This is a genomic window from Aeromonas sp. S19(2024) (assembly GCF_041402625.1).
Taxonomy (GTDB): Bacteria; Pseudomonadota; Gammaproteobacteria; order Enterobacterales; family Aeromonadaceae; genus Aeromonas; species Aeromonas caviae.
Window position 1 is genome coordinate 1 of the sequence record NZ_JBGLQU010000015.1, and the last position, 55,717, is coordinate 55,717.

53 protein-coding genes and 1 pseudogene (1 of these 54 cut by a window edge) are annotated in these 55,717 nt (G+C 62.0%); 29 read left to right on the top strand and 25 right to left on the bottom strand.

Annotation, left to right across the window (positions count from 1 at the left end):
* A partial coding sequence (locus ACB037_RS19465; protein ID WP_371175784.1) for a hypothetical protein occupies nt 1-205 on the top strand: 205 nt, incomplete at its 5' end.
* Between the two features lie 188 nt (nt 206-393).
* Here the strand turns inward: ACB037_RS19465 and hemG are convergent.
* The 4 genes from hemG to pepQ are packed head-to-tail and all read right to left on the bottom strand — an operon-like array spanning nt 394 to nt 4,359.
* Entirely contained in the window at nt 394-918 is a 525-nt protein-coding gene (gene hemG, locus ACB037_RS19470) for a menaquinone-dependent protoporphyrinogen IX dehydrogenase (RefSeq protein WP_029313439.1), read from the bottom strand.
* 7 nt (nt 919-925) lie between these two features.
* Complete coding sequence (locus tag ACB037_RS19475; RefSeq protein WP_048209300.1) at nt 926-2,383, bottom strand: TrkH family potassium uptake protein; 1,458 nt, start codon at nt 2,381-2,383, stop codon at nt 926-928.
* Nucleotides 2,384-2,419: 36 nt separating this feature from the next.
* On the bottom strand, nt 2,420-3,037 hold the full coding sequence (locus ACB037_RS19480) for a YigZ family protein (protein ID WP_239052737.1): 618 nt from the start codon (nt 3,035-3,037) through the stop codon (nt 2,420-2,422).
* Nucleotides 3,037-4,359, bottom strand: a complete 1,323-nt coding sequence (pepQ, locus tag ACB037_RS19485) for a Xaa-Pro dipeptidase (RefSeq protein ID WP_371175785.1) — start codon at nt 4,357-4,359, stop codon at nt 3,037-3,039. Before pepQ ends, ACB037_RS19480 begins: the two co-directional genes overlap by 1 nt.
* Before the next feature lie 196 nt (nt 4,360-4,555).
* On the opposite strand from pepQ, the gene ACB037_RS19490 reads away from it, so the two are divergent.
* The 6 genes from ACB037_RS19490 to ACB037_RS19515 all read left to right on the top strand — a co-directional run bounded on the left by ACB037_RS19490 (nt 4,556) and on the right by ACB037_RS19515 (nt 13,919).
* A complete protein-coding gene (locus ACB037_RS19490) occupies nt 4,556-6,493 on the top strand; it encodes an acetoacetate--CoA ligase (RefSeq protein WP_371175786.1) in 1,938 nt (645 codons plus the stop codon).
* A 204-nt stretch (nt 6,494-6,697) separates the two neighbouring features.
* Complete coding sequence (fadB, locus tag ACB037_RS19495) at nt 6,698-8,845, top strand: fatty acid oxidation complex subunit alpha FadB (protein WP_371175787.1); 2,148 nt, start codon at nt 6,698-6,700, stop codon at nt 8,843-8,845.
* A 21-nt stretch (nt 8,846-8,866) separates the two neighbouring features.
* Nucleotides 8,867-10,030 (top strand): acetyl-CoA C-acyltransferase FadA, encoded by a 1,164-nt coding sequence (fadA, locus tag ACB037_RS19500; RefSeq protein ID WP_010672414.1) that lies wholly within the window; start codon nt 8,867-8,869, stop codon nt 10,028-10,030.
* A 347-nt stretch (nt 10,031-10,377) separates the two neighbouring features.
* Entirely contained in the window at nt 10,378-11,100 is a 723-nt protein-coding gene (locus tag ACB037_RS19505; RefSeq protein ID WP_010672413.1) for a response regulator, read from the top strand.
* Nucleotides 11,101-11,213: 113 nt separating this feature from the next.
* Nucleotides 11,214-12,659, top strand: coding sequence for an ATP-binding protein (locus ACB037_RS19510; protein ID WP_010672412.1), 1,446 nt, complete (start codon nt 11,214-11,216; stop codon nt 12,657-12,659).
* A 3-nt stretch (nt 12,660-12,662) separates the two neighbouring features.
* Nucleotides 12,663-13,919: an ABC transporter substrate-binding protein gene (locus ACB037_RS19515; protein WP_202043461.1), complete on the top strand. Its 1,257-nt coding sequence runs from the start codon at nt 12,663-12,665 to the stop codon at nt 13,917-13,919.
* 44 nt (nt 13,920-13,963) lie between these two features.
* Here the strand turns inward: ACB037_RS19515 and ACB037_RS19520 are convergent, their stop codons facing one another.
* Entirely contained in the window at nt 13,964-14,155 is a 192-nt protein-coding gene (locus tag ACB037_RS19520) for a hypothetical protein (protein ID WP_010672410.1), read from the bottom strand.
* Nucleotides 14,156-14,546: 391 nt separating this feature from the next.
* Here ACB037_RS19520 and tusA point away from each other — a divergent pair, with 391 nt between their 5' ends.
* From tusA to ACB037_RS19540, 4 genes and pseudogenes are all read left to right on the top strand, one after another.
* A complete protein-coding gene (tusA, locus tag ACB037_RS19525) occupies nt 14,547-14,792 on the top strand; it encodes a sulfurtransferase TusA (RefSeq protein WP_041214136.1) in 246 nt (81 codons plus the stop codon).
* A gap of 18 nt (nt 14,793-14,810) precedes the next feature.
* Entirely contained in the window at nt 14,811-15,158 is a 348-nt protein-coding gene (locus tag ACB037_RS19530) for a RidA family protein (protein ID WP_128297086.1), read from the top strand.
* Between the two features lie 10 nt (nt 15,159-15,168).
* Nucleotides 15,169-15,276, top strand: coding sequence for an endoribonuclease L-PSP (locus tag ACB037_RS19535; protein WP_167826490.1), 108 nt, complete (start codon nt 15,169-15,171; stop codon nt 15,274-15,276).
* A gap of 146 nt (nt 15,277-15,422) precedes the next feature.
* Nucleotides 15,423-15,512 (top strand): annotated as a pseudogene (locus ACB037_RS19540) (RidA family protein); the annotation flags it as partial.
* 138 nt (nt 15,513-15,650) lie between these two features.
* Here the strand turns inward: ACB037_RS19540 and ACB037_RS19545 are convergent.
* Both ACB037_RS19545 and ACB037_RS19550 read right to left on the bottom strand, forming a co-directional pair.
* On the bottom strand, nt 15,651-16,307 hold the full coding sequence (locus tag ACB037_RS19545) for an OmpA family lipoprotein (RefSeq protein WP_371175788.1): 657 nt from the start codon (nt 16,305-16,307) through the stop codon (nt 15,651-15,653).
* Nucleotides 16,308-16,468: 161 nt separating this feature from the next.
* On the bottom strand, nt 16,469-16,711 hold the full coding sequence (locus tag ACB037_RS19550) for a hypothetical protein (RefSeq protein ID WP_323934908.1): 243 nt from the start codon (nt 16,709-16,711) through the stop codon (nt 16,469-16,471).
* A gap of 423 nt (nt 16,712-17,134) precedes the next feature.
* Between ACB037_RS19550 and ACB037_RS19555 the strand changes: the two genes are divergently transcribed.
* Nucleotides 17,135-17,695 carry a cysteine hydrolase family protein gene (locus tag ACB037_RS19555; RefSeq protein ID WP_080944135.1) on the top strand — a complete coding sequence of 187 codons (561 nt, stop codon included), beginning with the start codon at nt 17,135-17,137 and terminating at the stop codon, nt 17,693-17,695.
* A 54-nt stretch (nt 17,696-17,749) separates the two neighbouring features.
* Here the strand turns inward: ACB037_RS19555 and ACB037_RS19560 are convergent, their stop codons facing one another.
* Entirely contained in the window at nt 17,750-18,328 is a 579-nt protein-coding gene (locus ACB037_RS19560; protein WP_210557419.1) for a DNA-3-methyladenine glycosylase I, read from the bottom strand.
* A 187-nt stretch (nt 18,329-18,515) separates the two neighbouring features.
* On the opposite strand from ACB037_RS19560, the gene glyQ reads away from it, so the two are divergent.
* Both glyQ and glyS read left to right on the top strand, forming a co-directional pair.
* A complete protein-coding gene (gene glyQ / locus ACB037_RS19565) occupies nt 18,516-19,439 on the top strand; it encodes a glycine--tRNA ligase subunit alpha (RefSeq protein ID WP_041212022.1) in 924 nt (307 codons plus the stop codon).
* A gap of 9 nt (nt 19,440-19,448) precedes the next feature.
* The gene (gene glyS / locus ACB037_RS19570; RefSeq protein ID WP_371175789.1) at nt 19,449-21,530 is read left to right on the top strand and encodes a glycine--tRNA ligase subunit beta; all 2,082 of its coding nucleotides are present in this window, start codon (nt 19,449-19,451) and stop codon (nt 21,528-21,530) included.
* A gap of 67 nt (nt 21,531-21,597) precedes the next feature.
* Here glyS and ACB037_RS19575 read toward each other — a convergent pair whose 3' ends face one another.
* Nucleotides 21,598-22,350, bottom strand: coding sequence for a hypothetical protein (locus ACB037_RS19575; RefSeq protein ID WP_371175790.1), 753 nt, complete (start codon nt 22,348-22,350; stop codon nt 21,598-21,600).
* A 619-nt stretch (nt 22,351-22,969) separates the two neighbouring features.
* Between ACB037_RS19575 and ACB037_RS19580 the strand changes: the two genes are divergently transcribed.
* The 3 genes from ACB037_RS19580 (at nt 22,970) to ACB037_RS19590 (ending at nt 25,416) form a co-directional block, all read left to right on the top strand.
* Nucleotides 22,970-23,734, top strand: coding sequence for an EAL domain-containing protein (locus ACB037_RS19580; RefSeq protein ID WP_223916024.1), 765 nt, complete (start codon nt 22,970-22,972; stop codon nt 23,732-23,734).
* Nucleotides 23,735-23,899: 165 nt separating this feature from the next.
* The gene (locus ACB037_RS19585; protein WP_202016988.1) at nt 23,900-24,673 is read left to right on the top strand and encodes a hypothetical protein; all 774 of its coding nucleotides are present in this window, start codon (nt 23,900-23,902) and stop codon (nt 24,671-24,673) included.
* Between the two features lie 338 nt (nt 24,674-25,011).
* Nucleotides 25,012-25,416, top strand: coding sequence for a hypothetical protein (locus ACB037_RS19590; protein ID WP_010672394.1), 405 nt, complete (start codon nt 25,012-25,014; stop codon nt 25,414-25,416).
* Nucleotides 25,417-25,509: 93 nt separating this feature from the next.
* Here the strand turns inward: ACB037_RS19590 and ACB037_RS19595 are convergent, their stop codons facing one another.
* The 8 genes from ACB037_RS19595 to norV all read right to left on the bottom strand — a co-directional run bounded on the left by ACB037_RS19595 (nt 25,510) and on the right by norV (nt 34,520).
* A complete protein-coding gene (locus ACB037_RS19595) occupies nt 25,510-26,730 on the bottom strand; it encodes an aromatic amino acid transporter (RefSeq protein ID WP_045522578.1) in 1,221 nt (406 codons plus the stop codon).
* Between the two features lie 198 nt (nt 26,731-26,928).
* Nucleotides 26,929-28,143: an aromatic amino acid transporter gene (locus tag ACB037_RS19600; protein WP_043155441.1), complete on the bottom strand. Its 1,215-nt coding sequence runs from the start codon at nt 28,141-28,143 to the stop codon at nt 26,929-26,931.
* A gap of 69 nt (nt 28,144-28,212) precedes the next feature.
* Nucleotides 28,213-29,679: a tryptophanase gene (tnaA, locus tag ACB037_RS19605; RefSeq protein ID WP_010672391.1), complete on the bottom strand. Its 1,467-nt coding sequence runs from the start codon at nt 29,677-29,679 to the stop codon at nt 28,213-28,215.
* A gap of 203 nt (nt 29,680-29,882) precedes the next feature.
* Nucleotides 29,883-29,966, bottom strand: coding sequence for a tryptophanase leader peptide (gene tnaC, locus ACB037_RS19610; protein WP_069652909.1), 84 nt, complete (start codon nt 29,964-29,966; stop codon nt 29,883-29,885).
* 177 nt (nt 29,967-30,143) lie between these two features.
* Entirely contained in the window at nt 30,144-31,361 is a 1,218-nt protein-coding gene (locus ACB037_RS19615; protein ID WP_342040057.1) for a 4Fe-4S binding protein, read from the bottom strand.
* A 121-nt stretch (nt 31,362-31,482) separates the two neighbouring features.
* Nucleotides 31,483-31,821 carry a DUF1971 domain-containing protein gene (locus ACB037_RS19620; protein ID WP_371175791.1) on the bottom strand — a complete coding sequence of 113 codons (339 nt, stop codon included), beginning with the start codon at nt 31,819-31,821 and terminating at the stop codon, nt 31,483-31,485.
* A 51-nt stretch (nt 31,822-31,872) separates the two neighbouring features.
* The gene (norW, locus tag ACB037_RS19625; protein WP_371175792.1) at nt 31,873-33,039 is read right to left on the bottom strand and encodes an NADH:flavorubredoxin reductase NorW; all 1,167 of its coding nucleotides are present in this window, start codon (nt 33,037-33,039) and stop codon (nt 31,873-31,875) included.
* Nucleotides 33,036-34,520 carry an anaerobic nitric oxide reductase flavorubredoxin gene (gene norV, locus ACB037_RS19630; RefSeq protein WP_201891151.1) on the bottom strand — a complete coding sequence of 495 codons (1,485 nt, stop codon included), beginning with the start codon at nt 34,518-34,520 and terminating at the stop codon, nt 33,036-33,038. The genes norW and norV overlap by 4 nt, the downstream gene beginning before the upstream one ends.
* Before the next feature lie 170 nt (nt 34,521-34,690).
* On the opposite strand from norV, the gene norR reads away from it, so the two are divergent.
* Entirely contained in the window at nt 34,691-36,217 is a 1,527-nt protein-coding gene (gene norR, locus ACB037_RS19635) for a nitric oxide reductase transcriptional regulator NorR (protein ID WP_371175793.1), read from the top strand.
* A gap of 82 nt (nt 36,218-36,299) precedes the next feature.
* Here norR and ACB037_RS19640 read toward each other — a convergent pair whose 3' ends face one another.
* On the bottom strand, nt 36,300-37,304 hold the full coding sequence (locus ACB037_RS19640) for a substrate-binding domain-containing protein (protein WP_010672385.1): 1,005 nt from the start codon (nt 37,302-37,304) through the stop codon (nt 36,300-36,302).
* A gap of 435 nt (nt 37,305-37,739) precedes the next feature.
* Between ACB037_RS19640 and ACB037_RS19645 the strand changes: the two genes are divergently transcribed.
* From ACB037_RS19645 to ACB037_RS19670, 6 genes are all read left to right on the top strand, one after another.
* Nucleotides 37,740-38,861: a branched-chain amino acid ABC transporter substrate-binding protein gene (locus ACB037_RS19645; RefSeq protein ID WP_039041003.1), complete on the top strand. Its 1,122-nt coding sequence runs from the start codon at nt 37,740-37,742 to the stop codon at nt 38,859-38,861.
* A 66-nt stretch (nt 38,862-38,927) separates the two neighbouring features.
* Nucleotides 38,928-39,854: a high-affinity branched-chain amino acid ABC transporter permease LivH gene (gene livH, locus ACB037_RS19650; protein WP_010672383.1), complete on the top strand. Its 927-nt coding sequence runs from the start codon at nt 38,928-38,930 to the stop codon at nt 39,852-39,854.
* 82 nt (nt 39,855-39,936) lie between these two features.
* Nucleotides 39,937-41,205, top strand: a complete 1,269-nt coding sequence (locus ACB037_RS19655; protein ID WP_039041002.1) for a high-affinity branched-chain amino acid ABC transporter permease LivM — start codon at nt 39,937-39,939, stop codon at nt 41,203-41,205.
* Nucleotides 41,202-41,975 (top strand): high-affinity branched-chain amino acid ABC transporter ATP-binding protein LivG, encoded by a 774-nt coding sequence (gene livG / locus ACB037_RS19660; RefSeq protein ID WP_010672381.1) that lies wholly within the window; start codon nt 41,202-41,204, stop codon nt 41,973-41,975. Before ACB037_RS19655 ends, livG begins: the two co-directional genes overlap by 4 nt.
* A gap of 10 nt (nt 41,976-41,985) precedes the next feature.
* Complete coding sequence (locus ACB037_RS19665; protein WP_010672380.1) at nt 41,986-42,687, top strand: ABC transporter ATP-binding protein; 702 nt, start codon at nt 41,986-41,988, stop codon at nt 42,685-42,687.
* A gap of 82 nt (nt 42,688-42,769) precedes the next feature.
* Nucleotides 42,770-43,615, top strand: a complete 846-nt coding sequence (locus ACB037_RS19670) for an AraC family transcriptional regulator (RefSeq protein ID WP_371175794.1) — start codon at nt 42,770-42,772, stop codon at nt 43,613-43,615.
* On the opposite strand, the gene ACB037_RS19675 is transcribed toward ACB037_RS19670, so the two are convergent.
* Nucleotides 43,594-44,187: a LysE family translocator gene (locus ACB037_RS19675; protein ID WP_010672378.1), complete on the bottom strand. Its 594-nt coding sequence runs from the start codon at nt 44,185-44,187 to the stop codon at nt 43,594-43,596. The genes ACB037_RS19670 and ACB037_RS19675 overlap by 22 nt on opposite strands.
* Nucleotides 44,188-44,350: 163 nt before the next feature.
* On the opposite strand from ACB037_RS19675, the gene glpE reads away from it, so the two are divergent.
* Together glpE and glpG are read left to right on the top strand one after the other, a co-directional pair.
* Nucleotides 44,351-44,674 carry a thiosulfate sulfurtransferase GlpE gene (glpE, locus tag ACB037_RS19680; protein ID WP_371175795.1) on the top strand — a complete coding sequence of 108 codons (324 nt, stop codon included), beginning with the start codon at nt 44,351-44,353 and terminating at the stop codon, nt 44,672-44,674.
* 29 nt (nt 44,675-44,703) lie between these two features.
* On the top strand, nt 44,704-45,537 hold the full coding sequence (gene glpG / locus ACB037_RS19685) for a rhomboid family intramembrane serine protease GlpG (RefSeq protein ID WP_049636383.1): 834 nt from the start codon (nt 44,704-44,706) through the stop codon (nt 45,535-45,537).
* Nucleotides 45,538-45,830: 293 nt separating this feature from the next.
* On the opposite strand, the gene ACB037_RS19690 is transcribed toward glpG, so the two are convergent.
* Nucleotides 45,831-48,248 (bottom strand): VolA/Pla-1 family phospholipase, encoded by a 2,418-nt coding sequence (locus tag ACB037_RS19690; protein ID WP_045522594.1) that lies wholly within the window; start codon nt 48,246-48,248, stop codon nt 45,831-45,833.
* Between the two features lie 301 nt (nt 48,249-48,549).
* Between ACB037_RS19690 and ACB037_RS19695 the strand changes: the two genes are divergently transcribed.
* Nucleotides 48,550-48,807, top strand: a complete 258-nt coding sequence (locus ACB037_RS19695; protein WP_010672374.1) for an accessory factor UbiK family protein — start codon at nt 48,550-48,552, stop codon at nt 48,805-48,807.
* Between the two features lie 139 nt (nt 48,808-48,946).
* Here the strand turns inward: ACB037_RS19695 and fre are convergent, their stop codons facing one another.
* The 5 genes from fre to trxA all read right to left on the bottom strand — a co-directional run bounded on the left by fre (nt 48,947) and on the right by trxA (nt 54,217).
* A complete protein-coding gene (gene fre, locus ACB037_RS19700; protein ID WP_010672373.1) occupies nt 48,947-49,645 on the bottom strand; it encodes an NAD(P)H-flavin reductase in 699 nt (232 codons plus the stop codon).
* 155 nt (nt 49,646-49,800) lie between these two features.
* Nucleotides 49,801-51,270 carry a 4-hydroxy-3-polyprenylbenzoate decarboxylase gene (ubiD, locus tag ACB037_RS19705; RefSeq protein WP_371175796.1) on the bottom strand — a complete coding sequence of 490 codons (1,470 nt, stop codon included), beginning with the start codon at nt 51,268-51,270 and terminating at the stop codon, nt 49,801-49,803.
* A 33-nt stretch (nt 51,271-51,303) separates the two neighbouring features.
* Nucleotides 51,304-52,311: a hypothetical protein gene (locus ACB037_RS19710; RefSeq protein WP_128343240.1), complete on the bottom strand. Its 1,008-nt coding sequence runs from the start codon at nt 52,309-52,311 to the stop codon at nt 51,304-51,306.
* A gap of 106 nt (nt 52,312-52,417) precedes the next feature.
* A complete protein-coding gene (rho, locus tag ACB037_RS19715) occupies nt 52,418-53,683 on the bottom strand; it encodes a transcription termination factor Rho (RefSeq protein ID WP_010672370.1) in 1,266 nt (421 codons plus the stop codon).
* Between the two features lie 207 nt (nt 53,684-53,890).
* Nucleotides 53,891-54,217 (bottom strand): thioredoxin TrxA, encoded by a 327-nt coding sequence (trxA, locus tag ACB037_RS19720; protein WP_010672369.1) that lies wholly within the window; start codon nt 54,215-54,217, stop codon nt 53,891-53,893.
* Nucleotides 54,218-54,330: 113 nt separating this feature from the next.
* Between trxA and rhlB the strand changes: the two genes are divergently transcribed.
* Nucleotides 54,331-55,620 (top strand): ATP-dependent RNA helicase RhlB, encoded by a 1,290-nt coding sequence (gene rhlB / locus ACB037_RS19725; protein WP_042879063.1) that lies wholly within the window; start codon nt 54,331-54,333, stop codon nt 55,618-55,620.
* A gap of 13 nt (nt 55,621-55,633) precedes the next feature.
* On the top strand, nt 55,634-55,717 hold the beginning of the coding sequence (gppA, locus tag ACB037_RS19730) for a guanosine-5'-triphosphate,3'-diphosphate diphosphatase (RefSeq protein WP_049636360.1). 1,407 nt of this gene lie beyond the right edge of the window; the window shows 84 of its 1,491 coding nt (coding positions 1-84); the start codon lies at nt 55,634-55,636; its stop codon lies beyond the right edge, outside the window.

A 55,717-nucleotide genomic window follows, 5' to 3' on the forward strand; every position in this document is an offset into this window, starting at 1 on the left:
AACTTTCGTTGCTTTGGTCACTTCATCAGACATTGAAAATCAAAAATTGTTTTTGATGCTCGATGCTGTGAGTGCCCACACAGATTGCTTGATTCAAATTGTTAAAGAGCGTCACGCTTATCGCGTTGAGGAGGCGCATCTTACACTCCTCACTTCGAAAGTCAAGCGGTTGTTTTCGCTTTTCTTTCGGCGCCTACTTCGCTAGGAAGCTGGCTCATCAGTTCGGCGTGTTCCGCCGTGCTGGTAGGGGCGCATTATAGGGAGCAGCGCCGGGATGACAAGGGCTATTTTGCGAAAAATAGTCCTTTTTACCGTTTTGCGGCTCGAACGCCTACTTATCAAACAAAAAGCCCTGCTTACGCAGGGCTCTGGCCGCTTTGAATGACGTCACTGTTACTTTTTTGACCAAAACTCACGGGCAAAGCCGCGCACCTTGTCCCAGTCGGTGAATTCCAGATCCTTGCTGGTATCCGTGCTGCCCCCGGTAATCTTCATGATCAACTGAATGATACGGGTCTGCCACCAGTTGTAACGGGAGTACTGCAATGCCCCGGCAAACACCCCCAGAGTTTTAGGCTTCCAGGGAGAGAGGCGCAGAAACTTCTTCATGTAGGCGTTGGTCTGCGGCGTCTGCTTCTCGGGCTTGCGTGCCGTCAGGTTCACGCAGAAGAACGCCGCATTGGCTACTTCCAGCTGTTCATGATGTGCGTGTATGAAGCTGAGCAGGCTGGGGTGGAAGTTACCGTAGCGAATGGAAGCGCCAATCAACACCTTGGCATACTTGCTGAGGTTGCACATGGGCAGGGTGTGCAGGTCGTGCATCACCACTTCGCATCCTGATATTTCCTCCAGCATGACATCCACGATTTTCCGCGTTTGCCCGTCCCGGGAAGAATAAAGCACCAAAATCTTGTCCATACCAACCTCAACTACGCCAGAATGCAGGAGTAAACAGTACCAGAAGTGTGAAGATTTCCAATCGACCAAACAACATGGCCACGATTAATATCCACTGTGCAGTGGCCGAGATATTGCCGAAGTTGGCCGACACCTCCCCCAGACCCGGCCCCACGTTGGTGAATGCCGCAGCCACGGCGGAGAAGGCCGTCACTTCGTTCAGCCCCGTCATCAGCAGCAACAGCATGAAGATGAAGAACAGGATGATGTAGGTGGCAAAGTAGCCCCAGACCGCTTCCACGATCCGCTCCGGTACGGCGCGGCGTCCCAGCTTCAAGGTGTAGATGGCCCGCGGATGCACCAGCCGTTTGAGTTCACGCATCCCCTGCAGGAACAAGATCATGAAACGCATCACCTTGATGCCCCCCCCGGTACTGCCGGCGCAGCAGCCGATGAAGGCGGAGAACATCAACAGCATGGGCAGAAAGGAGGGCCACTCCGCATAGCTGGTCGTGCTGTAGCCGGTGGTCGTGCCCAGCGACACCGCCTGGAACAGACCGTGGTTGAGCGCCTCCTGCCAGGTGGCGTAATGACCGTGGAACAGCAGAGAGACGAAACAGATCAACACCAGCACGCACTGGATGCTCAGAAACACTTTGAGCTCCGAGTCCCGCAGATAGCTGCTCACGCGCACCGGCTTGTGGGCAAATACCATGAAGTGAAGCGCGAAGTTGACGCTCGCCAGCAACAGGAACACCACTGTGATCAGGTTGATGGCCGGGCTGTCGAAGAATCCGATGCTGGCGTCGTGGGTCGAGAACCCCCCAACCGACAAGGTGGAGAAGGAGTGGCAGATGGCATCGAACAACGTCATTCCCGCCATCCAGTACGCGAGAGCGCAGAGGGAGGTCAGCAACAGATAGATGAACCAGAGCGCCTTGGCCGTCTCGGCGATGCGCGGGGTCACCTTGTTGTCCTTGACGGGCCCCGGGATCTCGGCGCGATAGAGCTGCATACCCCCGATACCCAGCAGTGGCAGCACGGCCACCGCCAGCACGATGATCCCCATGCCACCGAGCCATTGCAGCAGCTGGCGGTAGAAGAGGAACGCCTTGGGCAGATTGTCCAGCCCGGTCAGCACCGTTGCACCCGTGGTAGTCAGGCCGGAAAACGACTCGAAAAATGCCTCCGAGACCGACATGTTCGGCACGTCGCTGATGATGAAGGGGACGGCACCCACGCTCCCCAGCACCACCCAGAACAGCACCACGATGAGGAAGCCTTCCTTGGACCTGAGTTCCTTTTTCTGGTGGCGGTTGGGGAACCAGAGCAGCAGGCCGAGCAGGAGGGCTATGACGAAGGAGTTGACGAACTCGGTACCACCGCCATCACGATACCCAAAAGCGACCATCGCGGGCAGCAGCATGGTCGAACTGAACAGGGCAACCAGCAGACCGACGATACGAATGATGCTCAGAATCTGCATTCCGGCTCCCTCTTCAGACTAAAAGAGCGATGGATTCTAGCCATCTAAGGGACGAAGGGATACCCGACCCTGGGTCCGGTCGGTCAATTCCTGTGCGATACGGGCCCAGATCGCAGACTCCCACGCTACCTGAAGGGTGACGCTGGCACCATAATCGGCCACCAGCAACTGCCCTTGATGGGCAGAGATGAGGGACTCCACTGCCCCCATGTCGGTGTAGTCACACTGGATCACGGAAGAGGTCAGCTGACGCTTGATACAGGTTTCAAGTTGCTTGAGTGCTGCCCCCACACCACCGCCATAGGCCTTAACCAGGCCACCGGTCCCCAGCAGCACTCCACCGTAATAGCGCACCACCACGGCGGCGACTTCACCCAGACCGGCCCCCATCAACTGGGCCAGCATGGGTTTTCCCGCTGTGCCCGAGGGTTCGCCATCATCACTGAAACCATAAACCTGGCTGTCTTGCGGGGCGCCGGCGACAAAAGCCCAGCAGTGATGCCGGGCTCCCGGGTGTTGCTGTTTGATCTCGTCTATCCAGGCCTTGGCGGCCTCGACGGTCGGAGTGTGGGCGATGTAGGTAATGAAGCGGCTCTTCTTGATCTCTTCGCTCACCTCCAGTGGGGCTGCCGGTATGGGGTAATCCGTCGCCATCAGAGCCCTGCTTGTCTGGTCAGGTTCTCCACCCCGTTGGCATGCAGCACCACGTTGTCCTCGATGCGAATGCCACCATAGGGACGCAGCGCCTCCACCTTGTTCCAGTTGACCCGCTTGCCCTGCTCACCCTGGCGCAGCGGCTCCAGCAGGCTGTCGATGAAGTAGAGACCCGGCTCGATGGTGAACACCTGGCCCACTTCCATCACCCGAGTGCAGCGCAGATAAGGGAACTGCTCGGGGGCCGCCAGGTGGGTGCCGCGCTCATCCTGCATGAAGCCGCCGACATCGTGTACCTGCAGGCCGAGGAAGTGGCCGAGACCGTGGGGGAAGAAGACATTGGTCACCCCGGTGTGGATCATCTCGTCCACCGACATGTCTACCAGTTCGGTGGCTTGCAGCAGGCGCGCCAGCCTGTGGTGCATCTGCAGGTGCAGCTCACTGTAGCGGCGGCCCGGCTTGATCTCGTCGACGATCTCCTGTTGCTGTGCATCCAGCGCTGCGATCAGATCGGCGAACTCACCGCGGCGCCAGGCCCAGGTCCGGGTAATGTCGGAGGCATAACCGTGCACGTCCACACCGGCATCGATGAGGAAGGAGTAACGCTCCGCATCCGGCACCCGCTGGGTGGAGAGATGGGTGTAGTGCAGGATGGCCGCATTGCGGTTGATGGCAACAATGTTGCCGTAGGGCGCCTCATTGGCCCCCTGTCCGACCGCCTTCATGTAGGCTAGGTTGATCTCGAACTCGCTCGCCCCCGCCATGAAGGAGTCCTTGGCCGCGATGTGGCCGCGCACGCCGATGCGGTTGGCATCGCGAAGACATTCCAGCTCATAGGGCGTCTTGTAGGCACGGTGGTAGTGCAGGTAGTTGAGGACCGCCTCCGGATTGGGCTGGCCCAGTCCCAGCAGCTCGGCCACTTCCAGATGGCCGCCCAGATAGGCCCACTCCTGCTTGTTGGCCGGCAGGTGATCGGCAACCTGCTCCGGGCGAGTCAGGAAGCGAATGTCGAAGAAGTCGACCCAGAAGGCGTTGGGCAATTCCGCCACCTTGTGCCAGAAGTCCACCGGCCGGTAGAACAGCAGCACCGGCTTGCTCACGCCATCCACCAGCAACCAGCAGTGAGGGTTGTCCAGCACCGGCAGCCAGGCCTTGAACTGGGGATTCACCTTGAAGGGATAATCCTGGTCATCGAGGAAGATACGATGAGTCTGGCCGGAGTGGATAGCGAGACCGCCAAGACCCTGTTGTTGCAGGATGTCGCGGGTACGCTGCTGAAGGCTGTCGAGATGCTGGGCAAAAAGTTGGCTGTAACTGCTCATGGCGTCCTGCTCCGGGCGAATGTGACTTCAGCATAACATCAAGCGAATCAAGGCTCGAGCCACCCGGCTTTCGCTTCGTGAGGTAACGCATAGGTTACAGGCTTTTTGTTATGAAGATAAAACAGACAATTAACAAACAAAGAACAATTCAATACACTGCCCACAGACAGTAGATATCAGCCGTCAGGAACGACTCATGCAAACCCTTTGTCTGTGGACACCGGATCAGGACAGGATGCAGCACTCCAACCTCCACCAGTTCATGGCCGAGGTCAATCACTTCCATGGTCTGCAACTGCGCAGCTATGCCGACCTGTATCAATGGTCGGTGGAGAAGACCACCCGCTTCTGGCCCCTAGTGTGGCAGCACTGCGGCGTCAAGGGCGAGCTTGGCAACATTGTGGCGGAGAACCGCCAGGATATGCAGCGCGCCCGCTGGTTCCCCGACAGCCAGCTCAACTTCGCCGAGAACCTGCTGCGCCGTCAGGATGAGAGCCCGGCCATCATCTCCCGCATCGAAGGGGGTCCAAGCCGGACCCTGAGCTGGCATGAGCTGGCAGATCAGGTCGCCCGCCTGGCCCAGTGGCTGCGTGGCCAGGGAATCGGCCGGGGTGATGTGGTCGCAGCCTACCTGCCCAATATCCCGGAAACCGTGGTAGCCATGCTGGCAACCACCAGCCTCGGCGCGATCTGGACCTCCACCAGTCCCGATTTTGGCGAGGCCAGCGTGGTGGAGCGCTTCGGCCAGACCCGTCCCAGGGTGCTGTTCGCGGTGGATGGCTACCGCTACGGCGGCAAGGCTATCGACATTCAGGACAAAGTGGCGGGGGTCGTCAGCCAGATCGACAGCATTGAGCAGACGGTCATGATCCCCTTGCTGGGCCACCCCCTGCAGCTTGGCCACGACTGGCGCCAGATCCTGGCCGGTCAGCCGGATGCCAGCCTGCAGTTCGAGCCCATGGCTTTCAATGACCCGCTCTATATCCTCTACTCCTCCGGCACCACCGGCAAACCCAAGTGCATCGTGCACGGCATTGGCGGCACCCTGCTGCAACACCTGAAAGAGCACCAGCTGCACTGCGACATCAAGCCGGGGGAGCGCATCTTCTACTTCACCACCTGTGGCTGGATGATGTGGAACTGGCTGGTGAGCGCCCTCGCCTCCGGCGCCACCCTGGTGCTCTACGATGGTTCCCCCTTCTACCCGGATGGCAACGTGCTGTGGGATCTGGCACGGGACGAAGAGGTCGCCCTGTTCGGCACCTCGGCCAAGTATCTCGATGCGCTGCACAAGCAGGGTTATGCCCCCATCAAGACCCACGACTTGCCGCACTTGCGGCTGATCTGCAGCACCGGATCCGTGCTGTCGCCGGAGGGGTTTGACTACGTTTACCAGCAGATAAAGCAGGATGTGCAGCTCAGCTCCATCTCTGGCGGCACCGACATCTGCTCCTGCTTCGTCATCGGCAACCCCTTGAGCCCCGTCTATCGCGGCGAGAGCCAGGGGCGCGGCCTTGGTCTCGCGGTGCAGGTATTCAACGAGGCGGGCCAGCCGGTGCTGGGGGAAAAGGGCGAGTTGGTCTGCACCAAGCCTTTCCCGGCACAGCCCATCTACTTCTGGGGTGACGAGAACGGCGACAAATACCACGCCGCCTACTTCGAGCGGTTCGACAACATCTGGTGCCACGGGGACTGGATCGAGCTGACCCCGACCGGCGGCATTCTGTTCTACGGCCGCTCCGACGCGACCCTCAACCCGGGCGGCGTGCGCATCGGCACCAGCGAGATCTACCGCTATGTGGAACAACTCGATGAGGTGGAAGAGAGCATCGTCATCGGCCAGCAATGGAAACAGGACGAGCGGGTGGTGCTGTTCGTCAAGCTCAAGGCGGGTTGCAAGCTGGACGACGGGCTGCGTGAGCGGATTTGCCAGCAGATCAAGCGACACTGCACCGCCCGTCATGTTCCTGCCCGCATCCTGCAGGTGGATGCCATCCCCCGCACCAAGTCCGGCAAGATAGTGGAGCTGGCGGTGCGGGAAGTGGTACACAACCGCCCCGTCAACAACACCCACGCCCTCGCCGATCCCGAGGTCTTGAACCAGTATCGCAACCGGCCGGAACTGGCTAGCTGATACCACGCTCATCTCCATCGGAGGCGCCGCAAGGCGCCTCTTTTTTACCCGTTTTGTGATGAAGAGCTTTTACTCGATAACTGTTAAACAAATGTTTTAAATAGGTGTTGAAAATGTCTCCTTTTGGATCAATAGTGAGCCTCGCCCCCTGCTGGGGATAAAGGAGCACCATTCCCCACAGAGTGGGAACAAGGAGACACTCTCATGATCTACCAAGGCGAAACCCTGACGGTCAGCTACCTCGAAGACGGCATTGCCGAGCTGAGGTTCGATGCCCCGGGTTCAGTCAACAAGCTGGATCGCGCTACCCTGCTCTCCCTGAGCGAAGCGATCGCCGCATTACAGCAACAAGCCGATTTGAAGGGTCTGATCCTCACCTCCGGCAAAGACGCTTTCATCGTCGGCGCCGACATCACCGAATTCCTGGAACTGTTCGATCTGCCGCAAGAAGACCTGCTCGGCTGGCTGAAAAAGGCCAACGACATCTTCAACGCCATCGAAGATCTGCCCGTGCCAACCCTCTCTGCCATCAAGGGTCACGCCCTGGGTGGCGGCTGCGAGACTATTCTCTCCACCGATTTCCGCCTGGCTGATACCAGCGCCAAAATCGGCCTGCCCGAGACCAAGCTCGGCATCATGCCGGGCTTTGGCGGCACTGTCCGTCTGCCGCGGGTGATCGGTGCCGACAACGCGCTGGAGTGGATCACCACCGGCAAGGATTACCGTGCCGATGACGCCCTCAAGGTGGGCGCCATCGACGCCGTGGTCGCCCCGGACGCGCTGCACAGCGCCGCCGTGCAGATGATCAAGGACGCGGTCAAGGGCAAGCTGGACTGGCAGGGCCGCCGTGCCGCCAAGAAAGCCCCGCTGCGCCTCTCCAAACTGGAAGCCATGATGAGCTTCACCACCGCCGCCGGCATGGTTGCCGCCGTGGCGGGCAAACACTATCCGGCCCCCATGGCCGCCGTGAAGACGGTGGAAGCCGCCGCCGGCATGGGCCGTGATGAAGCGCTGGCCGCCGAGGCCGCCACCTTCATCAAGCTGGCGAAAACCGACGTGGCCAAGGCGCTGGTCGGTATCTTCTTGAACGATCAACACATCAAGGCGCTGGCCAAGAAGGCCGCCAAGCAGGCGAGCAAGGCCACCGGCCATGCCGCCGTGCTGGGTGCCGGCATCATGGGGGGCGGCATCGCCTACCAGTCTGCCAGCAAAGGCATCCCGGCGGTGATGAAGGACATCAACGAGAAGGCGCTGGCACTTGGCATGAATGAGGCCACCAAGCTGCTCAACGGCCAGCTCGAGCGCGGTCGCATCGACGGCATCAAGATGGGCCAGGTGCTCTCCGCCATCACGCCGACCCTCAGCTATGACAACGTCAAGCATGTGGACGTGGTGGTCGAAGCCGTGGTCGAGAACCCGAAAGTGAAGGCGGCCGTGCTGAGTGAAGTGGAAGGGATCATCGGCGAAGACGCCGTGCTCGCCAGCAACACCTCCACCATCCCCATCTCCCTGCTGGCCAAGGGACTGAAGCGCCCCGAGAATTTCTGCGGCATGCACTTCTTCAACCCGGTGCACCGCATGCCACTGGTGGAGATCATCCGCGGCGAGCAAACCTCCGATGAAACCATCAACCGCGTGGTGGCCTACGCCGCCGCCATGGGCAAGTCCCCGGTCGTGGTCAACGACTGCCCCGGCTTCTTCGTGAACCGCGTGCTGTTCCCCTACTTCTTCGGCTTCAACAAGCTGGTCGCCGATGGCGCCGACTTCGCCGCCGTCGACAAGGTGATGGAGAAGGAGTTTGGCTGGCCCATGGGCCCCGCCTACCTGCTGGACGTGGTCGGCATCGACACCGGCCACCACGCCGGTGACGTGATGGCGCAGGGCTTCCCGGCACGCATGAGCAAAGAAGGCCGCACCGCCATCGACGTAATGTATGACGCCAGCCGCTTCGGCCAGAAGAACGGCAAGGGTTTCTACGCCTACGAGCAGGACAAGAAGGGCAAGCCGAAGAAGGTGGCCGACGCCGCCAGCTACGAGCTGCTGGCCCCCATCGCCAAGCCGAAGCAGGACTTTGACAAGGAAGCCATCATCGCCCGCATGATGATCCCGATGATCAACGAGGTGGTGCTCTGCCTGGAAGAGGGCATTGTCGCCACACCAGCCGAAGCCGACATCGCGCTGGTCTACGGTCTGGGCTTCCCTCCCTTCCGCGGCGGCGTGTTCCGCTATCTGGACACTATCGGCCTGGATCGCTACGTGGCCATGGCCGACCAGTATGCCGATTTGGGCCCGCTCTACCGCGTCAGCGACAAGCTGCGCGAGATGGCTGCCCAGGGCAAAACCTTCTACTGATTGCGGAAAGGAGATCCATTCATGAAAGACGTAGTCATTGTCGACTGTATCCGGACCCCCATGGGCCGGTCCAAGGGCGGCGCCTTCCGCAACGTGCGTGCAGAAGACTTGTCCGCGCACCTGATGAAATCCATCCTGCTGCGCAACCCCAACCTCGACCCGAACGAGATCGAGGATATCTACTGGGGCTGCGTGCAGCAGACCCTGGAGCAGGGCTTCAACATCGCCCGTAACGCCGCCCTGCTGGCCGGCATTCCGAAACAGGTTGGGGCGGTCACCGTCAACCGCCTGTGCGGATCCTCCATGCAGGCGCTGCACGACGCCTCCCGCGCCATTCAGGTGGGTGACGGCGATATCTTCATCATCGGTGGCGTCGAGCACATGGGCCACGTGCCCATGAGCCACGGGGTGGACTTCCACCCCGGCATGGCCAAGTCGGTGGCAAAAGCCTCCGGCATGATGGGGCTGACCGCCGAGATGCTCGGCAAGCTGCACGGCATCAGCCGTCAACAGCAGGACGAGTTTGCGGCCCGCTCCCACCGCCGTGCCCACGCCGCCACCGTGGAAGGGCGTTTTGCCAAGGAGATCGTCGGGCTGGAAGGGCACGACGCCAGCGGCGCCCGCTTCTTCTACGACTATGACGAGGTGATCCGCCCCGAGACCACGGTCGAGACGCTGAGCCAGCTGCGCCCGGTGTTCGACCCGGTCAACGGTACCGTCACCGCCGGCACCTCCTCGGCCCTGTCCGATGGCGCCGCCGCCATGCTGGTGATGAGTGCGGACCGTGCAAAGGCCCTCGGCCTCACGCCCCGCGCCAGGGTGCGCGCCATGGCCATCGCCGGCTGTGACGCCGCCATCATGGGTTACGGCCCGGTGCCGGCCACCCAGAAAGCGCTCAAGCGAGCCGGGCTGACCGTCGGCGACATCGACCTCTTCGAGCTGAACGAGGCGTTTGCCGCCCAGTCCCTCCCCTGCGTGAAGGATCTGGGTCTGCAAGACCTGGTGGATGAGAAGGTGAACCTCAACGGTGGCGCCATCGCCCTGGGTCACCCGCTCGGCTGCTCCGGTGCCCGCATCTCCACCACCCTGATCAACCTGATGGAAGAGAAGGACGCCACCCTGGGAGTCGCCACCATGTGCATCGGCCTGGGTCAGGGCATCGCCACCGTGTTCGAACGGGTGTAAGTGAATCGCCCCTGACTGCTCACCGGTCAGGGACGCCGCCTCGGGGCGGCAACAACAGACAGAAGGCGGCCCTGCTTCCCGGCACAGCGGCCCCATCACGAATACCGGGTCGGCCTGCCGACCCTGCTGTCGAGTCTGTGGAACGCGCCACACGGGGTGCGCTCCTGCCGTCGGAATCTGCGTGTTGGCCGGCCCGTTTGGGTCGGCCTTTTTTATTCTTTTCCCGCGATCGGGGCCAATCCTGAGGCTATATTGCCCATAACTTCACATTAGAGGGGGGGCTTGCTTGCTTTTTGCTCCCCCGACAGGTTCAATCTGCACAAAAAAATGGGTGGATGCACATACATATGTCAACGAGCAAACAACTGCTTATCGTCGACGACGATCGGGAGATCCGCGAGCTGCTCAACGAGTACCTGACCCGGGCTGGTTTCGAGGTACTGACCGCGGCCGAAGGGAACGAGATGCGCCAACAACTGGCCCAGCACAGCCCGGACCTCATCATTCTGGACATCATGATGCCCGGCGACGACGGCTTTACCCTCTGCCAGCAGATCCGCCGCGACTCCCAGGTACCCATCATCATGCTCACCGCCGCCTCCGACGAGGCTGACCGGGTGATCGGTCTGGAACTTGGCGCCGACGACTACATCGCCAAGCCGTTCAGCCCGCGCGAACTGCAGGCCCGCATCAAGGCGCTGCTGCGCCGCGCCGAATTCCGCCAGCCGGAGAAAGAGAAGGAACCGAGCCGTCGGCTGCGCTTCGCCGAGTGGACCCTGGACACCCTGAGCCACCAGCTGACCCACGAAGATGGCAGCCTGCTGGATCTCTCCGGCAGCGATGCCCTGCTGCTCGGCATGTTCCTGCAGCAGCCCGGCGTGGTGCTGGACCGGGATACCATCTCGGACGCCACCCGCGGTCGCGAGAGCCTGCCCATGGAGCGCGGTATCGATGTGCAAATCAGCCGCCTGCGCCAGAAGCTGGGTGACAACGGCAAGAGCCCGCGCATCATCAAGACCATTCGCGGCAGCGGCTACATGCTGATCGCCGAAGTCCACGAGATCCCGTAACAGACAGACGCTACGGCGAGACCTTGAACGGGCAGAAGAGAAACCCATCACGGGGCAACGGCAAGGCACAGAGGTAAGCACCCCATGCTGATCGACAAGAGACACACGCTGCCATGACGGGGCAGAAGTTCTGGCGGGCCCTGGTGCCCCGCTCCCTGCTGTCGCGGATGCTGCTGCTGTTGCTGCTCGCCATCCTGCTCTCCCAGACCATCCTCACCGGCATCTGGATGCAGCAGATCCAGAAGCGGGAGCTGGAGGGCATGCTCAGCACCACCCGCAACCTGGCGCTGTCGGCGGCTTCCACCGTCAACTTCTTCAAGTCCCTGCCCCTGCAATACCGCCACATTGCCCTGGATCAGCTGCGCAACATGGGGGGCAGCCGCTTCTTCGTCTCCTTGAACGAGGAAGAGATCCACATCAGCGCCATCCCCGACAGCGAGCGCAAGACGCTGGTGCTCAAAGAGGTGCAGGAGGTGCTCAGCCGCAAGCTCTCCGACGCCATGGCGATCAAGGTGGACTTCTCCCGCCCCGAGGAGCTGCACGTCTTCAACAACGACACCCTGCTGGCGGATCTCCCCTCCTCCTGGGCCCGCTACACCCTGTCCCTGGAGCCCATCAATCCGCCGGTGCTGGTGACCCAGATCGAGATAGAACCGGGGGAGTGGCTCTATCTGGCGGCCCTGCTGCCCGCCCCCTACATGACGCTGGATGACACCGTGATGCCGAGCAACCAAGTGCGTTTCATCGCCCTGATGACGGTCTTCCTCTGCTTCTTCACCTTCATGCTGGTGCGCTGGCAGACCCGCCCCCTGCGTCGCCTCGCCAAGGCGGCGGTCAACCTCGGCAAGGACATCGACCAGCCGTCCCTCAAAGAGGAGGGTGCCTCCGAAATCGTGGCGGCGACCCGCGCCTTCAACATCATGCAGCAGCGCATTCGCCGCTTCATCGATGACAGGGAGCGCCTCTTCAGCTCCATCTCCCACGACCTCAAGACCCCCATCACCCGGCTGCGACTACGGGTCGAACTGCTGGACGACGAGGTGCAGATCGCCAAGTTCAACAAGGACCTGGACGAGCTGGAGCTGATGGTCAAAGGGGCGCTGCAGACGGTCAAAGAGACGGACATTCACGAGAACCTCGAGCAGATCGACGTCAACGCCCTGCTGGAGCAGATGGCGGAGGCCATGAACCTGCACGAGGATCTGCTCACCATCGAGGGCCACTGCAAGTGGCCCTATCGCGGCAAGCTGCTGGCCCTCAAGCGCTGCATCGGCAACCTGGTGGACAACGGCATCAAGTACGGCCAGAAGGTGCGCATCATCATCATGGATGACGAGGAGATGCTGATCCTCTTCATCATGGACGAGGGGCCCGGTCTGCCGGACGATCAGTTCGAGCGCATCTTCGAGCCCTACTACCGCCTCAGCACCGATGCCGCCGGCACCGGGCTGGGCCTTGGCATCGCCCGCAACATAGCCCACGCCCACGGCGGCGACCTGGTGCTGGAAAATCGCCCCCAGGGCGGCCTGCAGGCCACCCTCTCCCTACCAAGGCAGTAATGTATGAAGTGGTTGTCTTTTTCTGTCATCGCCCTGCTCTCCCTGCCCGTCTGCGCCTCCCAGGTGGAGGTATTGCACTGGTGGACCTCCGGCGGCGAGGCCAGGGCCGTGGAAGTGCTCAAGTCCGAGTGGGCCGAACAGGGCAACCAGTGGAACGACTTCGCGGTACAGGGCGGGGGCGGCAAGAGCGCCATGACGGTGCTCAAGAGCCGGGCCCTGGCGGCAAACCCGCCGGAGGCGGCCCACCTCAAGGGGTTCGAGCTGCACGAGTGGGGCAGCCTGGGCTTTCTGCGCGATCTCACCCCCATGGCCGAGCATCTCGGCTGGTACCCTCAGCTGCCCCCCATGGTGCGCGACACACTCAGCCAGAACGGCGCCCTGATGGCGGTCCCCACCGGCATCCACCGGGTCAACTGGCTGTGGCTCAACCGCAAGGTATTCGAGCGACAGGGGCTCAAGCCCCCCACCGACTGGGCCCAGTTCGTGGCGGTGGCGGACAAGCTCAAGGAGCAGGGCATCACCCCCCTCGCCATCGGTAACGAACCCTGGCAGATCGCGGTGCTGTTCGAAACGGTGGCCCTCGGCGAAGGGGGCAAGACCTTCTATCGCAAGGCCTTCCTCGAACAGGACAGCGCCACCCTGACCGGCCCCGACATGGTGCGGGTGCTGACTCGCTTTCAGCAATTGCGCGCCTATGTGCCCGAGAAATACGCCGGTCTGAAGTGGCACCAGGCCACCAACCTGCTGGAGAGCGGCGGCGCGGCCATGCAGGTGATGGGGGACTGGGTGAAAGGGGAGCTGAGCGCCGGCAACTACCGCCCCGGCGAGGATATCGAGTGCTTGCCAAGCCCGGGCAGCCAGGGGCTGTTCAGCTACAACCTCGACTCCATCGCCATGTTCAAGCAGCGGGATCCCGCCCAGTTGCAGGCCCAGGGCGAGCTGGCCAGGCTGTTGATGACACCGCGCTTCCAGGAAGCGTTCAACCGGGTGAAGGGCTCCATCCCGGCACTCATCAAGCCGGACATGAGCAAGTTCGATCGCTGCGCCATCCGCTCCTATCAGGACTTCCTCCACGCCGAGCAACAGGATAACCTGCTGCCCAGCATGGCGGAGGGGATGGCGGTGCCCACCAACATGCGCCAGGGGATCATGGATGTGCTGAGCAGCTTCTTCAACGACGCCAGGGCCAACCCCGAGCAGACGGCGCAGCAGTTGGAGCGCGCCATGCGCTCGACCCGTTCCGGCGCGGAGCAGAAATGACAAAGGCGGACATCGTCCGCCTTTGAGTGCCGAGAGCCAGGCTCTCAGGAGGGATCGTTCTCGTCCTCATCCTCGTCGTAGTAGTCGCTGAGCTCGATCCAGAGCCCCAGGCCTATCATCACCATGGAGCCGAACCAGGTACCGGTATTACCGATCGGGCTGCCCAGCACTATCATGGCGAACGACAAGAACCCCATGCCTGCGTAGGCTTGCAATCTGCCGTAGGAGACCTGCATATTCACACCTCCTTGTTGAATATGATTCAATTTTTATATTACTCATCGAGCGAAGCCTGGGTAGAGCTGGTTCACATTTTGGTAGCATATGCTGCATAACCGCCCCGTGGTTTGATTATTTTTTCGCCGTGAGTATCATTACTGGCCGAATTGGTTGAAGGTTGATTATTGATGAGTGCTTTATTCTGCGACGCAACGCACGAGTTGGACGCAATCGGGCTTCGTTGCCCCGAACCCGTGACGATAGCGCGCAAGAAGGTGCGGCTGAAGGTTGATTATTCATGAGTACTGAATTCTGCAATGCGACCCACGAGCTGGACGCAATCGGGCTTCGTTGCCCCGAACCCGTGACGATAGCGCGCAAGAAGGTGCGGCTGAAGGTTGATTATTCATGAGTACTGAATTCTGCAATGCGACCCACGAGCTGGACGCAATCGGGCTTCGTTGCCCCGAACCCGTGATGATGGTTCGCAAGAAAGTGCGGCTGATGGCTGACGGGGAGACCCTGCTGGTCAGCGCCGACGACCCCTCCACCACCCGCGACATCCCCAGCTTCTGCCGCTTCATGGACCACACCCTGGTCGCCAGCGAGACTGAGCAGGCCCCTTACCGCTACCTGATCCGCAAGGGTCAATAACCCCGTACCGGAGCAAACATGACATCCATTACCCGTATCGGGACCACCCAGCGCTGGTCTGATGTGGTCATCCACAACGGCACCCTCTACGTGGTGGAAGTGCCCGCCACCGAGACCGCCGACATCCACCAGCAGACCCGTGAAGTGCTGGAAAGCCTGCAGCGCCTGCTGGAAGCCAACGGTTCCGGCGTCGACAGGATCCTGATGGCCAACATCTATCTCAAGGACATTGAAGACATCGCCGCCTTCAACGCGCAGTGGGATGCCTGGATCCCGGCCGGCACAGCCCCGGTCCGCGCCTGCGTGCAGGCCCGCCTCGCCCACGAAGGCTACAGGGTAGAAGTGCAGCTGACTGCGGCTGTCTAAACAAAGCGGGATGCCTGGCTCCCCTGATGCAGACACCGCCCCCGTGCGCACCTGCGTGCAGGCCCGCCTCGCCCACGAAGGCTACAGGGTAGAAGTGCAGCTGACTGCGGCGGTCTAAACAAAGCGGGATGCCTGGCTCCCCTGATGCAGACACAGCCCCCGTTCGCGCCTGTGTACAGGCCCGTCTGGCCCACGAAGGCTACAAGGTGGAAGTGCAGCTCACAGCAGCTGTCTAAACAAAGCGGGATGCCTGGCTCCCCTGATGCCGGCACAGCCCCCGTTCGCGCCTGTGTACAGGCCCGTCTCGCCCACGAAGGCTACAGGGTGGAAGTACAGCTCACTGCCGCTGTCTAAGAGGCGGTTATCCCCTCATCCCCGACCCTTCTCCCGCAAGGGGAGAAGGGGGCAAGGAGCACAGGGCACGCCCCGGCGCCAATAGAAAGGCCCCGCCATCGCTGGCGGGGCCTTTTTCATGACTGCAACGCAGGCCGCTTAGGTGGTCGGGGTCAGGGTGATGGTCACCCGACGGTTCTGGGCCTTGCCTTCGACGGTGCTGTTGCTGGCCACCGGCTGATCCGGGCCCACACCACTGATGGCGATGCGGCTGCCGGACACGCCCTGGCCGATCAGCTGGGCGGCAACGGCATCGGCGCGATCCCGGGAGAGCTTCATGTTCAGCTCGCGGGAGCCGGTGCTGTCGGTGTGGCCGACCACGTTCAGACGGGTCTTGTCGAACTCGGCAACCACCAGGGCCACGCCGGACAGGGTGTTGGCACCGGCGGCTTTCAGCTGGGCGCTGGAGCTGTCGAAGGTAACGTTGTTCGGCATGTTGAGGATCAGCTGATCACCGTTGCGGGTCACGCTGACGCCGGTGCCTTGCAGCTTCTCGCGCAGCTTGGCTTCCTGCACATCCATGTAGTAACCGATACCGCCACCCAGGGCCGCACCGGCGGCGACGCCAGTCAGGATGCCCTTTTTGCGGTCGCCCTTGCTGGAGGAGAGCGCCCCCACGGCTGCGCCGGTCGCCGCACCCGCCAACGCGCCCCAGGCGCCCTTGGAGGTCTGGGATTCACCGGTATAGGGGTTGGTGGTACAGCCAGTGATGGCGACGGTCAGGGCAAGTGCAGGAACCAGTTTCTTGAAATGCATGAAAAAACCTCTGAAAAAGAACGACTCTAGCCGATAGCCGCGCATTCTAACCCAGAGAGGCGCCAGAGTGTGACGCGCGCATTGCGAAGATGGGCAGGGGGCAAAACGCCCCCTGCCCCTTGCGACTTACCCGGTGCAGGCCATCTTCGGACGGGCCCACATCAATATTTGATATCCCGGGCCTTGTCTCGCCCCTCCTGCTTGTTTTCACGATGCTCCTGGCGGCAGTCGGCATTGCCCACCACCCCCTCACGACACTCCTGTTTCGCGTCACGGGACTCCTGACGGGTATCCTGACGCACATCGCGGGCGTCACGGCGCTCCTGGGCCTGCTTGGTGGCCTGTGCAGGCAGGGCGGCCAGCAAGGCGGTGGCGGCAAGCAGCGCCAATACGGACTTCTTCATGATGGCTCCTTCGCCAGACAGCCTGAACCGGTCCGGCGTCTTTCAATGATAGGGGAGGGGCAAGATCCCGGTAGCGCAGACTCGGCCCTCGGGGGCGTCGTCTGTGCAGCCTCGGACCTTCTTGCACAGGGCCAGCTTCCCCTCGTGTTTGCCCTGACGAGCAACGTCATCCCCAGGGGGCAGCCGATCAGGCCGGGGAAGAGAGGGCGAACGGCGCTCAGTGACACGGGACTCCCTCGTGATGGCGCTCCCGATGGTGAACCCGTGTGACTGTATCCCGGCTGTACCAAGGGGCGAAAAGGCTCCCGGCCCGGCGCAACGGAACATGCTCCCGGGGTCTGGAGTGGTTGCCCCCCAGATGCGGGTTGTCTCATTAGAGCCCATGGCCCCAGAGTGGGTGACATTTCTCACGGAGCCATGACCATGTCGTCCCTTTCCCGCCCCGCGCTGCTCATCATCGACATCCAGGTGGGCCTCCTTCACGGCCCGGAAGCCCCCCATGCCGGGGCCGAGACCCTGGCCAACATCAATCGCCTGAGCCAGGCGGCCCGCAGTGCCGCTCTCCCCGTGCTGGCGGTGCGTCACACGGGCCCGGCCGGCAGCCCCATCGCCGCCGGCAGCCCGTTCTGGCAGCTTGCGCCTGAGCTGGTCGTCGGCGAGGCCGACCGGGTGTTCGACAAGCAACGCCCCAGCGCCTTCCATGGCACCGGTCTCGATGGCTGGCTGAAAGAGGACGGCGTGCAGACCCTGATCGTCACCGGCATGAAGACCCAGTACTGCATCGACACCACCTGCCGGGCGGCGGCAGATCTCGGCTACACAGTGGTGCTGGTGAGCGATGCCCACACCTGCATGGACACGCCGCAACTGACCGCCCCCCAGATCATCGCCCATCACAACGCCACCCTGGCCGGCCCCTTCGTGCGGCTGATGAGCAGCGACGAGGTGTGCGAGGCGCTCGACCGCACCCTTGAGCCCTGCTGATTCAGAGCAAAAAAGAAGGGAGGCTTGAGCCTCCCTTCTTCGTGCATTTCCCCTTCACGTCGCCGCTGCTTGCTGGCACTCGGCGTGGCAGGGGCAGGTCACCAGATGATCGTTCACCATGCCCACCGCCTGCATGAAGGCGTAGCAGATGGTGCTGCCGACGAAGGTGAAGCCGCGCTTCTTGAGGGCCTTGGACATGGCATCCGACTCCGGCGAGGTCGCCGGAATGTCGCCGTTGCCCTGACGCTGGTTGACGATGGGGGCGCCGCCGACAAAGCTCCACAGATAATCGACGAAGTCGATGCCCTCGGCCTCCAGCGCCAGATAGGCGCGGGCATTTTTGATGATCGACTGCACCTTGAGCCGGTTGCGGATGATGCCGGTATCCTGCATCAGCCGTTCCACATCCTGCTCGTCGAACTGCACGATGCGCACCGGATCAAAATCCGCATAGGCGCGATGGTAGCTCTCGGTGCGCTTGAGGATGGTGATCCACGACAGCCCCGCCTGTTGACCATCGAGGCAGAGCTTGGCAAACAACTCGCGGGCGTCATACACCGGCCTGCCCCACTGCTTGTCATGGTATTCGATGTATTCCGGGTCTCTGGTCACCCAGGCGCAGCGCAGTTCCATTTCCTCTCCCCTGTTTTTCATCGGCCATCGGCAGGCCGCTTGTGTCGGCGACATCATAGGGCAAGCGGCAACATAGCCCCACTAATCCCCTGTAATTTCGCCTATTATCCGACCATGCCAGACGGTATACTCCCTCGGTTCACATTCAGCAAATCTTGCTCTGATTTCATTTCGCGCGAAAAACACTATGCAAAAATTCGATGTCAAAACCTTTCAGGGCCTGATCCTGCAGTTGCAGGACTATTGGTCCCGCCAGGGCTGTACCATCATTCAGCCGCTGGATATGGAAGTGGGTGCCGGTACCTCCCACCCCATGACCTGCCTGCGCGCCCTGGGCCCGGAGCCCATCGCCTGCGCCTACGTACAACCGTCCCGCCGTCCGACTGACGGCCGCTACGGTGAGAACCCGAACCGCCTGCAGCACTACTACCAGTTCCAGGTGATCATCAAGCCCTCCCCCGACAACATTCAGGAACTCTATCTGGGCTCCCTGAAAGAGCTGGGCATGGATCCCGAGATCCATGACATCCGCTTCGTGGAAGACAACTGGGAAAACCCGACGCTGGGTGCCTGGGGTCTGGGCTGGGAAGTGTGGCTGAACGGCATGGAAGTGACCCAGTTCACCTACTTCCAGCAGGTTGGCGGCCTCGAATGCAAGCCGGTCACCGGCGAGATCACCTACGGTCTCGAGCGTCTGGCCATGTACATCCAGGGCGTGGACAGCGTCTACGACCTGGTCTGGTCTGACGGCCCGCTGGGCAAGACCACCTACGGCGACGTGTTCCACCAGAACGAAGTGGAGCAATCCACCTACAACTTCGAACACGCCGACGTGGAGTTCCTGTTCCACTGCTTCGAGCAGTACGAGAAGGAAGCCCAGAATCTGCTGGCACTGGAAAAACCGCTGCCGCTGCCTGCCTACGAGCGCATCCTCAAAGCCGCTCACTCCTTCAACCTGCTGGATGCCCGCAAGGCCATCTCGGTCACCGAGCGTCAGCGCTACATCCTGCGCATTCGCACCCTGACCAAGGCCGTGGCAGAGGCATACTACGCCTCCCGCGAAGCGCTGGGTTTCCCCATGTGTCAGCGCACAGAGAACAAGCAAGGTTAAGGAACGGACATGGCACAACATACATTTCTGGTAGAGATCGGTACTGCTGAGCTGCCGCCCAAAGCCCTGCGCTCCCTGGCCGAAGCCTTTGCCGACAACTTCAAAGCCGAACTGACCAAGGCCGATCTGGCCTTCGGCGACGTCGAGTGGTTTGCTTCACCGCGCCGTCTGGCGCTGAAGGTAAGCGAGCTGGCTGGCGAACAGCCGAGCAAGAGCGTCGAGAAGCGCGGCCCTGCCGTCGCTCAAGCGTTCGATGCCGAAGGCAAGCCAACCAAGGCTGCCGAAGGCTGGGCCCGTGGCAACGGCATCACCGTTGAGCAGGCCGAGCGCCTGGTCACCGACAAGGGCGAGTGGCTGGTTCACACCGCCAAGGTCGAAGGCCGTCCGGCCAAAGAATTGCTGGGCGAACTGGTTAGCCAGGCGCTGGCCAAACTGCCGATCCCGAAGATGATGCGCTGGGGCGACAAGACCATCCAGTTCGTGCGTCCGGTCTTCACCGTGACCCTGCTGCTGGATGGCGAGCTGGTGCCCGCTCACATTCTGGGTATCGACTCTGCCCGCACCATCCGCGGTCACCGCTTTATGGGCGAGAGCGAATTCACCATCGACAACGCCAGCCAGTACCCGCAGATCCTGCAGGAGCGCGGCATGGTGATTGCCGACTTTATGGCGCGCAAGGCCAAGATCAAGGCTGACGTCGAAGCGGCCGCTGCCGCCTTCGGTGGCGTTGCCGATCTGGACGACGCCCTGCTGGAAGAAGTGACCGCACTGGTCGAGTGGCCTGTGGTGCTGACCGCCAACTTCGAAGAGAAGTTCCTGGCCGTTCCGGCTGAAGCGCTGGTTCACACCATGAAGGGTGACCAGAAGTACTTCCCGGTCTACGACAAGCACGGCAAGCTGCTGCCGAAGTTCATCTTCGTCACCAACATCGAGTCGAAAGACCCGAGCCAGATCATCAGTGGCAACGAGAAGGTGGTTCGCCCCCGTCTCTCAGACGCCGAGTTCTTCTTCAAGACCGACCTCAAGCAGACCCTGGCCTCCCGCCTGCCGCGCCTTGAAACCGTGCTGTTCCAGCAACAGCTGGGCACCGTCAAGGCCAAGGTCGAGCGCATCGAGACCGTCGCCGGCTTTATCGCCGAGCGCATCAGTGGTGGCGATAGTGCCGTCGTGGCTCAGGCCAAGCGTGCCGGTCTGCTCTCCAAGTGTGACCTGATGACCAACATGGTCGGCGAGTTCACCGACACCCAGGGTGTCATGGGGATGCACTACGCCCGTCACGATGGCGAAGACGAAGCGGTGGCCGTGGCCCTCAACGAGCAGTACATGCCGCGTTTTGCCGGCGATGCCCTGCCGTCCGGTCTGGTGGCCTGCGCCGTCGCGCTGGCCGACAAGTTCGACACCCTGGCCGGTATCTTCGGCATCGGCATGCTGCCGAAGGGTGACAAGGACCCGTTCGCCCTGCGTCGCGCCGCCATCGGTGCCCTGCGCATCATGACCGAGAAGCAACTGGATCTGGATCTGGTTGAACTGGTTGAAGAAGCGGTACGCGTCTACGGCGACAAGCTGACCAACAAAACCGTCGTCACCGACGTGGTCGACTTTATGCTGGGCCGCTTCCGCGCCGCCTATCAGGACGAAGGCATCGGTGCCGACGTGGTGCTGGCCGTACTGGCCCGCCGCCCGACCCGTCCGCTCGACTTCGATCGCCGCGTCAAGGCCGTCAGCCACTTCCGCACCCTGGATGCCGCCCTGGCACTGGCTGCCGCCAACAAGCGCGTGAGCAACATTCTGGCCAAGGTCGAAGGCGATCTGCCGACTGCCGTCAAACCGGAACTGCTGGTCGATGCTGCCGAAAAGGCGCTGGCCACCCAGGTTGCCGAACTGCAAGCCGAACTGGCCCCGCTGTTCGCTGCCGGTGACTATCAGGCGGCCCTCACCCGTCTGGCCGCCCTGCGCGAGCCGGTCGACACCTTCTTCAACGAAGTGATGGTGATGGCCGATGACGAGGCCCTCAAGGCCAACCGTCTGGCACTGCTGAACAACCTGCGCAACCTGTTCCTGCAAGTCGCGGATATCTCGCTGCTGCAGTGATCTTGGTTGAGTAAGGGATATTAAAAACGGCGCCACGAGGCGCCGTTTTTATAAAAAACCATAAAATCTAAATAGCAGATGAATAATCTTTGAAGTTATTACCTACGAGGACATGCTCTAATACATTAAAGTCAACATGCTCATTAATCAATGGCGCATTGAGCAATCCAACTACATTCAACCAGCAAATTAATGCTGAATATTTATCTACATGAAACTCAACAAGCTCTCGGTCCCCATAACTAGCTTTATATATGGATAACAAACGACCATAATTATTTAACTCAACATTTATTAATGAGGCACTTTGTTGTAAAAAGCTAGATATAAAACCATCTGGTATATTTGAGTCAGACACATTAAGATTTTTGTTATACTTCTTTCTCAAAGATAAAGTACCTAATGCTGCCAATACACTAATAAAACTTCCTTCTATATAAGCCTTCATTCTTGGCTCAAGTTCATTCAACTCAATGTATTGGTTAGGATATAACTGCGGATTAGTATAAATTAACACATCTAATCTTTCAGAAACTCTAGAAAGTAAGCTATGAACTTCCTCTAATTTCATTGTCGCCTTTTGTACATCTAATTGCTTCTTTTGATAGTAGACTGCAAACGCGGCGCCAAGAAATGTTAAGAAAGAAAAAGTAGTTCCTATTGTGCCACCAATAAAACCACCAAAATTCGACCACGCTTGATCAGATGTAGATAATGAATAGTGTGAGATTGGTGCAAATATATAGATATAGAGAAGTAACGGAGTACTAACCAAAACCAACACACACAACATGACAATAATGAAATTTCGCTTTCCCATAGACTTCGCTCCATATTTTGGCAATGCTAATAATAAAGCTACAGGCTTAATTAGCGAAGAATTATCACCTCGGTAGGTTCGATTAGTCGTCAGGCGTAATCGGACGTTCACGTAAATTGATTCTCCCGTTCTCACGGCCAGCCGCATTGCACCCGCCCCTGACTCAAAGCAATAACCGAGACGAATGCACCTCGTCCGTCCGATTACACGGCGCTAATCGAACCTGCGGTGCGGTGGCTGGCGCTCTATGGCGGTTGCTCAAGATCGGCCAGTGGCCTTTGTGGGCCCTGATTAGGCCTATTTGTGCCATAGGAGCACACCGCGAGGAGGTATAAGCAAAAATATGTGCATTTTCCGCAATGCCATCGAATCAGCTTATACCGCTTGACCCGACCGGTTCGCGGGCAAGACGTGGCCTTGGAGGATGCCAGCGAGGCCAATCCCGGACAAACAGGCCCACAAGCGGCGGCACCTGACCCGCCATGGCCGCCTGTCGGGCACAACCTCTGATATGCCAGAAGACGGCCAGCCTATCCGGAGGAATAACCTCTGCCGGCGAGATATGCGCTGTTATCCTTTGAGGCAATCTCTCGCGACCCCACGCCTTGAAAGGAACGTCATGGACATACCTGCCGCCCCGTCCTCCACCCTCTGCCAGCAGTGTCATGAGCAGGTGGATCTCGACTTCGATTTCACCATGGCCTTCCAGCCCATCGTCGATTGCAGCCAGCGCACCCTCTTCGGCTATGAGGCCCTGGTGCGGGGGCTCAACAACGAGTCGGCGCAGAGCGTGATTGATCGGGTCAACGACGACAACCGCTACCGCTTCGATCAGCTGTGCCGGATCAAGGCCATCGCGCTGGCGGCACGGCTCGGGATGAAGGGGATGCTGAGCATCAATTTTCTGCCCAATGCGGTCTATCGCCCGGAGCGCTGCATCCGCACCACGTTGCAGGCGGCCCGCGAGCATCTCTTTCCCATCGAGCAGATCATGTTCGAGTTCACCGAGGTGGAACAGGTGCAGGACAACCGCCATATTCGCGGCATCGTCGATCACTATCAGGCCCTGGGCTTCAAGACGGCGATCGACGACTTTGGCGCCGGTTACTCGGGCCTGAGCCTGCTGGCCGATTTTCGCCCCGACATCATCAAACTCGACATGCACCTGCTGCGCGGCATCGACCAGGACCCGATCCGTCAGGCCATCGTTCGCCACTGTCTGGCGCTGTTTACGGAGTTGCAGATCACCCCGCTGGCGGAAGGGGTCGAGACCCGCGAAGAGATGGCCTGCCTGCGGGAGATGGGCGTCAGCCTGATGCAGGGCTATCTGTTTGCCCGCCCCGGCTTTGAAACCCTGCCCGAAGTGGATTTCGCCAGCCTGTGAGCGGCGCTGGCTATCTCCCTTTGTTGTAGTTCATTCGGGCAAGGCGGGACGGGAGGCGGCCCGGAGGGTATCAACGGGCGGACGGCAGAAAGCGCTGGACCGGGCAACCCCCTGGGCTAGGATAGGACTGTCACCCTTTGCAACCACCGCTCTGACAGGGACACCATGGCGCAGGTTTCAGGATACCGCTTCTTCGCTCTTTCACTGCTCTTGCTGCTGGCCTTCCAGGTATGGGGGGCGCAAGGCAGGGGCAACATCACACTGGTGAGCTCCCTTGAAACCAGGGAGTCCCCCTATGGTCGCTGGCTAGATCTCATCTATCGGGATGCGTTCGCCCGCCTGGGCTATGACTTCCAGTACCAGGGCTACCCCGGGGGACGGGCCCCCCTGCTGGCAGAGCAGGGACAGGTCGATGGCGAGATCCACCGCGCCGCCAGCTACCAGCAGCAGACCCGCACCCTCCAGCGCGTGCCCGAGCCCCATTTCGCCGTCTCCTATCAGGCCTATGCCCACCAGCCCGGGATCCAGCTGCAGGGGTGGCACAGCCTGCAGGGCACCGGTTATCGGGTCGAGTTTCGCCGTGGCGCCAAGCTGCCGGAGATGATGCTGGGCAAGGTGGTGGCACCGGACCGGCTCTTTGCCATCGCCACCGCCGAGCAGGGGATGGGCAAGCTGCTCAAGGGGCGCAGTGACCTCTATGTGGAGCAGACCCTGATTGCCAGCCAGGCCCTGGCCGCCCTGACGCGCCAGGACCCGGGCTATGCCGGCATCTACTCCGCCGGGGTGATGGAGCTGGCCGATTCTTACGTCTACCTGCACGAACGGCATCAGGATCTGCTGGCCCCCCTTGCCAGCGTGATCCGGCAAATGAAGCAGGACGGCACGGTGGCGCGCTATGAGCAGCAGGCCATGGCGGCTGGGGGCACCAGCCAACCTTAACGTCCTCTTTTTCCGCACGCCTTCCCGCGCCCTGACCATGCAGGAGACCCGGGGCGATCAATTCTGTCGCAGACTCATGGCCGCAGCGGGCACCCTGTTCGTCAACACCACGTTGACAAAAACGCCCCCTGTATCAGGGAACTCACCATATAAAACCCCATCGACCTTGTGTTCATCTGGCTTGCGGCCAAAAGGCACCATGTCCGTCTGTGCATACCCCAAATCTTGCAACATCCCCCACTCCGACCGCCCCATCATTTCGATGGAGTCGCGTCATCGTTCAGGCATATCTTCCCCTCGAGGCCCGTGCCAGGGCCCGATCACAGGAGCAATACATAATGAAAAAAGCAGTAACGGCCGCCTTGCTGGCCATGATGATGGCGGCCTCGGTTCAGGCGGCAGACAAGGTGACCACGGTGCCGGTGCACTTCGCCAAAGGCGCGCACAGCGCCAAGGTTGACGGCACCTTCTCCGGTTATGACACCATCAACTACACCCTGGGCGCCAAAGAAGGCCAGACCATGACGGTCGCCATCACCGGCAGCACCAATGCCAACTTCAACGTCTTCGCGCCGGGCGCCATCCCGGGTCAGGCCGAGGCACTGGGCGGCGGCAACGTGGACACAAAATGGCAAGGCACCCTGCCCAAGTCGGGCAAGTACCTGATCCAGGTCTACCAGATGCGCGCCACCGCCCGTAAAGGCGCCAAGGTCCCCCACTCCCTGTCGGTCGGCATTCAATAACCGACGCCAATATTGCCTGTATGACAAGCAAGAAGGAGCCCATGAGGCTCCTTCTTTGTCATTGTGTGCTGGCACTGCGACCCGGGTAACGGCTCAGCCCTTGTAGGCGGGCAGCAGGTCCACCATGTTGAGCAGGTGGAAGGCGGCGGTCAGCACGCCGAACAGGATCACCAGGACGATCATGAAGAGGCCGCCGGGGGCGCGGAAGCCCTCGCCACCGTCTTCGCGCCGGGCCGACCGCACCTTCCAGGCCAGCAGAGGCGGGATGATGCAGGTCCACAGGGTCGCCACGGCGCCCGCATAGCCGATGGCCACCAGGAAGCCGAACGGGAACAGCAAGGAGAGCACCAGGGGCGGCAGGAAGGTCACCGCCCAGGACTTGGCGCGGCCACCCCGGCTGTTGTCGAACTTGAACAGATCCGCCAGGTAGTCGAACACCCCGAGCCCCACCCCGATGAAGGAGGAGAGGATGGCCGCCATGGAGAAGGCGTTGAGGGCGCTGGCCACCGCCTTGGACTCGATCACCGAACCGAGGGCCTTGAGCAGGGCATCCACGTTGCCCCCCTCTGCGATCACCGGGCCGAACTCGCTGCGGGGCAGGTTGCCAAAGACGCTCACCAGCCAGATGAGGTAAAACGCGAGCGCGATCAGGGTGCCCCCCAGAATGGCGCGGCTGGCACGGCGCTCTTCACCGTAGTAGGCGCGCATGGAGGAGACCGAATGGTGGTAGCCGAACGAGGTGAGCGCCACCGGCAGCATCACCAGGGCATAGGGGGCGTAGCTCACTTCGCTGCCCACCCGGTCGAGCAGCAGATCGAGGCGCACGTTCATCGACAGGCCCGAGATGCCGAAGGCAAAGCTCAGCCCCATCAGGATCACCAGCAACACCGAGATGCGGTCCACCGCCCGGGTGGAGTGCCACACCAGCAGGGAGAAGGCCAGGGTAAAGAGCACGGACGCCCACTGGCTGCCCATCCCCGTCATGCCGTCGATGATGAGACCGGCCGAGGTGATGTAGGCATAGAGCAGGATGCCGCCGACGAAGTAGACGCTGAGATTGTTGAGGGCGTTGACCTTCTCCCCCAGCAGATCCCGGGTCACGGTATCGAAGGAGACGCGCAGGGGATAGCCCCGATAGGACTCCAGCAGCATCCAGCCGGAGACCGTCATCACCACCATGGTCAGTGCCACCGCGAGCATGGACCAGAGGGTCCAGGCGCCCGCCCCCGCACTCGGCAGCCCCAGCATGCCGGCCCCCACACAGACGCCGGCAATGATGCATGCCCCGCCCACCAACGATGGTTTCTGTTCCATTACTCCCCCAAACGGATTGTCGACTGGTCACGGCACACCGCCGTGCTTCTCCTGCGTTCGCCACTGCTGGCGCCGGGGGACTTTACCCTGCATGCCTTCGGGTATCAAATCCGGAGGGGAAATGGGGGGAAACGGGCCGGATCCTGCGCCCCATCCGTGGAATATGTTCGGGATGGGGCCAGGTTCAGCACACCAGGGTCAGCCGGTGTAGACGGGCAGCAGACCCGCCATGGCCATCAGGTGGAAGATGGCGGTAAGCACCCCGAAGACGATGACGGCCACCACCATGGGCTGGCCGCCGGGGGCCTTGAACCCAGCCTCGTCCGGGGCCAGCTCCCGGGACTTTTTCGCCAGCAGGGCCGGGATGATGCAGGCCCAGACGGTCGCCGCGGCCCCGGCATAGCCGATGGCCACCACGAAGCCGAACGGGAACATCAGGGAGAGCGCCAGGGGGGGCAGGAAGGTCACCGCCCAGGATTTGGCCCGCCCCCGGCGGCTGTTGTCGAACCGGAACAGATCCGCCAGATAGTCGAACACCCCGAGCCCCACCCCGATGAAGGAGGAGAGGATGGCCGCCATGGAGAAGAGGTTGATGGCCTGGGAGACCTGCCTGGACTCGATCACCGAGGCCAGCGCCCCCAGCAGCACATCCACGTCGCCCCCCTTGGCGATGACGGGACCGAAGGCGGGACGAGGCAGGTTGCCGAAGATGCTGAGCAGCCACAGCAGATAGAGCGCCAGGGCGATCAGGGTCCCCCCCAGGATCGCCTGCCTGGCTTTCTGCTCCTCGCCGTAATAGGCGCGCATCGATGCCACCGAGTGGTGGTAGCCAAACGAGGTGAGCGCCACCGGCAACATGGCCAGGGCGTAAGGGGCGCGGCCCAGCTCCTCGGCAAAGGAGTTGAACAGCTTGGCGGTGTCGACCTTGCTGGCAAGCCCGGAGACCCCGAACACGAAGCTCAGCACCATGAAGACGATCAGGACGACCGAAATCCTGTCCACCGCCCGGGTCGAATGCCAGACGAACCAGGAGAACACCAGCACGAACAACACCGAGGCCAGCTGGCTATTGATGCCCAGCAGGCCGCCCAGGATGAGACCCGACGAGGTGATGTAGGCATAGAGCAAAATGCCGCCCACGAAATAGACGGTGAGGTTGTTGAAGAGATTGATCCTGTGACCGAGCAGATCCTTGGTCACCGAGTTGAAGGAGGCGGTCAATGCGTAGGGTTTCAGGGCTTCCAGCAGCATCCAGCCTGAAACCGTCATGACGACCATGGTAAGAATGATGGCGAGGGTTGACCAGCTGGTCCAGGCCCCGGCTCCCGCGCTCGGCAGCCCCAGCATGCCGGCACCGACACAGACGCTGGCAATGATGCAGGCCCCTCCGATGACGGACGGTGTTGATGTCATGTGTGTCACTCCAAATCTTTCACAGAGCAGTGAAAAAAAAGGCACAGAAAAATCTGTGCCCTTGACTCGTTATGCTTCTATCAATTTTTTCTGCGTCTTGCCGGCTGACGGGTCGTTATGCTCGACCTCTTTCAGTCTGGCGGTGAAGTGACGCAGCACGGCCGGCTCGTAAATGAAGTCCAGCCCCTTCACCCGGTGGGCGTTCTTCTTCACCTCGCCGAAGGCCTCGATGACAAAGTCCATGTGGGTCTGGGTATAGGTGGCACGGGGGATGGTCAGGCGCAGCAGCTCCGCAGGGCAGGGGTGCTGCTTGCCGGTGGCGGGGTCGCGCCCCAGCAGCAGGGAACCTATCTCCACCGCGCGGATGCCGGCGACCTTGTAGAGCTCGCAGGCCAGGGCGTGGGCCGGGAACTGATCCGCCGGGATGTGGGGCAGCAACTTGCCCGCATCCACGAAGGCCGCATGGCCCCCCGCCTGCTGGCACACCACGCCGATGGCCTCCAGCCCGTCCACCAGGTACTGCACCTGGCCGATGCGATAGGCCAGCCAGTCCTGGCGCATGCCGTCCCGCAGGCCCACCGCCAGGCGCTCCATGGCGCCCCCTTCCAGGCCGCCATAGGTCGGGAAGCCCTCCTGCACCACGCACAGGGTGCGGCACTCGGTGTAGACGTCCAGCATGCTGTCATCCTTGAAGCACAGCAGCCCCCCCATCTGCACCATGGCATCCTTCTTCGCCGACATGGCGAGGCCGTCGGCGTACTTGTAGGACTCCCTCGTGATCTCCTCGATGGTCCAGTTCGCGTAGCCGGGCTCCCGCTGCTGGATGAAGTAGGCGTTCTCGGCGAAGCGGGCGGAGTCCATGATGACGGGGATGTCGTACTTTCTGGCGATCTCGTACACCGCCTTCAGGTTGGCAATGGAGACCGGCTGCCCCCCGGCGGAGTTGCAGGTGATGGTGCTGACGATGTAGGGCACGTTGGCGGGGCCCGCCTCCAGGATGGCCTCTTCCAGCTTCACCAGATCGAAGTTGCCTTTGAAGTCGGCGGTGACCGAGGTATCGAACGCCTCCCTGGTGTAGACGTTCTTCGCCACGCAGCAGTTGATCTGGGTGTGGCCCTGGGTGGTGTCGAAGAAGTAGTTGGAGAGGGCCACCATCTTCTTGCGATCCAGCCCCTTCTCCTGCTCCCGCTTCTTGATGAGCACGGGGATGTAAATCTGCTCGGCGCCGCGCCCCTGATGAGTGGGGATGGTCAGGGAGTAGCCGAAGATCTCCTGCACCGCCTGTTGCAGGGCATAGTAGCTGCGGCTGCCGCTGTAGGCCTCGTCACCGCGCAGCATGGCGGCCTGCATGTCCTGAGTGATGGCGCCGGTGCCGCTGTCGGTCAGCAGGTCGATGAAGACGTCTTCGCTGTCCAGCAGGAAGGGGTTCATGCCCGCCCGGACAATGGCCTCTTCCCGATAGGCACGGGTGGTGCGCTTGACCGGCTCGATGACACGAATACGGAAGGGTTCGGGCAGATGCTTGAAGTTTTCCATAATATAAACACCCCAGATTTAAATATTCAAAATGAGTCTCTTCCCCCGCCGAAAATAGAATGTCCGGCAGGTGGGAAATATTGGGAAATAGGTGCACGACATCGCCTCGCCAGAATAAACAGGCGAAGACGGGTGCAGCTATTTCAGTTCAGGAATGGAGGCGGGCTCGTGGCATGGCAGGCATGCCGTGCCGCCACGGGGAATTACAGCGGGAAGAAGAACGCGATCTTATGGTCCAGGGTAAACCACTTGGGATAGCTGACCTTGATATTCATGTTGTTGCTCATCCAATTGATATTAACAACGCCAAATAACAGCACCCATTATGGTGGGGAGCGCTATATGATCAATTGCAATATGAGCAAAGTGGGATGGCGCTAACAATTTGGCGGGGGATTTTTATACAGCTTATTATCGCCAATCCGAAAGATCCCCCCATCATCCACCTTTTGCCCTTTCCCCCCTCAGTGGCTCAGCCAGGGCAGCCGCTGCAACAACTCGTAGCGGTCAGGGATCGGTGTCTGGCTGACCCAGAGATCCAGCAAGCCGTAGGAGAGCAGCGGCAACACCAGCAGCAACAGACAGAGCAGCCCCAGCAGCTGACGGGGAGCGAGTCGCTGCCCTTGCGTGCCAAGATGCAGGGCATCGGCCCGCCTGGGGCAGGCGGCCACGCAGCTCTGGCAACTGGTGCACTCGAGGCTCTGCACCGCGATGAGCTGGTGCACCTGGATGCGCGAGGGGCAAACCCGGCTGCACTTGTCACAATCGTGGCCCAGGCTTCGCAGGCAGCGGTCCGGGTCGCGGCGAATGCGCAATGGGCTCAGCAGGCCGAGCAGGGCGAACCAGGCGCCATAGGGGCAGAGGTAGCGGCAGAATCCTTGCCGGAAGGTGGCGGTGAGCAGCAGCACCCAGCCAAGGCACAGGCCCGAGATCAGGGTCAGGTTGAAGAAGAAGGCCCCCATCTTCATGTCCGCCGCCTGATGGTAGGGGCTGGCGAGGTAGCCGGGCAGGGCGGCGGCGGGTACCGCCAGCAATATGATGAAGAGCAGAAAGCCGAGCACCAGAAACTTCTGGCCGCGCAACACGGCATCGAGCCAGCGCGGCGGGGTCCACTCCCCCGGCAACAGGCGCGAGCGCAGGCCGTGCAGCCACTCCCCCACCAGCCCGAGCGGGCAGAACCAGGCACAAAACGCCCGACCCAGCAGCAGGGCCGACAGGGAGAGCACCAGCACGGTGACGGTGGCCGCCGGGTGGTGGGGGTCCGTCAGCCCCTGCCCGAGCCAGGCCCGCAGCCCGAGACCACCGGCGATGGGCAGGAAACCGTCCACCACGTCGGGACGCACCAGCCAGGGAACCGTCCCCCGTGCCAGCAGCCAGATATAGACCCCATATTGCACCGACACCAGCAACCAGCAGAGCAGCAGCAGATGACGCGCCCACTCCCGCAGCGGCTGACTGCCCAGCTCGTCCAGTGCGGGGAAGGGCTGGATGCGATGAAGCAGGCTGAGACTGCCGACCACCAGCCCCAGGCCAAGCCAGAGGCTGACATCTGCCGCCGCCAGCCAGGCAATGACCAGCACTCCGAGGGAGAGTCGAGATGACCAGCCCGGCCCCGTTTTCAACACCAACAGGACCAGATAGACCAGTCCGGCCACCATGGTCATCGCCTCAATCACGCTCATGCATCCTCCACTGCGTACACCCGATCTGGCGGCAAGGATAACCAACATCTGAGTTGATTATTTTGATCTGCATGGGCAGAGGGGGCATTCGCCCGCTCCGCCCCCTCAGCCTTAAACCCCGTTATTTGCGGCTGTGGAACAGCGGCTGGTCGGATTCGGCCTGCTCGGCCCAGAAGTGGATGTTGAAGCGGGCATCCTCCGACAGCTCGACCCTGTGCCAGTACCGGGGTGGGCTGGTGGCAAACTCCCCGGCCCGGATCACCAGGCTCACCTCGGGCTCCTCGGCCTGCTCATCGGCAAAGCCGTGATAGGTGACGGTGCCCTCCATCACGCAGAGTTGGCCAAACACGCCGGCCGCGGTGTTGTGGTGGGTGAGCAGGGCCTGGGGCACATTCTCGCGGGTGAAGAAGGGGGTGGAGCGGCGCACCACCCAGTGAGGCGGGATCAGTTGCATGGCCATATCGGTTCTCCTTGAGTGGCCGGGTCGACCCGGCCGGTGCAATGAAAGGGGTTAACGGGGCAGCTGGCGCAGCAGCGGGAAGGCGGCACTCATCTGATCCCCACCCACCACGAAGCCGCACAGCTTGCCATCTTCGCCGTGCGCCTCGGCCACCATGCCGTGACTGTTCCAGCGGCACTGCCAGGCAAGATCCTCGCCCCGGGTGCGACCGGCCAGTTGCAGCGGGTAGCGCGGCGTCTTCACCTTCACCAGCATGGGGGGCAAAGTCAGCGGGGTTGGCGTGCCAAGCAGGGTGCGCGCCAGCGCATTGGCCCCCAGCACGATGGGTTGCAGGAAGGGGAGCAGCTGACCCTGCCACTGGGCGCAATCCCCCAGCGCGAAGATATGGGGATCGCTGGTCTGCAGCCGATCGTCGACCAGGATGCCACGCTCCACTGCCAGCCCGGCCCCGCGGGCCAGGGCCAGATTCGGCCGCAGGCCGATCGCGGCGATCACCAGATCCTGCTCGCTGATGCGGCCATCGGTCAGGGTCACCCGCCAGCCATCCCCCGGCTGGGCATCTATCCTGGCGAGACCCGTCCCGAACTGCAGGCTGACCCCCTGGCTGCGTAGCGCCTGTTGCAGCGGCTCGGTCAGGGCGGCGGGCAGCAGGGCGCTTAAGGGGCTGTCGGCCAGATCCACCAGCGTCACCTCTTTTCCTGCGCTCGCCATGTCCATCGCCAGCTCGCAGCCGATGAGCCCCGCCCCCAGCACCAGGATGCGGCGGGCCTGGCGCAGTTGTGCCTCGATGGCGGCGAACTCCTGCTGGCTGTTGAGGGTGACCAGGGATTCGCTGCCCGGCAGATCGGGGCGCGCCGCGCTCGCCCCGGTGGCCAGCACCAGCTGGCCGTAGGGGAATTCCCCCTGCTCGGTCAGCACCAACCGCCTTGCTGGGTCGATGCCATGCACCGGGCAGTGTGGCAGCAGCGCGATGCGCTGCTGCTCGGCAAAATCGCTGCCGCTCTGGCGAGTCATGGCTGCGGCAGGGCAGCCCCGACTCACCACGTGGCTCAAGTCGGGCTTGTTGTACTCGTCACCGCTGTCGGCGGTGATGAGGCGGATGGGCTGCTCGGCATCCAGCTTGCGCAGGCTCTTGACCAGCTGCTGGGCAGCGAAGCCGCTGCCGATCACCACTATCTCCCGGCTGATGCCAGCGTCAGTTTGAATTGCCGCGCTCATACACAGGCCTCCACGGCGCAGGGTTCGAATACCTCCTTGCCGATGCCGCAGCCGGGGCAAAGGAAACTGTCCGGCACCTGGGCCCAGGGGGTGCCCGGCGCCACCAGCTGATCCGGCTCGCCCTGGGCCGGGTCATAGACCCACTGGCAGACGGTGCAGAGCATGGCCTGGTCATCGTCCCATTCGGCGGCGGCCGCTGCGGCTTGCGGCTCAACAGCAGGCATCGCGGGGACGGGCGTCACGGTTGTCTGGGTTGTGGTGATCGGGCGGGGTGCGTCCAGCGGGTGCAACGCCCACTGACGGGCGAGCTGGCGGCCATGCTCGCGGCATTCGGCCAGCGCCGAGCCATCCGGGCGCCACTTGGCCTTGAGGGAGATGCTGATGTCAAAGCCTGCGTCCATCAATCGGGTCTGGATCCGGTCCACCGCACCGCCGGTCCAGCCGTAGCTGCCGAAGGCCGAGGCACGCTTGTTGCGAAAACGCAGGCCGGTGATCTCTTCGAGCATGCCCGCCACCTTGGGCATCATGACGTTGTTCATGGTGGAGGATCCCACCAGTATCCCCTTGGAGCGGAACACCTGGGTCAGGATCTCGTTCTTGTCGTGGCGGGCCACGTTGTAGATCTTCACCGCCACGCCGGGGTCCACCTCGTGGATGCCCTGGGCGATGGCGTCGGCCATCATGCGGGTGTTGTTGGACATGGAGTCGTAGAACAAGGTGATGCGGTCTTCCTGATAGTGGTCGGCCCACTCCAGGTATTTCAGGATGATCTGGGTGGGGTCCTCGCGCCAGACGATGCCGTGGGAGGTGGCCACCATGCTCACTGGCAGGTTGAAGCCCAGCACCTCTTTGATCTTGGCGGTCACCAGGGGGCTGAAGGGGGTGAGGATGTTGGCGTAGTAGCGCTGGCACTGCTCCATCAGCTCGGTCTGATCCACCTCGTCGTTGAACAGGTGCTCGTCGCAGTAGTGCTGGCCGAAGGCGTCGTTGGAGAAGAGCACCGCATCCTCGGTCATGTAGGTCATCATGCTGTCGGGCCAGTGCAGCATGGGGGTCTCGATGAACACCAGCTGCTTGCCGTTGCCGATGTCCAGGCTGTCACCGGTCTTGACCGGGTGGAAGTTCCACTCCGGGTGGTGATGATGGCCGGTGATGGAGTCGATGGCGTTGTGGGTGCAGTAGATGGGGGTGCCTGGGATGCGGGCCATCAGCTCGGTCAGGGCGCCGGCGTGATCCTCCTCGGCGTGGTTGATCACCACATAGTCGATGGCGGCGAGATCGATCTCCGCCGCCAGGTTCTGCACGAACTCACGGCTGAACTTGTGATCGACGGTGTCGATCAGCACATTCTTCCCTTCGCGGATGAGGTAGCTGTTGTAGCTGGTGCCCTTGTGGGTCTTGTACTCGGTGCCGTGGAAGTCGCGTACCTCCCAGTCCCGTTGGCCTACCCAGTGGATGTTGTTCTTGACGTGAATGCTCATCAGGCAGTTCCTCGAATGCAATAGTGGATGTTCAACTGAACCAGCTATTGCAGCGGACGTGCCAACATGTAACTCGTTGTTTTTAATGGTTTCGAATATCAAGAATTGTCATTATGACATCACAACGTTATAGTCAAAATCACAAACACACTGTCATTTGGACAATTATCGTGATCTCGACCGACAGCCTGGCGCGCATCGCCCTCGACCTGCAACTCGGCATCTCCCATCAGGACCGCTTCCACCGCCTGATCCAGAGCGTGCGCAGCCTGCTGAACTCGGATGCCTCGGCCCTGCTGCGCTACGAGGGGGGCCAGTTCACCCCGCTGGCCATCGACGGCCTGATGCAGGACGTGCTGGGGCGCCGCTTCGCCCTCAAGGATCACCCGCGCCTCGAGGCCATCGCCCGCGCCGGGGATGTGGTGCGCTTCCCTGCCGACAGCGCCCTGCCCGACCCCTATGACGGCCTGCTGCCGGATCACGACGACTTCAAGGTACACGCCTGCGTCGGCCTGCCGCTCTTCTCGGATCAGGCGCTGATCGGCGCCCTGACCATAGACGGCATGAACCCGACCCAGTTCGACGGCATCAGCGACGAGGAGCTGCGGCTGGTGGGGGCTCTGGCCGCCGCCGCCCTCGACAACGCCCTGCTGCTGGAGCGGCTCGCCCGCCAGAGCAGCGAGCCCCTGGTCCCCGGCACCCGGCCAGGCCCTGAGCAGCCGGAGATGATAGGCCACTCCCCCGCCATGGCCCGGTTGCGCCACGAGATAGACGTGGTGGCAAGTTCCGAGCTGAACGTGCTGATTTTGGGGGAGACGGGGGTCGGCAAGGAGCTGATCGCCAAGGCGGTGCATGGCGGCTCACCCCGCGCCCATGCCCCCCTGGTCTACCTCAACTGCGCCGCCCTGCCCGAATCCGTGGCCGAGAGCGAGCTGTTCGGCCACGTGAAGGGGGCCTTCACCGGCGCCATCCACAATCGGGCGGGCAAGTTCGAGCTGGCGGATCGTGGCACCCTGTTCCTCGACGAGATCGGCGAGCTCTCCCTAGCGCTGCAGGCCAAGCTGCTGCGGGTGCTGCAGTACGGCGATCTGCAGCGGATCGGTGACGACACCCCGCTCAAGGTGAATGTGCGCATCCTGGCGGCCACCAACCGGGAGCTGAAACAGGCGGTGGTCGAGGGGCAGTTTCGGGCCGACCTCTACCACCGGCTGAGCGTGTTCCCGATCCACGCCCCGGCACTGCGGGAACGTCCGGGCGACATTCCCCTGCTGGCCGGTTACTTTTGCGAACGCTGCCGGCTCGGCCTGGGGCTGGAGCAGTTGCGTATCCAGCCACAAGCGCTGCAACTGCTCGAGCGCCACGACTGGCCCGGCAACGTGCGGGAGCTGGAGCACGCCATCCACCGCGCCGCCGTGCTGGCCAGGGCCGAACAGGGCAGCCCCTCGCCGACCCTGGAACCCCACCACTTCAACCTGGGGCCGACGGGCTCATCCCTGCCCGCCGACACCGTCAGCCAGCCCGCCTCCCCGGCCATTGCCGGCCTCGGCCTTCGCGCCGCCACCGATCTGTTCCAGCGCCAGCTCATCGAGCAGACCCTGACGGCCCATGACGGCAACTGGGCAGCAACAGCCCGGGCGCTGGATCTGGACGGCGGCAACCTGCACCGCCTCGCCAGGCGGCTCGGCCTCAAGGCCTGACGCCCCAGATACGAGAGGGGCCCAAAAACAGAAACCCCCTCGCTGGCGAGGGGGTTTCTTGTTCATGGCACCCGTGGCGCCGTCAGCGCAGGGACTTGACCGAGCGACGGACGATGAGCTCGGGCTGCACCGTCATGGACTCCACTTCCAGCTCCTTGTTGCGGATCCGGCTCACCAGTTGCTGCACCGCCAGCAGGCCGAGCTCGGCCTTGGGGTGGCGGATGGTGGTGAGCGGCGGGCTGGAGAAGCGCGCCATCTCCACGTCGTCATAGCCGATCATGGAGATATCGTCCGGCACCTTGACCCCGGCCTCCCAGGCGGCGCAGATGGCACCGATGGCCATGGGATCGTCGAAGGCAAAGACCGCGGTCGGGCGAGGGGTGAGGGCCAGGATGCGCTGCATGGCATCGAAGCCGCTCTGGCTCTCGTAGTCCCCTTCGAAGATCTGCTCTTCTTTCAGGGTCATCCCCTGTTCAGCCAGGGCATCGCGCACCCCGTCCAGCCGTTGCTGGGTAGTCGGCTTGGCGAGATGGCCGGTGATGCAGACGATGTTGGTGTGGCCCTGCTCCAGCAGATGGCGCACCGCCAGACGCGCGCCGATGCGGGCGTTGTCGTTGATCACGTTGGCGAAATCGCACTCGTTGCCCCAGTCCAGCACCACTTGCGGCACGTTTTTGTGGATACGCAGCATGTCCCTGAACTGGGTGTCGATATCGGTCCCCAGCACCAGCAGACCGTCGACCCGCTTCTCCATCAGCATGCGCAGATAGTGCTGCTGGCGGGGCGGCTGGTTCTCGGTGTTGCACAGGATCAGGCTGTAACCCTGCTCGAAGCAGTAGGCTTCCACCCCCTGTACCACTTCCGCGAAGAAGGGGTTGGCACTGGTGGTCACCAGCATGCCAATGGTCTTGGTCGAATTGATCTTGAGACTGCGCGCCACCGAGTTGGGCGCGTAGTTCAGCTCTGCCACCGCCTCAAGCACTTTCTGGGTTGCGTCTTCGCTGACCCGACGGGTGTGATTGAGTACATGTGAGACGGTGGAGATGGATACGCCTGCGCGCGAGGCGACATCCTTGATAGTTGCCATCTCTGTCTCCTGAATAACAAAGGCGGAACAGTAGCAGATTTCCCGAATAAAGGCTTGGTTTTAACGGGCGCTGCCAGTGAATTATCAATGCTGGCTAATCTATGCGGTCATTTCTTTTTGCGCAAACGGATTTTGGTCAAAATGAGAGCGAACGCAGAATGAAATATCGTCAGTTTTTTACTCTGGAAATTGTCACCATGACAATTTGTTATCTGTATGTTGCACCACCTTTACAACATTAAACTCCGATAAACAGCAATAAACTGCGCGTTAGTTTCACAAAACCCCTCTTGCGCCTGCTCCGGTTAGTATCTTTAACATCTTGTTATTGCCCGGCGAGGAATGATAGAACCTTATCTATCGCCGGGCTGGCGGGACACAGGCTCGGAATGACGTGCATAAAATGAAACAATTCACTGATTAAGGGACGAATCAATGCATAACTTCAGCAAAATGGCAGTCAGAGCAGCGGTTTCTTTGGCTCTGTTTGGATCAGTTTCCATGGCCAATGCGGCCGACACCATCAAGATCGGCATCGCCGGCCCCCTGACCGGCCCGGTCGCCCAGTACGGTGACATGCAGTTCACCGGCGGCAAGATGGCGGTCGAGCAGATCAACAAGGCGGGCGGCATCAAGGGCAAGCAGATCGAAGCCGTCATCTATGACGATGCCTGCGATCCCAAGCAGGCCGTGGCCATCGCCAACAAGGTGATCAACGACGGCGTCAAGTTCGTGGTCGGCCACCTCTGCTCCGACAACACCCTGCCCGCCTCCGACATCTATGAAGATGAAGGGGTCCTGATGGTCACCCCCGCCTCCACCAACCCCAAGATCACCGAGCGCGGTTACCAGCTGACCCTGCGTACCATCGGTCTGGACAGCGACCAGGGCCCGACCGCCGCCAAGTACATCATCGAGCAGGTCAAACCCCAGCGCGTGGCCGTCATCCACGACAAGAAACAGTACGGTGAAGGCATCGCCTCCAGCGTGAAAGCCGCACTGGACAAGGCTGGCGTCAAGGTCGTTGCCTATGAGGGCATCACCGCCGGCGACAAAGACTTCTCCGCCCTGATCGCCAAGCTGCAAAAAGAGAACGTCGACTTCGTCTACTACGGCGGCTACCACCCCGAGCTGGGTCTGATCCTGCGCCAGGCTGGCGAGAAGGGTCTGAAGGCCAAGTTCATGGGTCCGGAAGGCGTGGGCAACAAGGACATCTCCGCCATCGGCGGCCCGGCTTCCGAAGGCCTGCTGGTGACCCTGCCGAACAAATATGACCTGGTGCCGGCCAACGCCCCCATCGTAGAAGCGTTCAAGGCCAAGGGTCAGGACTCCTCCGGTCCGTTCGTCTGGACCACCTACGCCGCCATGCAGGCCCTGGCGGCCGGTATCGCCAAGGCGGGCGAGGATGATCCGGCTGCCGTCGCTGCCGCCATCAAGGCCGCACCGATCGACACCGTGATGGGCCCCCTGACCTGGGCGCCGAACGGTGACCTGAAAGGCTTCGAATTCGGTGTGTTCCAGTGGCACGCCGACGGTACCTCCACTCAACTCAAATAATCTGCCGGTCGGGGTGACGTGAGTCACCCCTCCTTTCTTTGCGGGCAAGTACACAGGGAACGCGGTATGTCCGAACACCTTCTTTATCTGGTTCAGCAGTTGCTGAACGGATTGACCATAGGCAGCACCTATGCGTTGATCGCCATCGGCTACACCATGGTCTACGGCATCATCGGCATGATCAACTTCGCCCACGGCGAGGTCTACATGATCGGCTCCTATGTCGCCTTCATGGTGATGGCCGGGCTCATGATGATGGGCATCGACAGCACCGTGCTGCTGCTGGGGGGAGCCTTCCTGGTCAGCATCATCATCACCGGCAGCTATGGCTGGTCCATAGAACGGGTGGCCTATCGTCCACTGCGGGGCGGCAACCGCCTGATCCCCCTCATCTCCGCCATCGGCATGTCGATCTTCCTGCAGAACATGATGCGGATGGCCCAGGGCTCGCGTGACATCGCCATGCCCACTCTGATCTCCGGGGGCTGGACCCTCGGCGGCGAGGATGGCTTCCAGGCCAGCCTCTCCTACATGCAGCTCATCATCTTCGTGGTGACCTTCGTCACCATGCTGGCGTTGACCCAGTTCATCGGCCGCTCCCGCATGGGGCGCGCCTGCCGTGCCTGTTCCGAAGACATCAAGATGGCCAACCTGTTAGGGATAGACACCCACGTGGTCATCTCCATCACCTTCGTGCTGGGGGCCGCCCTGGCCGCCGTCGCGGGGGTGCTGCTCGGCATGTACTACGGTGTCATCAACCCCTATCTCGGCTTCATGGCGGGCTTGAAGGCCTTCACCGCCGCGGTATTGGGCGGCATTGGCAGCATTCCCGGCGCCGTGCTGGGCGGCCTGCTGCTCGGCGTGGTGGAAGCGCTCACCGCCGGTTACCTCAGCACCGAATACAAGGATGTGATGGCCTTTGCCCTGCTTATCTTTGTGCTGCTCTTCATGCCCACCGGCATCCTGGGTCGTCCGGAGGTCGAGAAGGTATGAAAAACCAATCTATGCATGCCCTCGTGCTGCTGTTCATGACCATCACTGGCATTCTCGGCCGTCCGGAAGTGGAGAAAGTCTGATGAAACGTCAATTTATCCATGCCTGCATCGCCAGCCTGGTGCTGCTGGTGCTCTCCTTCTGGCTGCTCGGCTTCAAGCTGGAGACCGATGGCTCCCGCCTGCTGGTGGTGAGCCGCCTCGATGTGTCGCTGGCCTGGCTGCTGGGGGGCGCCACCATCGTCTTCTGGTTCCAGATGCTGCGCGGCCAGATAAGCCGGCTGTTCCAGGCCTCCATCAGCGGCTTCTCCGTCGGCTTCACCAAGTTGGTGCTGCCAAGCCCCGAAGAGGCCCCCAAGCTCTATAACCTCACCGCCGTGCTGGTGCTGCTGTTTGCGGTGAGCTGGCCCTTCATGGCCTCTCGCGGCGCCATCGATCTGGCCACCCTCACCCTGATTTACATCATGCTGGGGCTGGGACTGAACGTGGTGGTGGGCCTCGCCGGTCTGCTCGACCTCGGCTATGTCGGCTTCTATGCGGTCGGCGCCTACAGCTACGCCCTGCTCAACACCTACTTCGGTCTGAGCTTCTGGGAGTGTCTGCCCATCGCCGGTCTGCTGGCGGCCACCTTCGGCTTCCTGCTCGGGTTCCCGGTGCTGCGGCTGCGGGGGGACTACCTGGCCATCGTCACCCTGGGCTTTGGCGAGATCATCCGCATCCTGCTCAACAACATGACCACCCTGACCGGCGGTCCGAACGGGATCTCCGGCATTCCGAAACCGACCCTGGGGGGGCTCGAGTTCAACCGCACCGTCAAGGATGGGGGCTTTGGCACCTTCCACGACTTCTTCGGCATCGCCTACAACGCCAACCACAAGGTGATCTTCCTCTACCTGATGGCCCTGGTGCTGGTAGTGGCGACCCTGTTCGTCATCAACCGCCTGCTGCGCATGCCGCTCGGCCGTGCCTGGGAGGCGCTGCGGGAAGACGAGATCGCCTGCAAGTCCCTGGGGCTCAACCCCACCATCATCAAGCTGACCGCCTTCACCATAGGCGCCTGCTTCGCGGGCTTTGCCGGCAGCTTCTTCGCCTCGCGCCAGGGCTTCATCAGCCCCGAATCCTTCGTCTTCATCGAGTCGGCCATCGTTCTTGCGATTGTGGTGCTTGGAGGCATGGGATCCCAGATCGGGGTGGTGCTGGCGGCCATCGTGATGACGGTGCTGCCGGAGCTCGCCCGCGAGTTCAACGAATATCGCATGCTGATGTTCGGTCTCTTGATGGTATTCATGATGATCTGGCGGCCGCAGGGACTGCTGCCCATGAGTCGACCCCATATGGAGCTGCGTAAATGAGCAACAATCAACCATTGTTGGATGTCTCAGATCTGTCGATGCGCTTTGGCGGCCTGCTCGCGGTCAACGGCGTCAAGCTGGATGTGGAAAAGGGGGAGGTGATCTCCATCATCGGCCCCAACGGGGCGGGCAAGACCACCATCTTCAACTGCCTGACCGGCTTCTATCGCCCGAGTGGCGGTGTCATTCGCTACAAGGGTGAGGAGATCCAGGGGTTGCCCGGCCACCTCATCGCCCGCAAGGGCATAGTGCGGACTTTCCAGCACGTGCGCCTGTTCAAGGAGATGACGGCGGTGGAAAACCTGCTGGTGGCCCAGCACAGGCATCTCAATACCGGCTTCATCGCCGGCCTGTTCAAGACCCCCTCCTTCCGCCGCGCCGAGAAAGAGGGGCTGGAGCAGTCCGCCTTCTGGCTGGAAAAGGTGGGCCTCAAGGATCTCGCCAACCGCGCCGCGGGCAACCTGGCTTACGGCCAGCAGCGCCGCCTCGAGATCGCCCGCTGCATGGCGACCCGGCCCGAGCTGCTGATGCTGGATGAACCGGCCGCAGGCCTCAACCCCAAGGAGACCGACGAGCTCAACGAGCTCATCTCCAACCTGAGGGACGAGTTCGGGGTCTCGGTGCTGCTGATCGAGCACGACATGAAGCTGGTGATGGAGATCTCCAACCGCATCTTCGTGGTCAACCAGGGCACCCCGCTGGCCCACGGCAAACCGGATGAAATCCGCAGCAATCCGGCGGTGATCAAGGCCTATCTGGGCGAGTCGTAAGGACAAAAAGATGTTAGAACTTCGCAACGTATCGACCCACTACGGCAAAATTCAGGCGCTGCACGACGTCAGCGTCGAGGTAAAAGAGGGGGAAATCGTCACCCTGATCGGCGCCAACGGCGCCGGCAAGACCACTCTGCTGATGACCCTGTGTGGCGAGCCCAAGCCCAGCAGCGGTTCCATCTGGTTCGAGGGGGAGCAGATAGACTCTCTCACCACCGCCCGCATCATGCGCAAGGACATCGCCGTGGTGCCGGAGGGGCGCCGCATCTTCGCCCGCCTCACGGTGGAGGAGAACCTGCTGATGGGGGCCTTCTTCGTCGACAAGGCGGAGCAGCGCGGCCTGCTGGATCAGATTTTTACCCTGTTCCCCCGCCTGCACGAGCGGCTGGAGCAGCGGGCAGGCACCATGTCCGGCGGCGAGCAACAGATGCTGGCCATCGGCCGCGCCCTGATGAGCAAGCCGCGCCTGCTGCTGCTGGATGAACCCTCCCTCGGATTGGCGCCCATCGTCATCCAGCAGATCTTCGACACCATAGAGCAACTGCGCCAGAAGGGGATGACCATCTTCCTGGTGGAGCAGAACGCGAACCAGGCGCTCAAGCTGGCGGATCGCGGCTATGTGCTGGAGAACGGCCGGGTGGTGCTGCAAGACACGGGAGAGGCCCTGCTGGCCAACCCCGCCGTCCGCCAGGCCTATCTCGGCGGCTGAGGATGCAGCAACCATCCTCACCCTTCCCCTGCCGCGCTCCCCGAGCCAGGCAGGGGAACAGCCCCCCGCCGAGGAGCACATTGTGAGCCGTACGCGGGCGACGCAGGATCAGCACCACTTCTGGCACGATCCCGCCCTGCCCTTCATCGAGGCGCGGGCGGTGCAGGATGGCCGGCGCGTCTGCTATGACAAGCACAGCCACCCCCACTTCTCCATCGGCGCCATCACCGGCGGCCACAGCCACTACCTCAACCAGCGCAGCCTGCAAGAGGTCGGCCGCGGCAGCCTGGTGCTGATGAACCCGGAAGAGGTGCACGCCTGCAATCCCGTCGCGGACCAGCCCTGGTCCTATCTGATGTTCTACATCGACAACCTCTGGTTGCAGCGCCAGCAGGAGGAGGCCGGGCTCGGCAACGCGTTTCGCCCCTTCGACATGACCGCAAGCCGGGATCCCCTGCTCTACCAGGGGCTCTGCCGGCTTCATCGGCAACTGGTGGCGGAGCCGGATCCCCTGGCTCGCGAAGTGGCCTGCCACCTCTTCAGCCGCCAGCTTCTGGCCAGGCTCACCCCGGCCAAGTGGGATGACCGCCCTCCCCGGCACCTGCAGCGAGCCGCCGAGCTGATGCAGGACGAGAGTGCCTGCGCCCTCACCCTGGCACAGCTGAGTGCGGTGGCCGGGCTTACCCCTTCCCACTTCGTGCGCGCCTTCAGCCGCCATTACGGCATGACGCCCCACGCCTACCTGCTCGATCAGCGCATTCGCCACGCCCGCACCCTGCTGCGCCAGGGGCAGCCCCTGGCGGAAGTGGCCCTTGCCAGCGGTTTTGCCGATCAGGCCCACTTCCAGCGCCAGTTCAAACGCCGGGTGGCAGCCACCCCGGGCCAGTACAGAGCGCAGCTCGTCCCTCAGGACGAGCGCACCAGATAGGCGGCGCTGAGCAGCAGCAAGAGCGCCATGGCCCGATTGAACCAGCGCAATCGGCGAGGAGAGACCAGCCACCCCTGCAATCGGCTGCCCGCATAGGCCCAGCAGGCGATGGAGCCGAGGCAGATCACCAGATAGATGCCGGTAAAGAGGGCGATCTGGCTCATGCCGCCCGCGATCCCATAGGCTCCCATCCCCATGCTGGCGGCGAGCCAGGCCTTGGGATTGAGCCACTGCATCAAGGCCCCGTACCAGAAAGCGGGGGGTACGCCCTCCACTTCCTCCACCTCGCCGCTGTCCACCAGCAACTGCCAGGCCATCCAGCCGAGAAAGAGCACGCCGCCCCAGTGAATGGCCCCCAGCGCCACAGGCCAGCGGGACAGGGCGCCGCCAAGACCCAGCCCCATCAGCAGGAGCAGTAGGATGAAGCCGAGGGTGGCCCCCACCACGTGGCGCAGGCTGGCCGTGAAACCGTACCGGGCGCCGGTGCCAAGGGCGACCAGATTGACCGGCCCCGGGGAGATGGACATGGCCAGGGCAAACCCGGCCATGGATAACAGCAGACTGAATTCCATGGATGATGCTCGTTCAATTGAGGGAAGTCCGAGCCTACCCGGCCCGGGCGGCCCGATATTGAAGAAAATTGCGATCCCCTGGATGCCGCCCCCATTGCACACTTAGCGCAAACCGCCGCTTGCGGTAAACTGCCCTTCAACCCTCCATTTTCAGGACATCTCAATGGACCAGTTTGCCCATATCAGCGCCCATGATGCCCACCAGAAGCTGAGCGCAGGCGAAGCCCGTCTCGTGGACATTCGCGATCCCCAATCCTTCGAGACGGCCCACGCGGTCGGCGCCTTCCACCTCACCAACGGCACCCTGGCTCGCTTTATGAACGAGGTGGACTTCGATACCCCTGTCATCGTGATGTGCTATCACGGCAACAGCAGCCAGGGGGCGGCCCAGTACCTGCTGCAACAAGGCTATGACGAGGTCTATAGCCTAGATGGCGGTTTCGAGGCCTGGCGCAGGGAGTTCCCCATCCAGGCGGGGGACGCATGACAGAGGCGGGTCGCTCCTCTTCGACCGGCATGATCCAGCTGCTGGTGCTGGGCGACGCCCGCATGGCCCAGGCGCTGGTGGATTATCTCGCTACCCTGGGCATTCCGTGCGAGCTGACCCAGTCCGAGCTCGGCGTCTCGGTCTGGCTGGCGGACGAACGGCGCCTCGCCCAGGCCCAGCAGGAGGTCAAACGCTTCCTGAGCGAACCCAATCACCCCCGCTACATGGAGGCCTCCTGGCAATCCGGCCATGCCGATGCCCGGATCGACTACAGCAAGGGGATGACGGATCCGGTCACCGATTTCCTCCACCAGGCGGGCCCTCTGACCCTGGTGGTCATCATCGCCTGCCTGGCCATCTACGCTCTGGATGCCATCGGCCTGCCCATCTTCGACGAGCTCGCCTTCCACCCCACCCTGGCCCAGTTCACCGACTGGCAGGCCTGGCGCTACGTCACTCCGGCCTTCATCCACTTCTCGGTGCTGCACCTGGTGTTCAACCTGTTGTGGTGGTGGTATCTCGGTGGTCAGATCGAGCAGCGTCTTGGCAGCGGCAAGCTGTTCATCCTGCTTATCGTCGGGGCTGCCCTGCCCAATATCGCCGAGTTCTTTGCCAGCGGCCCGCGCTTTGGCGGCCTCTCCGGGGTGGTCTATGCCCTGCTCGGCTACAGCTGGCTGCGAACCAGGCTTCAACCGGATTGCGGCCTCGCCATGCCGCCAGCCCTGATGGGCTTCATGCTGGTCTGGCTGGTGCTCGGCTTCCTGGACATGCTCGGCACCCCCACCGCCAACATGGCCCATTTGGTCGGCCTGCTGGTCGGCCTTGCCCAGGGCTGGCTGGACAGACACCACAGGCCGGGGTGAGGCCTGGTTGTCGGCAATTGCTCGGCAACCAAAGCGACCACCAACATGGCTCACCTGGCGGGCCTGCTGGTCGGCCTTGCCCAAGGCTGGCTGGACAGGCACCACAGGCCGGGGTGAGGCCTGGTTGCCGGCAACGGCTCGGCAACCAAAGCGACCACCAACATGGCTCACCTGGCGGGTCTGCTGGTCGGCCTTGCCCAAGGCTGGCTGGACAGGCACCACAGGCCAGCCTGAGCCGATTTGCCATAAAAAAACGCCGCCCCAAGGGGCGGCGTTTTTATTGGTCGGCCGGCTTACTGCTTGAGCAGGCTGCCGTCGGTCACCTTGACCGCGGTACCGCCGCTTGCGAAGAAGCTGCCGAACTGGGTCTGCATCTCGGTGGTGACGGCGCCGGTCGGATCGAAGTTCTCGTCAGGTGCCAGCAGCGAGCTGTGCCCCCCGGCCACGAAGCGGGCCGCTCTGTGGTTGGCGGCGCCGGTGGCGGTCAGCGGTTGCAGGGCCAGGACCTTGAACAGCGGCTCGGTGCCACCCAGCGGGGCGGTGGCGATGCTGTTCGGGATCACCCGATCCGACAGGCTCAGGGCGCCGTCGCCGACGATTTCGGTGGCAAACAGCGGGAAGTCCGCCGCGATGCCGCTCCCCAGGTTGATGGGGTCTGCCGAATCCAGCACCGACTGCGCCGCGAAGCTGTAGCTCTGCAGGGTGCTGGCCGCCGTGGCCTGGGTGGCCGCATCCTGGCTCGGCAGGAACTCGTTGACGAAGCAGGTCGGCACCGCCGTCTTGCAGTTCGGGGCGTAGGCGGTGAAGGCTGCCTTCAGGGCCGCACTGCCAGCGGTCAGCACGCTCATCTGGATGGTCGGGCCGAAAGTCGGCGAGTTCAGCAACAGCGGCGCTATGCCTCCACCCGGCATGGCCAGGCCGCCAGTGTCGAACTTGAACAGGGCGTCTGCCGTCGGGTTGCCAACAGACTGGTTGGCCACCGCCAGCAGGTTGGCCCCCGCGATGGCACCCAGAGAGTGACCCAGGAAGTGTACCTTGAGGCTGCCAGCAGTGCCGATAGCCCCCTTGGCATTGGCCAGCCCCACCGCCAGACGCAGGCCCAGCAGATCCGCCACGCTCTGTTTCAGGTTGTCGCGGGCCACGGTCAGGTAGCTCAGGTTCAGGTAGGGGGTCGGGTTGTCGGAGGTGGTCACCGAGTCCATGCTGCCGGTCAGGGCGAAGCCGCGTTCACCGTGCAACGGATGATCGATCACCACCACGGCCACGTTCTTGCTCGCCTGGGCACCGGCACCAATCTGGCCAAGGGCCAGGGCGTAGGCGTTCTCCTTCACGGAGGTGACGCCGTGCTGATAGATGATCACGTCGGTGATGTTCGCCAGCGGTGCGGCGGCGAAGATCCGCATCGGGACGGACTGCACCTCTTCCAATGCCGGCAGCGGGTTGAAGCGCCCGATATTCATCTCGGGATCCAGCGCCTTGCCGCCGGAGGTGAGGGTCACCCCGATCAACTTGCTCGCCTCCGCCAGCAGCTCGGCCTGACGGCTCGGATCGGCGATGAGTTCGCCCAGCAGGGCCGGATCCACACCCGCCCCCACCAGGCCGCCGATCACTTCGGTATCCTGGGCCTTCAGGGCGTTCGCGATGGCGTAGAGGCTGGGGATGGCACCGTGCCAGGACTGGGTCTTCGCCTTGTCCCAGGAGCCGGCGGTGGCCGGGGAGGAGAGGAAGTAGGGCAGCTTGACGGTGCCGCTGTAGACGGTGGTACCCAAGGCCAGATTGTGGAGTGGAGTGCCGTCACCAAAAGCGGCGGCAATCGCATCCTTCTGCTCCTGGGGCAGGAAGTTCTCGGCATCCAGCTGGGTCAGGAAGGGGCTGCCGCCGCTCACCGACAGGGTATAGGTGCCAGGCAGGCTGGTATTGCCCAGGGCGTCCTGCTTCCACAGAGCGGCGGCGTCCAGGGTCGGGCTCTTGAGCACGGATGCGGCCGCCCCTTTCACCGCCACCAGCACGTCGGCGCCGGACTGGGTACCGAACCAGTCGGAGAAGATCACGTGGTCGCTAGTGATGCCGGTGGCAGCCTTGAACAGCCCTTCCTGCAGCGCAATCAGGCCGCTGATGGTCTGCTCCTGGGCGTTGCTGCCTGTGCTGGTCTTGTAGTTGCTGTAGTCGCTACCCGGTCGCAGGGGGGCACCCGTGCTGTCTTTGAGGGTATCGGTCGCCACTATCATGTAGTAGGAAGAGGGGTTGAGCGGCTTGAGCGGCACCAGATTCAGCTTGCCGGTCGTCTCGGCCACCACGAAGTCCACCCCGTAGGTCAGCACCTTTTTCACGCCGCTCGGACGCAGGGCCGCACTGTCAAACTCCAGCTCCATCAGGTAGAGGGGAGCCACGGAGGCTGCGAATTCAGCAGCGGCCGGCGCCTTGACCTGGATGCCGGAGGCCGTCACCGGCACTATCTGGATCGCCTGGGTAGTCGACCAGCCATCCAGGGTGGAGAGGGCGGACACCGGATTGGAGAGATCCGCCGTTTCCGTGGAGAATTTCAGGGTACCGTCGGTCGCACGGGCTGCCAGGGCGCTGGGTCGGACTGCATTGGAGCCGCTCAGCAGATAATCGAGATAGCTTGAGGTATCGCCTGTGTTGTCGTCACTGCCACCACAACCGCTCAGCAGCGCACTGACGACGGCCGCATAAATTAGCTTTTTCTTCATATCCTTATCTCTTTTATGTTGTTATCCATGATGAGCCTGACGGGGTAGGGTTCAAACCCGACCGAATCATATTAACAGCAACGCAACAATTAATAAGCCTCTGGTCAGTCATCTGATCTGATTTTTTTGTGTACACCATCAAGGAATTGGAATTGATTCCCGGTGTCACAGGGTAGCAGCCAGGGTGCATCAACCAGACCCGACCAGAGCCTAATGGGATCCATGGCGCAAAAAGCCGCCCCGATCTCGGCAAAGGGGACGATTTGTCGGTAGAATGGCGCCATTGCTTAAGGAGACCCCCATGATCGACCCGAAAAAACTGGAAGAGATCGCCAAACAGATACACAACGCCCTGCCCCCCGGCATTCGCAGCATGGGTGAAGAGGTGGAGAAAAAGACCCGTCAGGTCTTGCAGGCTCAGCTCAACAAGCTGGATCTGGTGAGCCGCGAGGAGTTCGACGTGCAGACCAAGGTGCTGCTGCGCACCCGGGAGAAGCTGACCGCCCTCGAGGCCAAGCTGGCCCAGCTCGAGCAGCAGCTCGCCGCCAAGGGCGAATGATCCGGCGTGACCCGCCGTAGATAGCACAAACCCCAGCCAGGCTGGGGTTTGTCGTTTTTATGGGGACAACGAGTTTCTCATCCCCCCTTCTCTCGCAAGACGATAAGGGGGCTGATCGACGCTCTGCGGTTGGCCGTGGTCAGATAAACTCGTAGGCATCGCCGAAGATGCGCTCGGGCTCGGCGCCCAGTACCTTGAACTCTTCCCGCGCGGCACCGGCCATCTCGAAGCGGCCCGCCACATAGATGTCGTAGTCATGCAGGCTGACGAAGTCATCCATGATGGCCTTGTGCACCAGCCCGGTCCTACCGGTCCAGTCGCTCTCGGGCTCCTGCACCACGGGAATGAAGGTCAGCGGCGCATAGTCGCGCTCCCACTGCTGCATCTGCTCCAGCTCGTAGAGCCAGTGCGCCTGGCGTACCCCCCAGTAGAGGAACACCGGACGCTTGCTGCCGCTGCCGATCAGGTATTCCAAGATGGCGCGGGCATAGGAGAAGCCGGTGCCGCCCGCCATCAGGATCAGCGGTCGGGGGGATTCGTCGCGCAGGAACGCCTTGCCGGCGGCCAGCTCGACCTCGATCTCTCCCTGTTCGCGCATGCGGGCCAGCACCTGACCGGCATAGGCATTCTCGGGAGTGGCACCGATCTGCAGCTCCAGCACGCCGGAGCGGGTCGGCGAGTTGGCGATGGAGAAGGGGCGCTTGTCCGAATCGCTCATCACCACCAGCAGATACTGGCCCGGCTTGAAGCTCACCTCCTGCTGCGGCGCCAGCGCCACGTGCCAGATGGTGTCGACATATTCGCGCAGTTCCTCTACGCGGCACTTGATACGTTGCATTCTTGTCCTTGTGAGGGGCCTGCCCGGCCCGCTTCGCTCATGGTTTCACTGTTTTTATGGCGACCAGTTGGTGGTCAGGTCCGTCGAGCATACCCAATTCGGCACGGCAATACCGCTCTTTTGCATCACAATGGCCGCGCCGCATCGGGGATCCCTCAGTCGAGGATCTTCAGCTCGTCCCAGATGGCATCGATCTTCTGCTTTACCGCCTCGTCCTGGACGATGGGCTGACCCCACTCCCGGTTGCTCTCCCCCGGCCACTTGTTGGTGGCATCCAGCCCCATCTTGGAGCCGAGCCCGGAGACCGGCGAGGCGAAGTCCAGGTAGTCGATGGGGGTGTGCTCGATCAGGGTGGTGTCCCGAGCCGGGTCCATCCGGGTGGTGATGGCCCAGATCACGTCCTTCCAGTCCCGGGCGTTGATGTCGTCATCGCAGACGATCACGAACTTGGTGTACATGAACTGGCGCAGGAAGGACCAGACCCCCAGCATCACCCGCTTGGCGTGGCCGGGGTAGCGCTTCTTGATGGTCACCACCGCCATCCGGTAGGAGCACCCCTCCGGCGGCAGGTAGAAATCCACTATCTCGGGGAACTGCTTCTGCAACAGCGGCACGAACACCTCGTTGAGCGCCACCCCGAGCACCGCCGGCTCATCGGGCGGACGGCCGGTGTAGGTGCTGTGGTAGATGGCATCCCGGCGCATGGTCATGTGGGTGATGGTGAAGACCGGGAACTCGTCCACTTCGTTGTAGTAGCCGGTGTGATCGCCGTAAGGCCCTTCGGGGGCCATCTCCCCCGGCTCCAGATAGCCTTCCAGCACGATCTCGGCGCTGGCGGGCACTTCCAGATCGCAGCTCAGCGCCTTCACCACCTCGGTACGGCTGCCCCGCAGCAGACCGGCAAAGGCGTATTCGGAGAGGCTGTCCGGCACCGGCGTCACCGCGCCCAGGATGGTCGCCGGATCGGCGCCCAGCGCCACCGCCACCGGGAAGCGTTCGCCCGGGTGGGCCTCCTGCCACTCGCGAAAATCGATGGCGCCGCCCCGGTGATCCAGCCAGCGCATGATCAGCTTGTTCTTGCCGATCTTCTGCTGGCGATAGATGCCGAGGTTCTGCCGCTTCTTGTAGGGACCGCGGGTGATGGTCAGCCCCCAGGTGACCAGGGGCGCCACATCCCCGGGCCAGCAGTGCTGGATGGGGATCTGATCCAGATCCACCGCGTCCCCTTCCAGCACCATCTGCTGACAGGGGGCCGAAGAGAGCCGCTTGGTCGGCATGTTGAGCACCTGCTTGAAGATGGGCAGCTTCTCCATCAGCTCCTTGAGCCCGCGAGGCGGCTCCGGCTCTTTCAGGTAGGAGAGCCAGGTCCCCACCTGGCGCAGGGCGCTGACGTTGGGCTGGCCCATGCCCATGGCAACCCGGTCCGGCGTGCCGAACAGGTTGGTCAACACCGGCATGGTGTAGCCCTTGGGATTCTCAAACAGCAGAGCCGGGCCCCCCGCACGCAGGGTACGGTCGCTGATCTCGGTCATCTCCAGATAGGGGTCTATCTCGCGACTGATGCGCCTGAGCTGTCCGTTTTGTTCCAACTGCGCGATAAAATCACGCAAGTCCTTGTATTTCATGCAAGTACCCCAGCGGGATCAGGTGGTCCCGCATTATAACCCTGGCGGCGTATCCGGTGTACCCGTATCGGACCTCATGACGGACGAGGCGTGTCGCCGCTCCTGAAGCGTCAGCCGGTTTGCCAATTGACCCAGGAGCCTGGGCTCGTCCATCTGCAACAACAGGCCGGCCACCAGCCCGCCATACTGGTGCTTGCCGAGTTCGGCCAGGAGGAACTGCTGGGCCCCGTCCGGCAAGGGGGAGAGGCGGCTGAGCTGGTGCAGGGCGGGGACCATCAGGCGGCTGTTCTGGCTGGCGGCGATCAGCAGATCGCTCGCCTCCTGCCCTGAATAAAAGCGGGAAATGGTGTGCAGTGCAGTCAGGCTATCGTGATCCACTGGCTGACGCCACAGCTTGAGGTAGAGTGCCGTCTCCCCGGTCTGTTCGATGAAGTGCAGCAGCAACTGGTTGTCCGGCAGGAAGAGATTGAGGGCGGCAAGCCGCTGCGCCTCCCGACGCAGCACGGATACCGGCTGCCGATCGAGCACCGCCAGCAGGGCCTGCTGCTGCTGTGCCAGCTCGGGATTGCGGCTGTAGTAGACCTGCTTGAAGTCGAAGCGATCCTGCTCCAGCAACTGGCGATAGTTGTCCTGCCAGGCCAGCTGCTGCCAGTGGCTCAGCACCAGCCGGGCCTCGGCGGGGAAGTCATAGGCGGGTAGCTGCACCAGGAAACCGTCCACCTTCCCTTCCACCAGCCATTGTGGCGCCTTGGCCGCTTGTGCCCGCACCCAGGCCAGCAGCGCCGGGCTCGGTGCGCCCGATGACTTGAGCTCACCCAGCAACTGGAACAACAGGAACTCCCGCTGCCCCACCGACAGGGTCTCAAGCAACGAGTCCATGGCATCAAACTGCCCGAGCGCCATACGGCCGTCCAGGTACGCCCGATGCCCATCCAGTCCCTCGTCCGCCACCAGAGGAGCCTGCAATTGCGGCGGGGAATCGGCATGCACCGGGGCCGCCAGCCACAACCACCCCATCCATATGAACAACACCAGCTTCATGACGTCCCTTTCCTTGTGACATCGAGGCTTCATACTACTAAGCCAGCCGTGAAATAGATAAACAAAAACCGCGACCTGGGCCGCGGTTTTGTCATTGAAGAGGCTGTTACTTCTGTTGACGCTTCATGGAGTCGAAGAACTCGTCGTTGGTCTTGGTCGCAGCCAGCTTGTCGATGAGGAACTCGATGCTGTCGATCTCGCCCATGGGGTGAATGATCTTGCGCAGGATCCACATCTTCTGCAGCTCGTCCGGTGCGGTCAGCAGCTCTTCCTTGCGGGTGCCGGAGCGGGTGATGTCGATGGCCGGGTAGACGCGCTTCTCGGCAATCTTGCGCGAGAGGTGCAGTTCCATGTTGCCGGTACCCTTGAACTCTTCGTAGATGACTTCATCCATCTTGGAGCCGGTATCGATCAGCGCGGTGGCGATGATGGTCAGGCTGCCGCCCTCTTCGACGTTGCGCGCCGCACCGAAGAAACGCTTCGGACGGTGCAGGGCGTTGGCATCCACACCACCGGTCAGCACCTTGCCGGAAGACGGGATGACGGTGTTGTAGGCGCGGGCCAGACGGGTGATGGAGTCCAGCAGGATCACCACGTCCTTCTTGTGCTCGACCAGACGCTTGGCCTTCTCGATCACCATTTCGGCGACCTGGACGTGACGGGAGGCCGGCTCGTCGAAGGTGGAGGCGATGACTTCGCCCTTCACCATGCGCTGCATCTCGGTCACTTCTTCCGGACGCTCGTCAATCAGCAGCACGATCAGCTCACAATCCGGGTGGTTGTAGGCGATGCTCTGGGCGATGTTCTGCAGCAGCATGGTCTTACCGGCCTTGGGCGGTGCAACGATGAGACCGCGCTGGCCCTTGCCGATCGGGGATGCCAGATCCAGTACACGGGCGGTGATGTCTTCGGTGGAACCGTTGCCACGCTCCATGCGCAGACGCTCGTTGGCGTGCAGGGGAGTGAGGTTTTCAAACAGGATCTTGTTGCGGGAGTTTTCCGGACGGTCGTAGTTGACGTCGTTGACCTTGAGCAGGGCGAAATAGCGCTCGCCCTCTTTCGGCGGCCGGATCTTGCCGGAAATGGTATCGCCGGTACGCAGGTTGAAGCGGCGGATCTGGCTCGGGGAGACATAGATGTCATCCGGACCAGCGAGATAAGAGCCGTCTGCACTGCGCAGGAAACCGAAACCGTCGGTCAGGATTTCCAGCACACCGTCGCCAAAGATATCCTCGCCGCCCTTGGCGTGCGCCTTGAGGATTGCAAAGATAATGTCTTTCTTGTGCGCCCGAGCCAGATTTTCCAACCCCATGGATTCGCCAAGCTGGACCAGCTCGGACACAGGAGTGTTCTTAAGTTCAGTCAGATTCATAGTGGTGAAAGTCTGTAAGCAAGGATTGAAATGAGGAGACAGTCTGCTGGATTGATGCTGATCGGATTTGACTTGCCAGGCTGGTAGTTAAGCAAAGAGTCAGGCAAAAAGGTTAGCAAACGAGCGATAAACTAGCACCAATCAGGGTGAGCGTCTAGGTGATAAAACACAAGGAGCGCATTATTGCAATGCGCTCCTTCTTGATTATTACAGGTTGCCGTCCAGGAACTCTTTCAGTTGGGTCTTGGACAGGGCGCCGACCTTGGTCGCTGCCACTTCACCATTCTTGAACAGCAGCAGGGTCGGGATACCACGAATGCCGTACTTGGGCGGAGTGTCGGCGTTATGATCGATGTTCAATTTCGCCACGGTCACGCGACCTTCATATTCCTGAGCAACTTCGTTCAGGATCGGGGCAATCATCTTGCACGGTCCACACCATTCGGCCCAGAAATCGACCAGAACAGGGCTGTCGGCGTTGATTACATCGGCCTCGAAGCTGGCATCGCTCAGCTGAACAATCTTGTCACTCATCTCCAACTCCAGTCAGTAATTAAGGCTTTATTGATGGTTCAACAAAGGCAATAGTTGCCCTATTTGAAATGATCCTGTTTATTATTGCAAGCCTAACCTGATAACCTACCGCCATGAGCAAAACACATCTAACGACCGAAAAATTCGCCCAAATGGGCCTCGAACCCGAAGTTCTGGCTGGTCTGGAATCAAAGGGATTTCACTATTGTACGCCCATCCAGGCACTGTCCCTGCCCCTGCTGGTTGAAGGTCATGACCTCGCCGGTCAGGCCCAGACGGGGACCGGCAAAACCCTGGCTTTCCTGGCGGCGACATTCAACTATTTGCTGACCCATCCGCTGACCAGGCCGCGCCTCGTCAACCAGCCCCGCGCCATCATCATGGCCCCGACCCGGGAGCTGGCCGTCCAGATCTATAACGATGCAGAGAGCATGTCCGCCTCCACCGGGCTCAAGCTCGGTCTCGCCTATGGTGGCGAAGGCTACGACAAGCAGCTGGCCGTGCTGGAACAGGGCGTCGACATCCTGATCGGCACCACGGGTCGCATCATCGACTACTTCAAGTCCAAGGTCATCGATCTCGGCAACATCCAGGTCGTGGTACTGGACGAAGCGGATCGCATGTTCGATCTGGGCTTCATCAAGGACATCCGTTTCCTGTTCCGCCGCATGCCCCCCGCCACCGAGCGTCTGAGCATGCTGTTCTCCGCCACCCTCTCCCTGCGGGTGCAGGAGCTGGCCTATGAACACATGAACCACCCGGAACATGTGCAGGTCGAACCGGAACAGATGACCGGCGTGCGGATCAAGGAGGAGCTCTTCTACCCCTCCAACGAAGACAAGATGTTGCTGCTGCTCTCCCTGATGGAAGAGGAGTGGCCCGAGAAAGCCATCGTCTTCGCCAACACCAAGCACGTCTGTGAAGACGTTCACGCCTGGCTGGAGAACGACGGCCACCGCGTCGGCCTGCTGACCGGCGACGTGCCGCAGAAGAAGCGGATGAAGATCCTGGAAGAGTTCACCAAGGGTACCCTGGATATCCTGGTCGCCACCGACGTGGCTGCCCGTGGTCTGCACATCCCCGATGTGACCCACGTCTTCAACTACGACCTGCCCGACGATGCCGAAGACTATGTCCACCGCATCGGTCGTACCGGTCGCGCAGGCAAAAGCGGTCACTCCATCAGCCTGGCCTGTGAAGACTATGCCTTCAATCTGCCGGCCATCGAGGAGTACATCCACCACCCCATCCCGGTCAGCAAGTATGACCGCGAGGCGCTGCTGGATGACGTCACCGCGCCAAAACGGGTGTTCCGCAACCGCCAGCCGGTGAACCGCAACATGCGGGATCGCCAGGGCGGTGGCAACAGCAACAACCGTCGTCGTCCCCCCCGCAAGAACTGAGGGATCGGCCAAGTTGCACAACTCGCCTCTCTATGCCGCCATCGACCTCGGCTCCAACAGCTTTCACATGCTGGTGGTGCGCGAGGTCGCCGGTGCC

What these genes read in the sequence shown, in the direction of transcription:
- hemG (WP_029313439.1), bottom strand. Translation starts at nt 918, where the DNA reads ATGGACAAGATTTTGGTGCTTTATTCTTCCCGGGACGGGCAAACGCGG.
- ACB037_RS19475 (WP_048209300.1), bottom strand. Translation starts at nt 2,383, where the DNA reads ATGCAGATTCTGAGCATCATTCGTATCGTCGGTCTGCTGGTTGCCCTG.
- ACB037_RS19480 (WP_239052737.1), bottom strand. Translation starts at nt 3,037, where the DNA reads ATGGCGACGGATTACCCCATACCGGCAGCCCCACTGGAGGTGAGCGAA.
- pepQ (WP_371175785.1), bottom strand. Translation starts at nt 4,359, where the DNA reads ATGAGCAGTTACAGCCAACTTTTTGCCCAGCATCTCGACAGCCTTCAG.
- ACB037_RS19490 (WP_371175786.1), top strand. Translation starts at nt 4,556, where the DNA reads ATGCAAACCCTTTGTCTGTGGACACCGGATCAGGACAGGATGCAGCAC.
- fadB (WP_371175787.1), top strand. Translation starts at nt 6,698, where the DNA reads ATGATCTACCAAGGCGAAACCCTGACGGTCAGCTACCTCGAAGACGGC.
- fadA (WP_010672414.1), top strand. Translation starts at nt 8,867, where the DNA reads ATGAAAGACGTAGTCATTGTCGACTGTATCCGGACCCCCATGGGCCGG.
- ACB037_RS19505 (WP_010672413.1), top strand. Translation starts at nt 10,378, where the DNA reads ATGTCAACGAGCAAACAACTGCTTATCGTCGACGACGATCGGGAGATC.
- ACB037_RS19510 (WP_010672412.1), top strand. Translation starts at nt 11,214, where the DNA reads ATGACGGGGCAGAAGTTCTGGCGGGCCCTGGTGCCCCGCTCCCTGCTG.
- ACB037_RS19515 (WP_202043461.1), top strand. Translation starts at nt 12,663, where the DNA reads ATGAAGTGGTTGTCTTTTTCTGTCATCGCCCTGCTCTCCCTGCCCGTC.
- ACB037_RS19520 (WP_010672410.1), bottom strand. Translation starts at nt 14,155, where the DNA reads ATGCAGGTCTCCTACGGCAGATTGCAAGCCTACGCAGGCATGGGGTTC.
- tusA (WP_041214136.1), top strand. Translation starts at nt 14,547, where the DNA reads ATGAGTACTGAATTCTGCAATGCGACCCACGAGCTGGACGCAATCGGG.
- ACB037_RS19530 (WP_128297086.1), top strand. Translation starts at nt 14,811, where the DNA reads ATGACATCCATTACCCGTATCGGGACCACCCAGCGCTGGTCTGATGTG.
- ACB037_RS19535 (WP_167826490.1), top strand. Translation starts at nt 15,169, where the DNA reads ATGCCTGGCTCCCCTGATGCAGACACCGCCCCCGTGCGCACCTGCGTG.
- ACB037_RS19545 (WP_371175788.1), bottom strand. Translation starts at nt 16,307, where the DNA reads ATGCATTTCAAGAAACTGGTTCCTGCACTTGCCCTGACCGTCGCCATC.
- ACB037_RS19550 (WP_323934908.1), bottom strand. Translation starts at nt 16,711, where the DNA reads ATGAAGAAGTCCGTATTGGCGCTGCTTGCCGCCACCGCCTTGCTGGCC.
- ACB037_RS19555 (WP_080944135.1), top strand. Translation starts at nt 17,135, where the DNA reads ATGTCGTCCCTTTCCCGCCCCGCGCTGCTCATCATCGACATCCAGGTG.
- ACB037_RS19560 (WP_210557419.1), bottom strand. Translation starts at nt 18,328, where the DNA reads ATGGAACTGCGCTGCGCCTGGGTGACCAGAGACCCGGAATACATCGAA.
- glyQ (WP_041212022.1), top strand. Translation starts at nt 18,516, where the DNA reads ATGCAAAAATTCGATGTCAAAACCTTTCAGGGCCTGATCCTGCAGTTG.
- glyS (WP_371175789.1), top strand. Translation starts at nt 19,449, where the DNA reads ATGGCACAACATACATTTCTGGTAGAGATCGGTACTGCTGAGCTGCCG.
- ACB037_RS19575 (WP_371175790.1), bottom strand. Translation starts at nt 22,350, where the DNA reads ATGGGAAAGCGAAATTTCATTATTGTCATGTTGTGTGTGTTGGTTTTG.
- ACB037_RS19580 (WP_223916024.1), top strand. Translation starts at nt 22,970, where the DNA reads ATGGACATACCTGCCGCCCCGTCCTCCACCCTCTGCCAGCAGTGTCAT.
- ACB037_RS19585 (WP_202016988.1), top strand. Translation starts at nt 23,900, where the DNA reads ATGGCGCAGGTTTCAGGATACCGCTTCTTCGCTCTTTCACTGCTCTTG.
- ACB037_RS19590 (WP_010672394.1), top strand. Translation starts at nt 25,012, where the DNA reads ATGAAAAAAGCAGTAACGGCCGCCTTGCTGGCCATGATGATGGCGGCC.
- ACB037_RS19595 (WP_045522578.1), bottom strand. Translation starts at nt 26,730, where the DNA reads ATGGAACAGAAACCATCGTTGGTGGGCGGGGCATGCATCATTGCCGGC.
- ACB037_RS19600 (WP_043155441.1), bottom strand. Translation starts at nt 28,143, where the DNA reads ATGACATCAACACCGTCCGTCATCGGAGGGGCCTGCATCATTGCCAGC.
- tnaA (WP_010672391.1), bottom strand. Translation starts at nt 29,679, where the DNA reads ATGGAAAACTTCAAGCATCTGCCCGAACCCTTCCGTATTCGTGTCATC.
- tnaC (WP_069652909.1), bottom strand. Translation starts at nt 29,966, where the DNA reads ATGAGCAACAACATGAATATCAAGGTCAGCTATCCCAAGTGGTTTACC.
- ACB037_RS19615 (WP_342040057.1), bottom strand. Translation starts at nt 31,361, where the DNA reads ATGAGCGTGATTGAGGCGATGACCATGGTGGCCGGACTGGTCTATCTG.
- ACB037_RS19620 (WP_371175791.1), bottom strand. Translation starts at nt 31,821, where the DNA reads ATGGCCATGCAACTGATCCCGCCTCACTGGGTGGTGCGCCGCTCCACC.
- norW (WP_371175792.1), bottom strand. Translation starts at nt 33,039, where the DNA reads ATGAGCGCGGCAATTCAAACTGACGCTGGCATCAGCCGGGAGATAGTG.
- norV (WP_201891151.1), bottom strand. Translation starts at nt 34,520, where the DNA reads ATGAGCATTCACGTCAAGAACAACATCCACTGGGTAGGCCAACGGGAC.
- ACB037_RS19640 (WP_010672385.1), bottom strand. Translation starts at nt 37,304, where the DNA reads ATGGCAACTATCAAGGATGTCGCCTCGCGCGCAGGCGTATCCATCTCC.
- ACB037_RS19645 (WP_039041003.1), top strand. Translation starts at nt 37,740, where the DNA reads ATGCATAACTTCAGCAAAATGGCAGTCAGAGCAGCGGTTTCTTTGGCT.
- livH (WP_010672383.1), top strand. Translation starts at nt 38,928, where the DNA reads ATGTCCGAACACCTTCTTTATCTGGTTCAGCAGTTGCTGAACGGATTG.
- ACB037_RS19655 (WP_039041002.1), top strand. Translation starts at nt 39,937, where the DNA reads ATGAAACGTCAATTTATCCATGCCTGCATCGCCAGCCTGGTGCTGCTG.
- livG (WP_010672381.1), top strand. Translation starts at nt 41,202, where the DNA reads ATGAGCAACAATCAACCATTGTTGGATGTCTCAGATCTGTCGATGCGC.
- ACB037_RS19665 (WP_010672380.1), top strand. Translation starts at nt 41,986, where the DNA reads ATGTTAGAACTTCGCAACGTATCGACCCACTACGGCAAAATTCAGGCG.
- ACB037_RS19675 (WP_010672378.1), bottom strand. Translation starts at nt 44,187, where the DNA reads ATGGAATTCAGTCTGCTGTTATCCATGGCCGGGTTTGCCCTGGCCATG.
- glpE (WP_371175795.1), top strand. Translation starts at nt 44,351, where the DNA reads ATGGACCAGTTTGCCCATATCAGCGCCCATGATGCCCACCAGAAGCTG.
- glpG (WP_049636383.1), top strand. Translation starts at nt 44,704, where the DNA reads ATGATCCAGCTGCTGGTGCTGGGCGACGCCCGCATGGCCCAGGCGCTG.
- ACB037_RS19690 (WP_045522594.1), bottom strand. Translation starts at nt 48,248, where the DNA reads ATGAAGAAAAAGCTAATTTATGCGGCCGTCGTCAGTGCGCTGCTGAGC.
- ACB037_RS19695 (WP_010672374.1), top strand. Translation starts at nt 48,550, where the DNA reads ATGATCGACCCGAAAAAACTGGAAGAGATCGCCAAACAGATACACAAC.
- fre (WP_010672373.1), bottom strand. Translation starts at nt 49,645, where the DNA reads ATGCAACGTATCAAGTGCCGCGTAGAGGAACTGCGCGAATATGTCGAC.
- ubiD (WP_371175796.1), bottom strand. Translation starts at nt 51,270, where the DNA reads ATGAAATACAAGGACTTGCGTGATTTTATCGCGCAGTTGGAACAAAAC.
- ACB037_RS19710 (WP_128343240.1), bottom strand. Translation starts at nt 52,311, where the DNA reads ATGAAGCTGGTGTTGTTCATATGGATGGGGTGGTTGTGGCTGGCGGCC.
- rho (WP_010672370.1), bottom strand. Translation starts at nt 53,683, where the DNA reads ATGAATCTGACTGAACTTAAGAACACTCCTGTGTCCGAGCTGGTCCAG.
- trxA (WP_010672369.1), bottom strand. Translation starts at nt 54,217, where the DNA reads ATGAGTGACAAGATTGTTCAGCTGAGCGATGCCAGCTTCGAGGCCGAT.
- rhlB (WP_042879063.1), top strand. Translation starts at nt 54,331, where the DNA reads ATGAGCAAAACACATCTAACGACCGAAAAATTCGCCCAAATGGGCCTC.